General features: G+C 74.4%; 52 protein-coding genes (2 of these 52 cut by a window edge). 28 read left to right on the plus strand and 24 right to left on the minus strand.

The features are described from left to right. On the plus strand, positions 1-522 hold the 3' portion of the coding sequence (locus tag IMZ35_RS10995; protein WP_199441030.1) for an energy-coupling factor ABC transporter ATP-binding protein. It extends 279 nt beyond the left edge of the window; 522 of the gene's 801 nt are visible here — the last part of the coding sequence; the start codon falls outside the window, past its left edge; its stop codon occupies positions 520-522. Positions 523-570: 48 nt separating this feature from the next. Here the strand turns inward: IMZ35_RS10995 and IMZ35_RS11000 are convergent, their stop codons facing one another. The 3 genes from IMZ35_RS11000 to IMZ35_RS11010 form a co-directional block, all read right to left on the minus strand. Then, positions 571-996 carry an SRPBCC family protein gene (locus IMZ35_RS11000; protein ID WP_199440862.1) on the minus strand — a complete coding sequence of 142 codons (426 nt, stop codon included), beginning with the start codon at positions 994-996 and terminating at the stop codon, positions 571-573. A gap of 70 nt (positions 997-1,066) precedes the next feature. Next, positions 1,067-2,107 carry a lytic polysaccharide monooxygenase auxiliary activity family 9 protein gene (locus IMZ35_RS11005; RefSeq protein WP_307867919.1) on the minus strand — a complete coding sequence of 347 codons (1,041 nt, stop codon included), beginning with the start codon at positions 2,105-2,107 and terminating at the stop codon, positions 1,067-1,069. Between the two features lie 108 nt (positions 2,108-2,215). Continuing rightward, the gene (locus IMZ35_RS11010) at positions 2,216-2,857 is read right to left on the minus strand and encodes a uridine kinase family protein (protein WP_307867920.1); all 642 of its coding nucleotides are present in this window, start codon (positions 2,855-2,857) and stop codon (positions 2,216-2,218) included. 66 nt (positions 2,858-2,923) lie between these two features. On the opposite strand from IMZ35_RS11010, the gene IMZ35_RS11015 reads away from it, so the two are divergent. Beyond that, positions 2,924-4,276 (plus strand): replication-associated recombination protein A, encoded by a 1,353-nt coding sequence (locus IMZ35_RS11015; protein WP_199440864.1) that lies wholly within the window; start codon positions 2,924-2,926, stop codon positions 4,274-4,276. Positions 4,277-4,297: 21 nt separating this feature from the next. Here IMZ35_RS11015 and IMZ35_RS11020 read toward each other — a convergent pair whose 3' ends face one another. The 5 genes from IMZ35_RS11020 to IMZ35_RS11040 are packed head-to-tail and all read right to left on the minus strand — an operon-like array spanning position 4,298 to position 11,112. Then, positions 4,298-6,070 carry an IucA/IucC family protein gene (locus tag IMZ35_RS11020; protein ID WP_199440865.1) on the minus strand — a complete coding sequence of 591 codons (1,773 nt, stop codon included), beginning with the start codon at positions 6,068-6,070 and terminating at the stop codon, positions 4,298-4,300. Next, a complete protein-coding gene (locus tag IMZ35_RS11025) occupies positions 6,067-7,377 on the minus strand; it encodes a lysine N(6)-hydroxylase/L-ornithine N(5)-oxygenase family protein (protein WP_199440866.1) in 1,311 nt (436 codons plus the stop codon). The genes IMZ35_RS11020 and IMZ35_RS11025 overlap by 4 nt, the downstream gene beginning before the upstream one ends. After that, a complete protein-coding gene (locus IMZ35_RS11030) occupies positions 7,374-7,928 on the minus strand; it encodes a GNAT family N-acetyltransferase (protein ID WP_199440867.1) in 555 nt (184 codons plus the stop codon). Before IMZ35_RS11030 ends, IMZ35_RS11025 begins: the two co-directional genes overlap by 4 nt. Then, the gene (locus tag IMZ35_RS11035; RefSeq protein WP_199440868.1) at positions 7,928-9,637 is read right to left on the minus strand and encodes an IucA/IucC family protein; all 1,710 of its coding nucleotides are present in this window, start codon (positions 9,635-9,637) and stop codon (positions 7,928-7,930) included. Before IMZ35_RS11035 ends, IMZ35_RS11030 begins: the two co-directional genes overlap by 1 nt. Beyond that, a complete protein-coding gene (locus IMZ35_RS11040; protein ID WP_307867921.1) occupies positions 9,634-11,112 on the minus strand; it encodes a pyridoxal phosphate-dependent decarboxylase family protein in 1,479 nt (492 codons plus the stop codon). Before IMZ35_RS11040 ends, IMZ35_RS11035 begins: the two co-directional genes overlap by 4 nt. A gap of 212 nt (positions 11,113-11,324) precedes the next feature. On the opposite strand from IMZ35_RS11040, the gene IMZ35_RS11045 reads away from it, so the two are divergent. The 6 genes from IMZ35_RS11045 to IMZ35_RS11070 all read left to right on the plus strand — a co-directional run bounded on the left by IMZ35_RS11045 (position 11,325) and on the right by IMZ35_RS11070 (position 17,359). Continuing rightward, positions 11,325-11,738 carry a DUF948 domain-containing protein gene (locus IMZ35_RS11045; protein WP_199440870.1) on the plus strand — a complete coding sequence of 138 codons (414 nt, stop codon included), beginning with the start codon at positions 11,325-11,327 and terminating at the stop codon, positions 11,736-11,738. Further along, positions 11,735-12,049, plus strand: a complete 315-nt coding sequence (locus IMZ35_RS11050; RefSeq protein WP_307867923.1) for a hypothetical protein — start codon at positions 11,735-11,737, stop codon at positions 12,047-12,049. The genes IMZ35_RS11045 and IMZ35_RS11050 overlap by 4 nt, the downstream gene beginning before the upstream one ends. 66 nt (positions 12,050-12,115) lie before the next feature. Continuing rightward, entirely contained in the window at positions 12,116-14,788 is a 2,673-nt protein-coding gene (gene alaS, locus IMZ35_RS11055) for an alanine--tRNA ligase (protein ID WP_199440871.1), read from the plus strand. Next, positions 14,785-15,300, plus strand: coding sequence for a Holliday junction resolvase RuvX (ruvX, locus tag IMZ35_RS11060; protein WP_199440872.1), 516 nt, complete (start codon positions 14,785-14,787; stop codon positions 15,298-15,300). Before alaS ends, ruvX begins: the two co-directional genes overlap by 4 nt. Next, a complete protein-coding gene (gene mltG / locus IMZ35_RS11065) occupies positions 15,297-16,532 on the plus strand; it encodes an endolytic transglycosylase MltG (RefSeq protein WP_199440873.1) in 1,236 nt (411 codons plus the stop codon). The genes ruvX and mltG overlap by 4 nt, the downstream gene beginning before the upstream one ends. Then, positions 16,532-17,359, plus strand: coding sequence for a shikimate dehydrogenase (locus IMZ35_RS11070; protein ID WP_199440874.1), 828 nt, complete (start codon positions 16,532-16,534; stop codon positions 17,357-17,359). Before mltG ends, IMZ35_RS11070 begins: the two co-directional genes overlap by 1 nt. Positions 17,360-17,478: 119 nt before the next feature. On the opposite strand, the gene IMZ35_RS11075 is transcribed toward IMZ35_RS11070, so the two are convergent. The 7 genes from IMZ35_RS11075 to IMZ35_RS11105 form a co-directional block, all read right to left on the minus strand. Continuing rightward, positions 17,479-18,894, minus strand: a complete 1,416-nt coding sequence (locus tag IMZ35_RS11075; RefSeq protein WP_199440875.1) for an aminopeptidase P family protein — start codon at positions 18,892-18,894, stop codon at positions 17,479-17,481. 279 nt (positions 18,895-19,173) lie between these two features. Then, positions 19,174-20,496: an ABC transporter substrate-binding protein gene (locus IMZ35_RS11080; protein ID WP_199440876.1), complete on the minus strand. Its 1,323-nt coding sequence runs from the start codon at positions 20,494-20,496 to the stop codon at positions 19,174-19,176. Further along, positions 20,493-21,629 carry a branched-chain amino acid ABC transporter permease gene (locus tag IMZ35_RS11085; RefSeq protein ID WP_199440877.1) on the minus strand — a complete coding sequence of 379 codons (1,137 nt, stop codon included), beginning with the start codon at positions 21,627-21,629 and terminating at the stop codon, positions 20,493-20,495. Before IMZ35_RS11085 ends, IMZ35_RS11080 begins: the two co-directional genes overlap by 4 nt. Next, the gene (locus tag IMZ35_RS11090) at positions 21,629-22,480 is read right to left on the minus strand and encodes a branched-chain amino acid ABC transporter permease (protein ID WP_199440878.1); all 852 of its coding nucleotides are present in this window, start codon (positions 22,478-22,480) and stop codon (positions 21,629-21,631) included. Before IMZ35_RS11090 ends, IMZ35_RS11085 begins: the two co-directional genes overlap by 1 nt. Positions 22,481-22,498: 18 nt before the next feature. Beyond that, a complete protein-coding gene (locus IMZ35_RS11095) occupies positions 22,499-23,206 on the minus strand; it encodes an ABC transporter ATP-binding protein (RefSeq protein ID WP_199440879.1) in 708 nt (235 codons plus the stop codon). Beyond that, the gene (locus tag IMZ35_RS11100) at positions 23,199-23,999 is read right to left on the minus strand and encodes an ABC transporter ATP-binding protein (protein WP_438816854.1); all 801 of its coding nucleotides are present in this window, start codon (positions 23,997-23,999) and stop codon (positions 23,199-23,201) included. The genes IMZ35_RS11095 and IMZ35_RS11100 overlap by 8 nt, the downstream gene beginning before the upstream one ends. A gap of 257 nt (positions 24,000-24,256) precedes the next feature. Then, entirely contained in the window at positions 24,257-25,024 is a 768-nt protein-coding gene (locus tag IMZ35_RS11105) for an alpha/beta fold hydrolase (RefSeq protein WP_199440880.1), read from the minus strand. 107 nt (positions 25,025-25,131) lie between these two features. Between IMZ35_RS11105 and IMZ35_RS11110 the strand changes: the two genes are divergently transcribed. From IMZ35_RS11110 to IMZ35_RS11125, 4 genes are all read left to right on the plus strand, one after another. Further along, positions 25,132-27,891 carry a LuxR C-terminal-related transcriptional regulator gene (locus tag IMZ35_RS11110; protein ID WP_199440881.1) on the plus strand — a complete coding sequence of 920 codons (2,760 nt, stop codon included), beginning with the start codon at positions 25,132-25,134 and terminating at the stop codon, positions 27,889-27,891. Between the two features lie 32 nt (positions 27,892-27,923). Beyond that, a complete protein-coding gene (locus IMZ35_RS11115; protein ID WP_199440882.1) occupies positions 27,924-28,340 on the plus strand; it encodes an acyl-CoA thioesterase in 417 nt (138 codons plus the stop codon). A gap of 5 nt (positions 28,341-28,345) precedes the next feature. After that, positions 28,346-29,473 (plus strand): zinc-binding dehydrogenase, encoded by a 1,128-nt coding sequence (locus IMZ35_RS11120; protein WP_307867926.1) that lies wholly within the window; start codon positions 28,346-28,348, stop codon positions 29,471-29,473. Positions 29,474-30,034: 561 nt separating this feature from the next. Beyond that, entirely contained in the window at positions 30,035-30,373 is a 339-nt protein-coding gene (locus tag IMZ35_RS11125) for a VOC family protein (RefSeq protein WP_307867928.1), read from the plus strand. A 128-nt stretch (positions 30,374-30,501) separates the two neighbouring features. Here the strand turns inward: IMZ35_RS11125 and xylA are convergent, their stop codons facing one another. The 4 genes from xylA to IMZ35_RS11145 form a co-directional block, all read right to left on the minus strand. After that, positions 30,502-31,665 (minus strand): xylose isomerase, encoded by a 1,164-nt coding sequence (gene xylA / locus IMZ35_RS11130; RefSeq protein WP_199440884.1) that lies wholly within the window; start codon positions 31,663-31,665, stop codon positions 30,502-30,504. Beyond that, the gene (locus IMZ35_RS11135) at positions 31,662-32,912 is read right to left on the minus strand and encodes an ROK family transcriptional regulator (protein ID WP_199440885.1); all 1,251 of its coding nucleotides are present in this window, start codon (positions 32,910-32,912) and stop codon (positions 31,662-31,664) included. Before IMZ35_RS11135 ends, xylA begins: the two co-directional genes overlap by 4 nt. Before the next feature lie 77 nt (positions 32,913-32,989). Continuing rightward, positions 32,990-34,384: a xylulokinase gene (gene xylB / locus IMZ35_RS11140; protein WP_199440886.1), complete on the minus strand. Its 1,395-nt coding sequence runs from the start codon at positions 34,382-34,384 to the stop codon at positions 32,990-32,992. Between the two features lie 61 nt (positions 34,385-34,445). Further along, positions 34,446-35,273, minus strand: a complete 828-nt coding sequence (locus tag IMZ35_RS11145) for an enoyl-CoA hydratase/isomerase family protein (RefSeq protein WP_199440887.1) — start codon at positions 35,271-35,273, stop codon at positions 34,446-34,448. A gap of 138 nt (positions 35,274-35,411) precedes the next feature. Here IMZ35_RS11145 and IMZ35_RS11150 point away from each other — a divergent pair, with 138 nt between their 5' ends. Then, positions 35,412-35,792 carry a winged helix-turn-helix transcriptional regulator gene (locus IMZ35_RS11150; protein ID WP_307867929.1) on the plus strand — a complete coding sequence of 127 codons (381 nt, stop codon included), beginning with the start codon at positions 35,412-35,414 and terminating at the stop codon, positions 35,790-35,792. A gap of 44 nt (positions 35,793-35,836) precedes the next feature. Here IMZ35_RS11150 and IMZ35_RS11155 read toward each other — a convergent pair whose 3' ends face one another. Together IMZ35_RS11155 and IMZ35_RS11160 are read right to left on the minus strand one after the other, a co-directional pair. Continuing rightward, complete coding sequence (locus tag IMZ35_RS11155; protein WP_199440889.1) at positions 35,837-36,583, minus strand: SDR family NAD(P)-dependent oxidoreductase; 747 nt, start codon at positions 36,581-36,583, stop codon at positions 35,837-35,839. Between the two features lie 172 nt (positions 36,584-36,755). Then, positions 36,756-37,730, minus strand: a complete 975-nt coding sequence (locus IMZ35_RS11160) for an acetylxylan esterase (protein ID WP_199440890.1) — start codon at positions 37,728-37,730, stop codon at positions 36,756-36,758. 421 nt (positions 37,731-38,151) lie between these two features. On the opposite strand from IMZ35_RS11160, the gene IMZ35_RS11165 reads away from it, so the two are divergent. Continuing rightward, a complete protein-coding gene (locus IMZ35_RS11165) occupies positions 38,152-39,165 on the plus strand; it encodes a LacI family DNA-binding transcriptional regulator (RefSeq protein ID WP_199440891.1) in 1,014 nt (337 codons plus the stop codon). Between the two features lie 66 nt (positions 39,166-39,231). On the opposite strand, the gene IMZ35_RS11170 is transcribed toward IMZ35_RS11165, so the two are convergent. Beyond that, positions 39,232-40,236, minus strand: coding sequence for an iron-siderophore ABC transporter substrate-binding protein (locus tag IMZ35_RS11170; protein ID WP_307867930.1), 1,005 nt, complete (start codon positions 40,234-40,236; stop codon positions 39,232-39,234). Positions 40,237-40,393: 157 nt separating this feature from the next. Between IMZ35_RS11170 and IMZ35_RS11175 the strand changes: the two genes are divergently transcribed. Beyond that, complete coding sequence (locus IMZ35_RS11175) at positions 40,394-40,774, plus strand: hypothetical protein (RefSeq protein WP_199440892.1); 381 nt, start codon at positions 40,394-40,396, stop codon at positions 40,772-40,774. A gap of 2 nt (positions 40,775-40,776) precedes the next feature. Further along, the gene (gene rfaE2 / locus IMZ35_RS11180; RefSeq protein ID WP_307867931.1) at positions 40,777-42,237 is read left to right on the plus strand and encodes a D-glycero-beta-D-manno-heptose 1-phosphate adenylyltransferase; all 1,461 of its coding nucleotides are present in this window, start codon (positions 40,777-40,779) and stop codon (positions 42,235-42,237) included. 53 nt (positions 42,238-42,290) lie between these two features. Here rfaE2 (IMZ35_RS11180) and IMZ35_RS11185 read toward each other — a convergent pair whose 3' ends face one another. Next, positions 42,291-43,175, minus strand: a complete 885-nt coding sequence (locus IMZ35_RS11185; protein WP_199440893.1) for a glycosyltransferase family 9 protein — start codon at positions 43,173-43,175, stop codon at positions 42,291-42,293. A gap of 121 nt (positions 43,176-43,296) precedes the next feature. Between IMZ35_RS11185 and IMZ35_RS11190 the strand changes: the two genes are divergently transcribed. The 12 genes from IMZ35_RS11190 (at position 43,297) to IMZ35_RS11245 (ending at position 57,139) form a co-directional block, all read left to right on the plus strand. Next, entirely contained in the window at positions 43,297-43,842 is a 546-nt protein-coding gene (locus IMZ35_RS11190; protein ID WP_307867932.1) for a D-glycero-alpha-D-manno-heptose-1,7-bisphosphate 7-phosphatase, read from the plus strand. Then, entirely contained in the window at positions 43,839-44,861 is a 1,023-nt protein-coding gene (locus tag IMZ35_RS11195) for a glycosyltransferase family 9 protein (RefSeq protein ID WP_199440895.1), read from the plus strand. The genes IMZ35_RS11190 and IMZ35_RS11195 overlap by 4 nt, the downstream gene beginning before the upstream one ends. 17 nt (positions 44,862-44,878) lie before the next feature. Next, positions 44,879-45,841, plus strand: coding sequence for a glycosyltransferase (locus tag IMZ35_RS11200; RefSeq protein ID WP_199441036.1), 963 nt, complete (start codon positions 44,879-44,881; stop codon positions 45,839-45,841). Further along, positions 45,838-47,064, plus strand: coding sequence for a glycosyltransferase (locus IMZ35_RS11205; protein ID WP_199440896.1), 1,227 nt, complete (start codon positions 45,838-45,840; stop codon positions 47,062-47,064). The genes IMZ35_RS11200 and IMZ35_RS11205 overlap by 4 nt, the downstream gene beginning before the upstream one ends. Then, positions 47,061-47,684, plus strand: coding sequence for a D-sedoheptulose-7-phosphate isomerase (locus IMZ35_RS11210; RefSeq protein WP_199440897.1), 624 nt, complete (start codon positions 47,061-47,063; stop codon positions 47,682-47,684). The genes IMZ35_RS11205 and IMZ35_RS11210 overlap by 4 nt, the downstream gene beginning before the upstream one ends. Continuing rightward, entirely contained in the window at positions 47,681-49,033 is a 1,353-nt protein-coding gene (rfaE2, locus tag IMZ35_RS11215; protein ID WP_199440898.1) for a D-glycero-beta-D-manno-heptose 1-phosphate adenylyltransferase, read from the plus strand. The genes IMZ35_RS11210 and rfaE2 (IMZ35_RS11215) overlap by 4 nt, the downstream gene beginning before the upstream one ends. Positions 49,034-49,046: 13 nt before the next feature. Next, the gene (locus IMZ35_RS11220; protein WP_199440899.1) at positions 49,047-49,739 is read left to right on the plus strand and encodes an SDR family oxidoreductase; all 693 of its coding nucleotides are present in this window, start codon (positions 49,047-49,049) and stop codon (positions 49,737-49,739) included. Beyond that, complete coding sequence (locus IMZ35_RS11225; protein WP_307867933.1) at positions 49,730-51,106, plus strand: aldehyde dehydrogenase family protein; 1,377 nt, start codon at positions 49,730-49,732, stop codon at positions 51,104-51,106. The genes IMZ35_RS11220 and IMZ35_RS11225 overlap by 10 nt, the downstream gene beginning before the upstream one ends. Further along, positions 51,097-52,275 carry a glycosyltransferase family 9 protein gene (locus IMZ35_RS11230; protein ID WP_199440900.1) on the plus strand — a complete coding sequence of 393 codons (1,179 nt, stop codon included), beginning with the start codon at positions 51,097-51,099 and terminating at the stop codon, positions 52,273-52,275. The genes IMZ35_RS11225 and IMZ35_RS11230 overlap by 10 nt, the downstream gene beginning before the upstream one ends. Next, on the plus strand, positions 52,272-52,625 hold the full coding sequence (locus IMZ35_RS11235; RefSeq protein WP_199440901.1) for an STAS domain-containing protein: 354 nt from the start codon (positions 52,272-52,274) through the stop codon (positions 52,623-52,625). The genes IMZ35_RS11230 and IMZ35_RS11235 overlap by 4 nt, the downstream gene beginning before the upstream one ends. A 102-nt stretch (positions 52,626-52,727) precedes the next feature. After that, complete coding sequence (locus IMZ35_RS11240; RefSeq protein WP_307867934.1) at positions 52,728-56,840, plus strand: SpoIIE family protein phosphatase; 4,113 nt, start codon at positions 52,728-52,730, stop codon at positions 56,838-56,840. Beyond that, the gene (locus tag IMZ35_RS11245; protein ID WP_199440902.1) at positions 56,837-57,139 is read left to right on the plus strand and encodes an STAS domain-containing protein; all 303 of its coding nucleotides are present in this window, start codon (positions 56,837-56,839) and stop codon (positions 57,137-57,139) included. Before IMZ35_RS11240 ends, IMZ35_RS11245 begins: the two co-directional genes overlap by 4 nt. 13 nt (positions 57,140-57,152) lie before the next feature. Here IMZ35_RS11245 and IMZ35_RS11250 read toward each other — a convergent pair whose 3' ends face one another. Then, positions 57,153-57,501 carry the final stretch of a PP2C family protein-serine/threonine phosphatase gene (locus IMZ35_RS11250; protein ID WP_307867935.1) on the minus strand. Its footprint extends 362 nt past the window's final position, so 349 of the gene's 711 nt are visible here — the last part of the coding sequence; the start codon falls outside the window, past its right edge; it ends in the stop codon at positions 57,153-57,155.

Consider the following 57,501-nt stretch of genomic DNA (forward strand, 5'->3'; position numbering starts at 1 on the left):
CGGGAGATCAGGCGTCGCGTCGGCGTGGTCTTCCAGGACCCCGACGACCAGCTCTTCATGCCCACGGCAGGACAGGACGTGGCGTTCGGACCGGCCAACTTCGGCCTGCGCGGCGCGGAGCTGGAGGACCGCGTGCGGGCCGCGCTGGACGCGGTCGGCATGGCCGAGCACGCCGACCGCTCCCCGCTGCACCTGTCCGGCGGGCAGCGCCGCCGCGTCGCGCTGGCCACGGTCCTCGCCTGCGACCCGGAGATCCTGGTGCTCGACGAGCCCTCGGCGAACCTGGAGCCCGTGGCCCGCCGCGAGCTGGCGGAGGTCCTGCTGAGCCTGGACCGCACGATGCTCATGGTCACCCACGACCTGCCCTACGCGATGCAGACCTGCACCAGGGCCGTCCTGGTCGACGGCGGCGTGGTGGTGGCGGACGGCCCGATCGCCGAGATCCTCGCCGACACCGCCCTCCTGGCCGCCCACCGCCTGGAGCTCCCCCACGGCTTCCACCTGGACCGACCCGCGAGTTGAGCGTTTAGGCACCGCGAGTTGAGCGTCCGAGCACCGCGAGTTGAGCGTTCAGGCGCTCGACCCGCGGTCGACGACCAGCGCGGCGAGCCGGTCGAGCGCCTGGTCGACGTACTCCTCCGTCAGCTCCGTCGCCTCGCCGCCGACGTTCTCCGGCTGCGCGCCGTCCAGCGTCAGGTGGAGCGTCACCGTGCTGTTGTCCGGGTCCTGCTCCGTCACCTGGAGCCACCCCGAGTACCCGCCGCCGTCCAGGTCGCCCCACTCGACACGCATGTCCTCGGCGTCCACCGACCAGTAGCCGTCCGCGTCGTGCTCGTCCTCGCCGATCGTCACGTGCCCGGTCACCCGTTCCGGGCCGGACCGCTCCACCTCCAGGCCGTCGGGAACCCACGCCTGGAGGGCCTCGGTGTCGGTGGCCACCCGGAACACGGCTCGCGCGCCGGCCGGAATCCTGCGCTCTCGTTCGAAGTCCGCCATGTCGGATCGGTACCCGCTGTGCGCGCGGCTACACGGCGGGACGGCGTGCCGTCCCGCCGTGGCGCACTCGTCAGCTCACCGCGCAGCTCAGCGTCGGAGCCGCCGTGCTCGTGCCGTTCGCGTTGAACCCGAACGTGGTGCTGGCACCGCCGCCCACCGTGCCGTTGTAGGGCGCGTTGGCCACCGTGACCGCGCTCCCCGAGGTGCTCAGCGTGCCGTTCCACACGTTGCTGATCGTCTGGCCGCCGCCGAGCGTCCAGCCGACCCGCCACCCGTTCACCGCGGACGTGCCGGTGTTCGCGACGGACACCTCACCGGAGAAGCCGCCGTTCCACGTGCTGGTGACGCGGTAGGTGGCCGCGCACCCCGCGTCCACCGGCGGAGTCGTCGTGGGCGGTGTCGTCGTGGGTCCGCCGGTGCCCACGCCGGTCTCCTGGCCGTTGCCGCCGTCGAAGACCACGTCCGAGCAGGAGTAGAACGTCTCCCGGCTGTCGGAGCGCTCCCACACGGTGTAGACGACGTGCTGCCCGCTCTTGCCGGACGGGAGGGTGCCGGTCCAGTTGTACTGGCCCTCCACCGTGCCCACCGACCCCTTCATCGGGGGGTTGGTGACGGTGAGGAACGGGGTGTCCTCGACGTCGTTCCACGCGAGCGGCCTCGTGGGGCTCCACGAGTCCTTGGTGATGTAGACGCGGAACGAGCCGGGGTGCGCCGCCCACGCGTTGTAGGCGAACGTCCAGCTGCCGCCCGCCGTCACGTGCGTGAGCGGCCAGGCCGTGCTGGGGATGTCGAAGCCGGAGAACGTCGGGTTGCCGCCGCTGCACAGCTGGCCGTCGGGGATGAAGCCGCGCGTGCGGCCCGCGCCGTCGGAGCGCAGGACCGAGAACCAGTTGTAGAGGGCGTTCGTGCCGCCCGCGTTCACGGCGGCCGCGCAGGCCGGGTTCTGCGGCACGATGTTGCCCTGCGGCGAGAGGCCGTCCTTCCAGCACAGGAAGGTGCGGCTGCCGGGCTTCATCATCGTGCCGTGTGCCGACGCGGGAGCGGCGTTCACCAGGAACGCCACCAGGAGTGCCGCGAACGCGGCGCTGAGCAGGGCAATGCCTCGTCGCACCTTCACATCTGCCCGCCTTCGGTCGTGTCGTCGTCGTCGACGAGTTCTGGGAGCGCTCCCAGAACTGGGTCGACTGTAACGCGGATGGCACGAAGAGTGAACAGGTGATCACGCAGTGCGTGCGAAAGGCCCATCGGGTGAGGCCGTGTGCCGGACGTGCAGCTCCGCCAGTTCGGTCCGCGCCCGCGCCGGGCCGAGCTGCCGCATCCCCGCCGCCGCGCAGCGACGCACGACGGCGGGCTGCTCGCGCATCAGCCGCAGCCCCCGCCGCAGCAGGAACGGCACGGGCTTGCGCGCCTCCCGCACGTCGCGCACGAACCGCCGGGCGAACGTCACCGGAGCGCTCGGCGTCAGCACGACGGCGTCCGCCAGCACCCCGGCCCGCCGCGCACCCGCCACCAGCACGTCCGCGAACAGGCCCTCGGCGATGAACGCGGGCGCGTCGCCCAGCCGCACGGTGTGCTGCCCGACCCTGCGGTCGGCCCCGATCTCGTAGACGGGGGCCTGCACCTCGCCGCACGTCGCCAGCGCCACGACGGCGGCCAGCGCGTCGTCGGCGTTCCACGAGCCGATCGCGTCCCAGTCGGCCCGCCCGTGCTCGTCGCGGGGCAGCAGCGGGTCGTCGCCCTCGCGGTAGTAGTCGTCCAGCCGCAGCACGGGCCACCCGAGGTGAGCGGCGAGCGTCGACTTGCCGGAGCCGGAGGGGCCGGCGAGGAGCACGGCGCGCGGGTGAGGTGCTGGTGACGACACGAGGAACGATTTTCGCACACCAGGTGGCGTGCGGGGGTGTCGGTGCCGCCCGGTAGCGTCGAGCAGGTGAACGAGGGGCTGTTCGACGACGGGCTGTTCTCCGCCTCCGACGAGGAGCGCCGGGAGCGCATCGCGGCCAACGCGCCGCTCGCCGTGCGGATGCGGCCCGCGACGCTGGACGAGGTCGTGGGCCAGGACCACCTGCTGCGCCCCGGAGCGCCGCTGCGGCGGCTGGTCGAGGGCGCGGCACCCGCGTCGATCATGCTCTACGGCCCGCCCGGCACCGGGAAGACGACCCTCGCCACGCTCGTCTCGCAGGCCACCGGCCGTCGCTTCTCGGCGTTGTCCGCGCTGTCCGCCGGGGTCAAGGAGGTCCGCGCCGTCATCGACGAGGCCCGGCGGCGGCTGGTGCGCTCCGGCGAGTCGACCGTGCTGTTCATCGACGAGGTGCACCGCTTCTCCAAGACCCAGCAGGACGCGCTGCTCGGGGCCGTGGAGGACCGGATCGTCCTGCTCGTGGCCGCGACGACGGAGAACCCGTTCTTCTCCGTGGTGGCCCCGCTGCTGTCGCGGTCGCTGGTGCTGCAACTGCGCCCGCTGACCGACGACGACGTGCGCTCGGTCGTGCGGCGCGCGGTGAGCGACGAGCGCGGCCTGGCCGGGGCCGTGTCGCTGGCTCCCGAGGCCGAGGACCACCTCGTGCGCCTCGCCGGTGGTGACGCGCGCCGCGCCCTCACCGCGCTGGAGGCGGCGGCGGACTCGGCGGGCCAGACGTCCGAGCGGGTGATCGACCTGCCCGTGCTGGAGGCGACGGTCGACCGCGCCGCCGTGCGCTACGACCGCGACGGCGACCAGCACTACGACGTGACCAGCGCGTTCATCAAGTCCATCCGGGGCTCGGACGTGGACGCGGCGCTGCACTACCTGGCCAGGATGATCGAGGCGGGGGAGGACCCGCGGTTCATCGCCCGGCGGCTGGTGATCCACGCCAGCGAGGACGTGGGCATGGCCGATCCCACGGCGCTGCCGACGGCGGTGGCCGCGGCGCAGGCCGTGCAGCTCATCGGACTGCCCGAGTGCGCGCTGAACCTGGCCCAGGCCACGATCCACCTGGCGACCGCGCCGAAGTCCAACGCGGTGACGACGGCGATCTTCGCGGCGATCGAGGACGTGAAGCGCGGCGCGGCGGGCACCGTGCCCGCGCACCTGCGCGACGGTCACTACGCGGGGGCGTCGAAGCTCGGCAACGCGCAGGGCTACCGCTACCCGCACGACGTGCCCGAGGGCCTGGTGACGCAGCAGTACCCGCCGGACGAACTGGTCGGCCGCGACTACTACGAGCCCACCTCGCGCGGCGCGGAGCGCGTCCTGGCCGACCGGGTTCCCAAGCTGCGCCGCGCGATCCGCGGTCAGGACTGAGCTCGAACGGTCCCCTCGGGGTCACCAGGCGTCGGGGGGTGGGATCGGGGGGACCTCGTGCAGGGGGTTGGGGACCTCGCCCGACCGCGGGACCGGGGGGCGGGCCGCGAGGTCCCGGTAGCCCGCCGTCAGGCGGTAGCCGTTGAGGGGGTAGCGGCCGAAGGTCTCGCCGAGCAGGGTCCCGGCGTCCGTGCGGGCCGACAGGTGCGGGAAGCGGCGGTGGTGGGCCTCGACCTCGCCGCGCACCATGCCCCAGAACACCGGCTCCGGGAGTTCCAGCAGCCTCGCCAGCGGGCGGAACACGCCCACCAGCAGCGCGTCCACGACGTACTGGCGCAGCACGTGCCACTCCTTGCGGGGCAGGACGCGGTCGTGCGAGTCGGGTTCGAGACCCCGCTCCGGCACCGGCTCCACCGACACGTTCACGTCGTCCACCAGGTCGTGCAGCGCCACCCGCGCCGGCAGCCCGTCCGGCCCGGTGAGCACGGCGACGTTCTCGCCGTGCGGGTTCACCGTGATCCCGTAGGTGTAGAGCACGTGCAGCAGCGGGCGCAGCAGGGCGCGCAGCAGCGCGGCGAACCAGGTCCGCGCGTCGCCGCCGGAGGCGCGCACGTACTCCCGCACCAGCGCGTCGCCCGCGCCGTCGACGTGCAGCACGGCGGCCAGCGGCCAGGAGCGCTCGCCCGGTCGCAGCCGCGGCCCCAGCGGATCGCGCCAGATGCAGCCCAGCGTCTCCAGCCACTGGTAGGGCACGTCTCCCGCGCGGGAGAGCTGCGGGTGCCGCACGGTCACCGACGCCACCTCGCCGAGCAGTTCGGTGCCCCACCGCGCGAGCAGCTCGTCGCGCTCCCAGACGCCGCGCAACCACTGCGTCGTCATCGGCGCGGCCAGCGTGCAGTGCGGCGGGATGCCCCGGTACACGGAGGTGTTGAGGATGCGCAGCGGCAGCTTCACCTGACGCCGCCGCGGGTCGTCCACGTTCACCACCGTGCGGATCGACTGCGTCGGCAGGTACCGGTCCGGTCCCTCGCCCAGCTCCACGATCCGCCCCGTCGCGACCTCCGGGGCCCACAGCACCCGCACGACGTGGTCGATCTGCCACGGGTGCGCCGGCGTCCACACGAACGCGCCGGGGTCGGCGCCGGTGTCCCGCAGCACTCCGGTGAACCGCTCGACCGTCTCCCGGTCCAGCTCCTGCTCCCGCACGGCCAGCTCCGACAGCTCCGGCGTGCCGCGGAACTCCGCCAGCCCCCGGTGCACGGCGAGCCACGGCAGCCGCAGCGGCGTGCGCGCCTCGGGCGCCCAGCGCTCCCGGTCCCGCGCGGAGAACCCGATCCGGCCCTTGTTCGCGATCATCCACGGGTGGCCGGTGAGGTGACCGTCCAGCTCGGCGTGCGCCAGCAGTGCCAGCTCCGCCACCGGCCGCGCGGTGGCGGCCGTCGCCGCGTCGGCGGCGAGCGTCGCGGTGACCTCCGCCAGCAGCCCCGCGGTGGTGGCCGGGTCGACGCGCATCTCCCGGCAGGCGTCCACGAGGAACTGCTGCACGTCCTCGCACGGCTCCACGACGTCGTCGCCGAGGATGCCGCTCGCGCCGCGGCGCACCGATCCCGGCCTCACGGCCCAGCCGCCGAACGCGGTGCGCTCGGCCTCGAACGCGTACACCGCCCCGTTCAGGCGCAGCACGTGCCCGTCGCCGTGCTCGGCGGGCACGGGGACGAGCAACCGCTCGAAGCACAGTTCGCCGATCGCCTTCGCCAGCAGCGCGCGCGAGCACTCCCGCCACGCCCCGGTCACGTCGCGCCCCCGGGAGCGGTGAAGCTGGTGAACGCGGTCCGCTTCGGCAGCGGGTAGACCTCGCGGCCGGTGACGGCGTTGAGGATCGTGGCGTTGCGGACCGCGCCGATGCCCAGGTCGGGCGCGGCGACGCCGTGGCTGTGCAGGTCGGCGTTGGCCACGAACACCCGTCCGGTGACCGCCGGGTCCAGCTCGATCGAGTGGTCCAGCGCCACCCGGTAGCGGCCCAGGTCGTCGCGGCGCACCAGCGGCTCCACCGGGTGCAGGAACACCGGTCTGCGCGGGCGGTAACCGGTCGCGGCGATCACCAGGTCCGTGGTGTGCTCGAACACCCGGCCGGTGTCGCGGTGGGCGCAGGTCAGCACGACGCGGCCCGCCGCACCCACCGCCGCGCCCCGGACCGCGGTGCCCGGCCGCAGCTCCACGTCGGGCAGCCCGTGCACCAGTTCCCGGCGGTAGAGCAGGTCGTGCAGCTCCTCGACGGTCTGCTCGGAGATCGCCCTGTGGTGCCGCCACTGCTCGGCCACCAGCGCGTCGCGGGTGTCCTGCGGCAGCGCGTGGAAGTGCCGCACGTACCCCGGCGTCGTCATCTCCAGCACGAGCTTCGTGTAGTCCAGCGGCGCGAACACCGGCGTGCGGGACAACCAGCTCACGCCCGCGCCGCCGTTCAGGTTGCGACGCAGCAGGTCCAGCACGACCTCGGCGCCGGACTGCCCCGACCCGACCACCGTCACGTGCCCCACGTCCAGGTCGGCGGCGCGGGTGAGGTAGCTCGCCGTGTGCATCAGCGCCTCCGGCGGCAGGCCCGCCAGCTCGGCGGGCACGAACGGCTCGGTGCCCACGCCCAGCACCAGGTCGCGGGCCAGCAGCCGCACCCGCGCGCCGTCGCCGCGCGCGGCCTCCACGGCGAAGCGCTGCGCGGCCGCGTCCCAGCGCACCGACTCCACGCGGTGCGAGAACCGCACCGACGGCAGCCGCGCCGCCGCCCAGCGCAGGTAGTCCTCGTACTCGCGGCGCGTCGGGTGGAACCGCTCGCGCACGTAGAACGGGTACAGGCGGTCCGCGTCGCGCAGGTAGCACAGGAACGACAGCGGGTGGCTCGGGTCGACGAGGCTGACCAGGTCGGCGAGGAAGCTGACCTGGAGCAGGGCGTCGTCGAACATCATCCCGCTGTGCCAGCGCAGTTCCCGCGCGGCCTCCAGCACCACCACGTCCAGACCGTCCACGGTGGACGCCAGCGCGGCGAGCCCGAGGTTGAACGGCCCGCAGCCGATCGCGACGACGTCGTGCTCCGTCGCGGCGCTCACCTGGCCCGCACCACGAGCAGCGCGGTCTTGTCCGGCAGGGAGATCTCCCCGGCCGGGGTGAAACCAGCGGCGGTGAAGGAGCGGATGGCGCGCTCGTTGCGCACGTCGGGTTCCAGGATCACGCGGGTGCACTCCGGATCTGCGGCGAACAGGGCGTCGGTCAGCGGTGGGAGCAGCGAGCGCACGAGCCCGCGCCCGGTCCTCGCCGGGTCGCCGACCGCCACGTGCAGCCCGAGGTCGTGCGGCCGCGCCGGGTAGCAGGCGGCGACCCGGTCCCGCGCGGCGCGGTAGACCTCCAGGTACAGCACGGGGACGCCGTCGCGCTCCACCACGCACGGCAGGGAGTGCACGCCGCCGAGCTGGTCGCGCAGCTCCCGCTCCCACCTCGCGCGCGGCCACGCCTGCCGCCAGTGCTCGGCCACGTGCGGCGAGCGCATCCACCGGTGCAGCAGGTCAGGGTCGGTGCCGCCGGGGTCGGCGCGGCGCACCAGCCACCCGCCGCCGACGTCGGGCAGCGGCGGCGGTGGCACGGCGGGCGGGTCGGCGTCCATCAGCGCACCTCCGCGAGCGGGTTCGGGGCGTCCAGGTAGACGGACTGGGCGTCGACCGGCGCGAGCACCTCGTCGATGCCGTGCAGCCGGGTGAGCAGGTTCGCCTTGCAGGGCAGGGTGTCCGCGGTGAGCCAGCGCCGCGCCAGCCGGTCGCCGCCGGGCCCGGCGGCGGCGAGCGCGGGCAGCGCGGCGGTCAGCCGCTCGGTCACGACGCGCAGCAGGTCCCGCTCGTCGGCGAGCCCGTCGACGGCGAGGCAGCCCACGACCGCCAGCGCCTGGTTGCGCAGCAGGTAGTACGACAGCCGCTCGTCCACCACGTCGTCGTCGGCGACGGCCAGCGCGGAGCGCTCGACCCCCAGGTGCCGCAGCACCTCCGGCAGGCGCGAGGAGGCGAGGTAGTAGCCCTGGTTGTCGCGGTAGCGCCCGCCGGTGACGCGGCCACCGGCGCCGACGCGCACCAGGGTGTTCTGCTGGTGGGCCTCCAGGCCGATGCCCGTCTCGGCGTACAGGCTCAGCACCGGCACGAGCACGTGGTCGACGTAGTCGGCCACCCACCGCGCCGGATCGCCCCTCCCGACCAGCTCGGCGAGGCGGCTGCGGCCGATCCCCGGCCGGGGCGCGACCAGGCCCGCCACCACGCGGGAGTCGGTGATGTCGGCCGGTGAGCTGCGCACCGCCACGTCCAGACCGGTCACCTCGCCGCCCTCGTCCACGGCGATCCACGACGGGTCGCGCACCACGTCGAAGGACGGGTGCGCGGCGAACGTGCCAGCGGCGCGGCCGGTCTCCAGCAACCGGTGGACCTCAGAACCCCGCCGCAGCTCGGTGCTCGTGGACTCGCGGCGGGAGTTGGTCAGCCGCAGGCCCAGCGACAGCTTCAGCATCACCGGCGCGCCCGGCCGGTACACCGTGCGCAGGCTGGACGTGGGGAACCAGGCCGGGCCCGACTCGCCCAGCGGGGTCAGCCGGCCCGACCGCACCAGCGCCGCGATCCGCGGCCGGTGCAGCAGGTCCCGCGCCTGCCACGGGTGCGCCGGCACCAGCACCCGGCCGTCGGCGGAGGAGCGCCCGGCCAGCTCGGCCATCAGCACGGGCGCCGCCGGCCCGGCGACCGAGCCGTGCGAGACGATCCCGGCGTCGGCGGCGAACCAGAACAGCGGGAACGAGCCGCGCAGTTCCGGCGCGAACAGCGCGTCGTCGCCCGAGGAGATGCCGTCGCGGCTCTTGGGAGCCGGGTGGTGCAGGTGCCCCAGCAGGAGGCCCTGCTCGGCGTCGAGGAACCCGTCGGCGACCGGGGACGACGTCTCGGCGCGGCCGTGCGCGACGTAGCGGGCGACGCGGCGCACCGACTCGGCCGTGCGCTCCACGAGGTCGGCGGCCTCGCCCGGCCGCTCGCCGCCCGGCCGGGACGCGCCCAGCTCGGCGGCGACCAGCGCCACCGCGACCACCGGATCGGCCGGGCCGACCCCGGTGCCGCCGCGCAGCAGGCTCACCCGCCCGAAGCGGTGCCAGCCGGTGGGGGAGGCGTGCCGCACCGGCGCGCGCAGCGCGAGTCCCGTGGTCGGCAGGTCCACCAGCAGCGCGTCCCCCTCGACCGGGGTGTTCGTCTCCCGCGCCCAGCACCGCAGCAGCGACTCCAGGTGGGCGTGCTCCGCGACGGCGCGCGGGTCGGGCGAGTCGAGCGGATCGGGTGCGGAGGTCTCGGTCACGCGGCACCTTCCTCGAACAGGTCCTCCGTCGCCGCCCCCGCCTGCCGCACCAGCGCGAGCAGGTCCACCAGGTCCGCCTCGGTGGCGGCCGGGTTGAGCAGCGTGAGCTTCAGGCAGGTGCGTCCCGCCACGTCGGTGCGGCCGATCAGCGCGTCACCGGAGCGCAGCAACCGCCGGCGCAGCTCGGCGTTGACCGCGCCGGACCGCGCGGGATCGCGGACCAGGTAGCGGAACACCACGGTGGTCAGGTGCGCGCCCGCCACCAGCTCCAGCCGGTCGTCCGCGCTGATCAGCGCCTCGGCCCGGCGGGTCAGCTCGTGACAGCGGTCCAGCAGCTCGCCCAGGCCGGCGCGGCCGTGCGCGAGGAAGGTCGCCGCCACCTTCACCGCGTCGGGGCGGCGCGTCGTCTGCAACGACCGGCCCAGCGCGCCGTCGTAGCCCTGCGTCCGGTCGTCCTCGGGGTTGAGGTAGGCCACCGAGCGGTCCAGCGCGGCGAACGACGTCCCGTCGCGCACCAGCAGCACACCCGCCGCCGCGGGCTGCCAGCCGATCTTGTGCAGGTCGGCGGTGATCGAGTCGGCCAGCGCGATGCCGTCCACCCGCCCGGCGAGCCGCCGGGAGAACAGCGCGCCGAAGCCGTAGGCCGCGTCCACGTGCAGCCACACCCCGTGGCGGCGCGCGATCTCCGCCAGCGGCCGCAGCGGGTCCACGGTGCCGAAGTCGGTGGTTCCGGCCGTGGCGACGACGGCCACCGGCGTCTCGCCCTCCGCCAGGCGCGTCAGCGCCTCCTCCAGCGCGCCGGGCAGCATCCGGTGCTCGGCGTCGACCTCGACCGCCCGCACGGCGGCCTCGCCCAGGCCCAGCACGGCGCAGGCCCGGTGCACGGAGAAGTGCGCGACCCGCGAGCAGAACACGACGGGTCGCGGCAGCGCGGCGACGCCGTCGCGCCGCGCGTCGAGCCCGCGCCCGGCCGCCGCGACGTCCCTGGCCAGCAGCAGGGCCGTGAGGTTCGACAGCGTTCCGCCGGGGGTGAACACGCCGGCGGAGCCGGGGCCGTACCCGGCCAGGGCGGCGAGCCCGGTCACGACCCAGCGCTCCACGGCGATCGAGGCGGGTCCGGAGTCGTAGGTGTCCACCGAGTTGTTGCCGGTGCTCGCCAGCGCGTCGGCCGCGACGGCCACGGACAGCGGCGGCGGCTGGAGGTGGGCGGCGGCGAGCGGGTGGGCGAGGTCGGCGCCGTGCTCGCCCAGCACGCGGGCCAGCAGGTCCAGCGCCGCGGCGGAGCCCAGCCCCCGCTCGGGCAGGCCGTCCCCGCCGAGCCGCGCCAGCACCGCGGCCAGCACCTCGGCCGGGTCTCCGGCGGGCAGGGGCCCGGCGGGTCTCTTGGCGCCGCTGACCGCGTCGGCGCAGGTCGTGAGTTCGGTGAACCCCGCACCGGTTCCGGCGAGTGGACCGGGGTCGGTTGCGGAGAACACGCCACCTCCGGGGGACACGACGGACGTCAACCGGGGCGAGCCTCGACTCACCGCGTCGGAACTCGCTTGCCGAGTGATCGTCGGGGGCGCTCACCGGCCGGACCGGGTCCGTCTCAGGCTAGCCGGGCCAACGAGGATCCGGCCGGGTCCGTTCGGGGGAGGGGCGGTAACCTGACCCGCAATTCCGCGAGTCGCTGCAATCAGGAGGATCCGTGTCGCCAGGGCAGATCGCCGCACTGGTCGCCGCAGGCGCGTTCGTGCTGCTCGTGCTGCTTCTTGCGATCCCGTTGATCAAGCTGGGCCGCACGCTCGACGAAGCCACGAAGGCCATCCGCACGGCCAACGAGAACAGCGAACCGCTGTTCACCGGTGCCAACACGACGCTGACGCACGTCAACACCCAGCTCGAACGGGTGGACGGCATCACCGCGAACGCCCGCGCCGTCACCGGCAACGTCTCCGCGCTCACGTCGCTGTTCACCGCGACGCTCGGTGGACCGCTGGTCAAGGCCGCCGCCCTGTCCTACGGCGTCAGCAAGGCCGTTCGCGCCCGCCGCAGGGCCGTCGCGGAGAAGCCGGGCAAGCACTCCCGCCGTCCTCGCGGTGGCAGGGGAGGCGCGCGGTGAAGCGGATCTTCTGGTTCTCCGTCGGCATCGCCGCCGGGGTCGCCGCCTCCCGCAAGGCCGCGAACGTCGTCCACCAGGCGACCCCGGCCGGGATCGGCGAGAACGTCGGCGAGGGCCTGCGCGAGCTGGCCAGCGCCATCGGCTCGTTCGGCGCCGACGTGCGCGCCGGGATGAGCGAGCGGGAGCAGGAGCTCCAGGACACCGTCGAGCGGCGCACCGGCTTCGTCCCCGGTCGCGCGCTCGCCGAGTCCGCGCCGCACGAGTCGCAGCGGAGGGGGAGCGGCGCGCGAGCGCGCAGGGCGGGCCGCTGACCTGGCCAGCCGTCCGCCGCAGCCGACCCCTCCCCGCTCGTCCCAGCTCTCCCCCCGAGGAACACCGTGCAGACCCACGAGATCGTCAAGCGCTTCCGCGAGCACTTCGAGAAGGCGGGGCACACCGTCGTGCCGAGCGCCTCGCTGCTGCTCGACGACCCCAACCTGCTGTTCGTCAACGCGGGAATGGTGCCGTTCAAGCCCTACTTCCTCGGCGAGGCCCCCGCGCCGTACGAGCGCGCCACCAGCGTGCAGAAGTGCGTGCGCACGGGTGACATCGAGGAGGTCGGCAAGACCGCCCGCCACCTCACGTTCTTCCAGATGGCCGGGAACTTCTCCTTCGGCGACTACTTCAAGGAAGACGCGATCCGCTTCGCCTGGTCGCTGCTGACGAACCCCGTCGCCGAGGGCGGCTTCGGGCTCGACCCCGAGCGGCTGTGGGCCACCGTCTACCTGGACGACGACGAGTCGGCCGAGCTGTGGCAGAAGATCGCCGGGCTGCCGCCGGAGCGCGTCCAGCGCCGCGACGTCGAGGACAACTACTGGTCGATGGGCGTGCCCGGCCCGTGCGGCCCGTGCTCGGAGATCTACTACGACCGCGGCCCCGAGCACGGCGCCGAGGGCGGTCCGATCGTCGACGAGGACCGGTACCTGGAGGTCTGGAACCTCGTCTTCATGCAGAACGAGCGCGGACCGGGCGGCGCCAAGCGCGACTACCCGATCATCGGCGAGCTGCCCGCGAAGAACATCGACACCGGTCTCGGCGTCGAGCGCCTCGCCTCGGTGCTCCAGGGCGTCGACAACGTCTACGAGACCGACCTCGTGCGCGCCGTCATCACGAGGGCCGAGCAGCTCTCCGGCAAGCGCTACGGCGACGACGCCACCGACGACGTGCGGTTCCGCGTCATCGCCGACCACGCCCGCAGCGGCGTGATGCTCGTCGGCGACGGCGTGACGCCCGGCAACGAGGCCCGCGGCTACGTGCTGCGCCGCCTGCTGCGCCGCATCGTGCGCTCCTCCCGCCTGCTCGGCGTCACCGAGCCGGTCCTGGTGACCTTCGCCGAGACCGTCCGCGACGAGATGGGCCCCACCTACCCCGAGCTGGTCAAGGACTTCGGCCGCATCGTCAACATCGTGCGCGCCGAGGAGGAGACCTTCCTCCAGACGCTGTCCGCCGGGTCGAAGATCTTCGACACGGCCGCGACGCAGCTGAGGTCCAGCGGCGGCAGCACCCTGCCGGGCGACAAGGCGTTCCAGCTCCACGACACCTACGGGTTCCCGATCGACCTCACGCTGGAGATGGCCGCCGAGGCCGGGCTCACCGTGGACGAGCAGGGCTTCCGCGACCTCATGGCCGAGCAGCGCGCCCGCGCCAAGGCCGACGCCGCGTCCCGCAAGACCGGCCACGGCGACCAGTCGGTCTACCGCGAGCTGCTCGACCTCGGCGCCACCGAGTTCACCGGCTACGGCGAGCTGACCAGCGAGGCCTCCGTGCGCGGCGTCGTGCGCGACGGGCAGCGCGTCCGCTCCGCCGGCGAGGGCGAGATCGTCGAGGTCGTCCTCGACCGCACGCCGCTCTACGCCGAGTCCGGCGGCCAGGAGAGCGACGCGGGCACGATTGTGGCCGACGGCGTCGAGCTGGAGGTCGTCGACGTGCAGAAGGTCGCCCGCAAGCTGTGGGTGCACCGGGTGCGCGTGCGCAACGGCGAGGTGGTCGAGGGGCAGCAGGTGCAGGCCCGCGTCGACCCCGAGTGGCGCACCGGCGCACGCCAGGGCCACTCCGGCACGCACGTCGTGCACGCCGCCCTGCGCCAGGTGCTCGGCCCGACGGCCCTGCAGAGCGGCTCGTACAACAAGCCCGGCTACCTGCGCCTGGACTTCGCCTGGACCGGTGGTCTCTCCGAGGCCACCCGCAGCGAGATCGAGGAGGTCAGCAACCTCGCGGTGCGCCAGGACCTCCCGGTGCAGGTCGTCTACACCGACATGGGCGGCGCGCAGGACATGGGCGCGGTCGCCCTGTTCGGCGAGACCTACGACGAGACCGTGCGCGTCGTGGAGATCGGCGGCCCGTGGTCGCGCGAGCTGTGCGGTGGCACGCACGTCGAGCACTCCTCGCAGATCGGCCCGATCACGCTGCTCGGCGAGTCCTCCGTGGGGTCGGGCGTGCGCCGCCTGGAGGCCTACGTCGGCATCGAGGCGTTCCGCTACCTCGCGCAGGAGCGGGCCATGGTGCAGAACGTCGCCACGCTGCTGAAGGTCCCCGACGCCGAGGTGCCCGGCAGGGTCGAGGCGCTGGTCGAGCGGCTGCGCGTCGCGGAGAAGGAGCTGGAGCGCCTGCGCGCCGCCCAGCTGCTGTCCTCCGCCGGCCAGCTCGCCGAGCGGGCCGTCGACGTGCGCGGCGTCTCGCTGGTCGCGCTCGCCCTCCCCGGCGGCACGTCCGCCGGTGACCTGCGCACGATCGCCCTGGAGGTCCGAGGACGTCTCGGCGAGCGCCCCGGCGTCGTCGCGCTGTTCGCCACCGACGGGCCGAAGGTCGCCTTCGTCGTCGCCACCACGGCCGCCGCGCGCGACCTGGGCCTGGCCGCGGGCAAGCTCGTCCCGGCGTTCGCCCCGGCCGTCGGCGGGCGCGGCGGCGGCAAGCCCGACATGGCGCAGGGCGGCGGCACCGACCCCTCGGGCGTCGACGCCGCGCTCGCCGCGGTGAGCGCCGAGGTCGACCGCGCCCTGGCGAGCCGTTGACCGGCTCCGATCGAGCTGGCGTCGACGATCCGGGCTCCGGGAGGAGGCTGGGCGTCGACGTCGGCTCCGTGCGGGTCGGCGTCGCGCTGAGCGACCCGTCCGCGTTCCTGGCCACCCCGCTGGTCACGCTCGCGCGCGACGAGAAGGGCGGCTCGGACCTCGCCGACCTGCGCCGACTCGCCGCCGAGCACGACGTGGTGGAGATCGTCGTCGGCCTGCCGCGCACCCTGGCCGGGCGACACGGCCCGGCAGCCGTCGCCGCGGAGGGGTACGCTGCCGCGTTGGCCGAGCAGGTCGCCCCGATTCCCGTGCGGCTCACCGACGAGCGGTTGACCACCGTGACGGCGAGCCGGGTGCTGGCGGAACGCGGCGTGCGAGGCAAGAAGCAACGTGCTGTGGTGGACCAGGCCGCTGCGGTGGAGATCTTGCAGTCGTGGCTGGACGCACGGGCGCGTCACCTGGCTCGGTCCGCCGAGACGGAGCGCGCCCCCGGAGCGAAGGACGGCTCGTGACCGACGACCTCGGGTTGTTCGCGGACACCGACGCGCGTGCCGACGAGGAGCGGCCTCGCAGCGGCAAGGCGAAGGCCGCTGCCGCGGCGCGTGCGCGCAGGGCGAAGCAGAAGCGGAAGATGACGGTCCTGTGGGTCGTCGCCGCCGTGATCGTGGGTGTCGGCGGGTTCGGCGCCTACTACGGCTACCAGACGCTGGCGGGCATCGGCGACTACGCGGACTTCCCCGGTCCCGGTGAGACCGAGGTGATCGTCGAGGTCAAGGACGGCGACCTCGTCACCTCGATCGGCGAGACGCTCAAGGAGAACGGCGTCGTCGCCTCCGCCCGCGCGTTCGTCGAGGCCGGTGCCGACGACGCGCGCGTCACCGGCATCCAGCCGGGCTTCTACCTGATGAAGACCAAGATGTCCGGCACGGAGGCCGTCACGCAGATGGTCGCCGAGGGCACCAGGGTGCCCGCGCTGGACATCAAGGGCGGCGACATCCTGCACGACATCACGCTGCCCGGCGGCCAGGTCCGCAAGGGCATCTTCTCCATGCTGTCGGACGCGAGCTGCACCGGCGACGGCGAGGCGAAGACCTGCGTTCCCGTCGACGAGATCCGCGACCAGGCGGAGAACGCGGACCCGACGGCGCTGGGCGTGCCCGACTGGGCGCTGCCCGACGTGCAGCGCGCTCCCAAGGAACACCGCCTGGAGGGGCTGATCGTCCGGGCCGCCTACCAGGTCAAGCCGGGCGCGTCCGCCGTGGACCTGCTGCGCGGCCTGATCACGGCGTCCGCGGTGAAGCTCCAGAGCTACGGCTTCCCCTCCGGCACGAACGGCACCGGCTTCTCGCCCTACCAGGTCCTGATCATCGCCTCCCTCATCGAGAAGGAGGGCATCGAGAAGGACTTCGGCAGGATCGGGCGCGTCATCTACAACCGGCTGGCCGAGCCGCAGGTCCTGGGGCTGGACTCCACGGTCAACTACCAGCTGGAGAAGCCGGAGCTGACCACGAGCGACAGCGACCGCGAGAACGACTCGCCGTACAACACCTACGTGGTGCGCGGGCTGACCCCGACGCCCATCGGAACGCCCAGCGACAAGGCGATCGAGGCGGCCGTGAAGCCTCCGCCCGGGCCGGAGATGTACTTCGTGAAGTGCCAGAAGGACGGCACGTCGTGCTTCAACGTCGACTTCGAGGCCCACGACGCCGCGTCGGCCAAGGCTCAGGCGGAGGGCGTCTTCTAGTGCCTCGCAGGGCTGCGGTGCTCGGGTCGCCGGTGGCGCACTCGCTGTCGCCGGTGCTGCACGTCGCCGCGTACAGCGCTCTCGGTCTGGAGGGCTGGACCTACGACCGGGTCGAGTGCGGCGCCGAGGGGCTGCCGGAGTTCGTGGCCGGGCTCGGGCCGGAGTGGGCCGGGCTGTCGGTGACGATGCCCGGCAAGCGCGCCGCCCTGGCCACGGCGAAGGAGCGCACTCCGCGCGCCGACGCCGTGGGCGCGGCGAACACCCTGGTGCCGCTGGAGCACGGCGGGTGGCGGGCGGACTGCACCGACGTCGACGGCGTCGTGGGGGCGCTGCGCACGGCGGGCGGGTTCACCTCCGGCACGCGCGGCGTGGTGCTGGGTGCGGGCGGCACGGCGTCGGCGGCCCTCGTGGGGCTGGCGACGCTGGGCGTGACGGCGGTGGACGTCGTCGTGCGTGATCCGGCCCGTGCCACCGAGGCGGTGGAGTGCGCGGAGCGCGCCGGGCTGGACGTGACCGTGCGGCGCTTCGACGCGTGCGACGTGGGCGTGCTCGCGGAGCGTGCCGACGTGCTGGTGAGCACCGTGCCCGCCGCCGCGGCGGCGGAGCTGGCCGAGGACCTCGCCCGCGCCCCGTCCCTGCTGGACGTGATCTACCACCCGTGGCCGACCCCGGTGGCACTGGCGGTGCGCCGCACCGGCAGCGGCCTGGCCACGGGCCTGGACATGCTCCTGCACCAGGCGTTCGGCCAGGTGGAGCAGTTCACCGGTCTCCCGGCCCCCCGCGAGGCCATGCGCGAGGCCCTGACACGAGCAACCACCCCGAGTTGAGCGTTCAGGCACGGTGAGTTGAGCGGTCAGGCACGGTGAGTTGAGCGTTCACGCCTCACCAGGGTCCGCGAAAGCTCAACTCGGGGTGCCCGAACGCTCAACTCACCCTGTCCGGATGCTCAACTCGCGGCGTTGCGGACGAACGCCTCCAGGGCTTCTGGCGTGGTGGGGAGGGCTGAGGACAGGACTCGTGGGCCCTCGGGGGTGACCACCACGTCGTCCTCGATGCGGACGCCGATGCCGCGCAGCTCCGGGGGGACGGTCAGGTCGTTGGGGTGGAAGTACAGGCCCGGCTCCACGGCGAGGGTCATGCCCGTCTCCAACCGGCCGTCGTGGTACGCCTCGGCGCTGGAGTTCGCGCAGTCGTGCACGTCCAGGCCCAGGAAGTGGCCCACGCCGCACACGATGTAACGGCGGTGCTGCTGACCGTCGCCGGACAGCGCCTCGTCCACCGACACCGGCAGCAGGCCCCAGTCGTGCAGCCCCTCGGCGAGCACGCGCATCGCCGCCTGGTGGAAGCCGCGGTAGTCGGCTCCGGTGCGCACGGCGGCCAGCGCGTCGACCTGAGCGCGGGCCACGAGGTCGTACACCTGCCGCTGCGCCGCGCTGAACTCGCCGGACACCGGCAGCGTGCGGGTGATGTCCGCGGTGTAGAGGGTGTCGACCTCCACGCCCGCGTCGAGCAGCAGCAGGGAGTCCTCCGGCACGCGGCCGTCGTTGCGCACCCAGTGCAGCACCGGCGCGTGCGGCCCGGCCGCCACGATGGAGGAGTAGCCGGGGCCGTTGCCCTCGGTGCGGGCGCGGCGGTCGAACGTGCCCTGCAACCAGCGCTCGCCGCCGCCCCCGATCGCGGTCGGCAGCTCGGCGGCCACGTCGGCGAACCCGCGGATCGTGGCGTCCACGGCGGCCTGGAGCTGCTCGATCTCCCAGTCGTCCTTGACGCGGCGCAGCTCGGCGAGGACGCGGCGCAGCTCGGCGGTGTGGTCGCCACCGGCCAGCGCGTCGAGCAGCGGGTCCACGCCGGTCGTGGCGTGCACGGCGGGCAACCGCCCGCGCAGCGCCGACGGCAGCTCGTGCAGCGCACGGCAGCGCAGGCCCAGCGCCGCGCTCCACTCGGCGAGGCCGGGCACCGGGCCGATCCACAGCTCGCCGTCGCGGGCGTTGGCGAAGAAGTCCGGCTCGGCCGGGCCAGCCGGTTCGCGCAGGAACAGCTCGGCCTCGTGGCCGCCGCCGACCGGGTGCATGACCAGCACCGCGCCCTCGGAGCCGCAGCCGGTGAGCCACGAGAAGTCGCTGTCGGGCCGGAAGTCGTAGTCGCTGTCGTTGGAGCGCACCGGCGCCCAGCCCGAGGCCACGGCGATGCGCGTGCCGGGCAGCGCCGCGCTCAACCGCGCCCGGTGGGTCGCGGCGGCCGCGGCCGCGCCCGGAGCGAGCCGGACCTCGCGGTCGCCCTCACCCCAGCCGTCCCGCACGAAGTCGCGGAAGCCGCGAGCGTCGACGAGCTTGCTGGGATCGCGGCGGGCTGGTCGGGTCACTGCGCTCACCTCTCTGCCGGGGTGCGGCGACCGGATGTGCGCCGGTCGCGCCTGTTCCGCCACTGTGCCACCCGGAGGGGCGACGACCACCGCGGGGGCGTGGCGTCGCAGCACGAAACCGCGCGGGAACGGGTCGGTCGGAGCGAGCAGGCACTGCGCCGTCCCGGTGAAGGACGTGCCGGTGAACGACTCGTCGACGAAGTCCTGTCCGGTCCCCGGTCCACAGCGCACGGGGCCCGCCGATCCCGCGCGGACCCCGTGCACCGGCAGAACACGTGCTCAGCTCCCGGTCAGCACCACCTCGTCGGGCGACGGACGCTCCTCGGTGTGAGGCTCGACCGGGCCGTCGCCGCGGTCGGTGACGTGCGGCGGCTGGATCACGGTGACCGTCGCGTCGGCGTTGATCCTGATGACCTGCGCGCCGGTGTAGCCGGAGTGCGAGTCCGCGCTGAACCCGAACGGCGTCAGGCCGGGACCGTCGAACGACGTGGTGGTCATGGCGTCCAGCAGCTTCTGCCTGGTCAGGTCGCGACCGGCGGCCTTGAGCGCCTGGGCGAAGGTGAACGCCTGCACCATGCCGTAGACCATCGTGTCGGTGAACGGCTCCGACGGCGCGTACCGGTCGTGGATCTCGCGGAAGAACGTGCTCCACGGGTCGTCCGTCAGGTTCGGGCCCGGCAGGTAGCTCGTGCCGATCACGCCGGCGAGCAGCGCCTCACCGGGCACGTCCGCCCCCGCCTGCTTCGCGAACTGCTCGACCAGGCCCTTGAGCGTGGCGGGGTCGGCGCCGATGCTGCTCAGCACGAACTGCGGCTTGTAGCCGATCTTCGCGGCGGCGAGCAGGGACAGCGCGGTGAACGCCGGGATGCACTCGCAGACGACGACCTCCGCGCCCGCCTGCTGGAACTTCGACAGCTGGGGGTTCACGTCGGTGTTGGCCGGGTCGTAGCCCTCGCGCGCCACCACCTCGTCGGTCAGGAACCTGTCCAGACCGGCCTGGGTGTCGCGGCCCACGTCGTCGTTCTGGTAGAGGTAGGCGACCTTCTTGCCCGCGAAGTTGTCCTTGACGAACTTGCCCTGGATCTTGCCCTCGCGGGTGTAGTCCACCTGGTAGCCGAAGGTCGTCGGGCTCTTCCGCGGGTCGTCCCACATGAGCGCGCCGGAGGACACCAGCAGGTCGGGCACGCCCTCGCCGTTGAGGTACTCCACGACCTTCGAGTGCGTCGGGGTGCCGAGGCCGCCGACGATCGCGAAGACCTGCTCCTCCAGCACGAGCTTCTTGACGACCTCGACGGTCTTCGTCGGGTTGTAGGCGTCGTCCTCGACCTTGTACTCGATCCTGCGGCCGTTGATGCCGCCCGCGTCGTTGAGGTAGGAGTACACCGCTCTGGCTCCCGCGGAGATCTTGCTGTAGCCGGGGGCGGCGGGCCCCGTCAGAGGCTGGTGGGTGCCGATGACCACGGTGTCGTCGGTGACGCCGGGGGCGGAGTCGGCCGACCGGTTCCCCCCTCCGCCGGTCTCCCCCGCGCCACCGCAGGCGCTCAGCGCCAGCGCACTCGCCAGCACACCGGCCAGGACGCGCGTCGTTCGTGGGCTTCTCATGCTTCTCCTTCTGAACGGGGGTCGTCCGCGTCGGTGACACGGTCGGTGACGCCGCGGCGCGGCGACCGGCTCGCCAGCAGCCGCAGCCGCAGGTGGTGCAGACCTCCCTGGACTCCGTGCGGGAACAGCAGGATCACCACGACGAGGACCACGCCGTAGAGGGCCAGCGGCAGGTTGTCGGCGACGTTGGTGGGCAGGTGGAGCAGGTCGGAGAAGTCCTCGGTCCACACCTGGAAGTAGACGAGCGCGAGCGCTCCCCACAGCGCTCCCCACAGGCTGCCCAGACCGCCGAGCACCAGGGCGGCCAGCAGGCTCAGCGACAGCGCCGGGGTGAACGAGCCGGGTGCCGCCGTGCCCAGCAGGAACGCCTGCAACCCGCCGGCGAGCCCGCCGCAGACCGCGCTGACGAGGAACGCCAGGACCTTCGTCCGTCCCACGTGGACTCCGGCCAGCGACGCGGCCACCTCGTCGTCGCGGACCGCGCGCAACGTCCGGCCGAGCCGCCCGCGCGCCAGGTTCGCCAGCACGACCAGCGCCAGCAGCACCGCGACCCAGACGACCCACGCCTGCCACCGGGTCGGCGGCACGACGCCGACGAGCGCGTCGGGCGTGCTGTTGACGGTGAAGCTCAGTCCGTTGCTGCCCTCCAGGAGTTCGGGGAAGCGCTGGGTGACCGCGGGCAGCCCGACGGCGAGCGCGAGCGTGGCCCCGGCCAGGTAGGGGCCGTGCAGCCGGGCGGCGGCGGCTCCGGCGAGCAGCCCGGCGACACCGCTGGTCACTGCGGCGAGCAGCAGGTCGGCCCACAGCGGGAACGCCGGCACGTGCAGCACCAGCAGGGCCACCGTGTAGGCGCCGATGAACATGAACGCGCCGTGGCCCAGCGACACCTGGCCGTTGAAACCGGTCAGCAGCGCCAGTCCGGCGACGGCGACGAGGTAGTAGCCGACGGTCGCGATCCGCAGGTTCGTGAACGGGTCGGTGAGCAGCGTCAGGGCCACGACGGCGGCCAGCGCCACCAACGCGGCCAGCAGGTGCACCAGCAGCGGCGGCACGACGCGGGTGCGCGGCCGGTCGAGTCCCCCGGACGCCGGTGCTTCGGCGACGCCGGGGCGGGAGGTGTTCGTCGACGTCATCAGACCCGCCTCGCGATCGTCCGGCCGAACAGTCCGCTCGGTCGCACGGCGAGCACGAGCACGAGGACGGCGAGCGCCGCCAGCGGCACCAGCTCCGGCCCGACGAGGCCGGAGATGCAGGACAGGCCGATGCCCAGGGCGAACCCGCCGACGATCGTGCCGACGGGGTTGTCCAGGCCGCCGAGCACGGCGGCGGTCAGCGCGAAGACGAAGACCTTGTCCAGCACGTTGGGGGAGATGAACGGCGGTATCGCGAGCATCCCGGCCAGCGACCCGACGAGCGCGGCGAGGCCCCAGCCCGCGGTGAGCATCAGCCCCACCCGGACGCCGAGCATCTTCGCGACCTCGGGCCGGAACGCGGCGGCGCGCATCCGCAGCCCCAGCGGGGTGAACTTGAACAGCAGCAGCACCCCGGCCGCGGTCACCAGCACGGCGGAGACCGCGAAGAGGTCCGTCGCGGAGAAGCGGCCGCGGAAGTCGAACGCGTAGCCGAAGGCGTGCGGTTCGTTGGACCAGATCATCCCCGCGACCGCTTGCAGGACCAGCAGCAGCCCGAGGGTCACGATGATCGACGACAGCTCGCTGCGCCGGCTGACCCGGCGTATCAGCAGCCGCTCCACCAGCACGCCCAGCAGCGTGCCCGCGAGGAGGGCCACGGCGAAGCCGAGCCAGTAGCTGCCGGTGGCCTTCGTGGTGGCGTAGGCCAGGTAGGCGGAGATCAGCGCCAGCGCGGGCTGCGCGAAGTTCACCACGCGCGTCGCCCGGTAGATGATGACGAGGGACAACCCGAGCGCGGCGTAGACCGCTCCGCTGGAGATCCCGTTGAGGACGAGGTGCCAGATGGTGTTCATTCGCGGGTCCTCCGCTCGTCAGAAACCGAGGTAGGCGTGGCGGAGCTGGTCGTCGGCCAGCAGCGTGCCCGCGTCGTCGGACGCCACCACCCGGCCGAGCGCGAGCACGAATCCGCGGTCCGAGATGGACAGTGCGCTGCGCGCGTTCTGCTCGACCAGCACGACGGTGAGGCCCGTGCGGGAGCGCAGGTCGCGCAGCACGTGCATGATCCGCTCGGTGACGAGCGGGGCGAGCCCCAGCGACGGTTCGTCGAGCAGCAGCAGCCGGGGACGGCTCATCAGCGCCCTGCCGATGGCGAGCATCTGCCGCTCACCGCCGGACAGCGTGCTCGCGGCCCGGTCGCCGCGCTCCGCCAGCGGCGGGAACAGCTCGTGCACCTCGCGCAGCGCCGCCGCCCGGTCCGCGCGGTCGCGCCGCCACAGCGCGCCCAGCCGCAGGTTCTCCTCCACGGTCAGCTCGGTGATCACGCCGCCGCCCTCCGGCACGTGCGCGAGCCCGCCCCTGGCGATCTCGTCGGTGGGCGTGCGCGTGATGTCGCGGCCGAACGCGGTGATCCGCCCGGAGCGCGGCCGGACCAGGCCGCTGATCGTGCGCAGCAGGGTCGTCTTGCCCGCGCCGTTCGCGCCGAGGACCGCGGTGATGCTGCCCTCGTCGACGCCGATGGTGACCTCGTCGAGCGCCCGCACGGCGCCGTAGGTCGTGGTGACCGCGTCGATCTCAAGCACCGGCCCGCTCCTCGCCGTCGGCGGCGTTGCCCAGGTAGGCGTCGAGCACCAGCGGATCGGCCCGCACCCGCTCCGGGGTGCCGGTGGCGATGACCTCGCCGAAGTTGAGGACGACGATCTCGTCGCACACCCGCATCACCAGGTCCATGTGGTGCTCCACCAGCACGACGGTGGTGCTCTCCCGCAGCCAGCGCAGCCGCCCCACCAGCTCGTCCATCTCCGCCGACGACAGCCCGCTCGCCGGCTCGTCGAGCAGCAGCAGGTCCGGCTCGGCCACCAGCGCGCGCGCCAGCGCGACCCGCTTCTGCACGCCGTAGGGCAGCGAGCCGGGCAGGGCGTCGCGCACGTCGGCGACGTCCAGCTCCTCCAGCACGGCCAGCGCCCGCTCCCGCAGGTCGCGCTCGTCGCGCGCCGATCCGGCTGTGCCCAGCAGGGCCGCGACGGTCCCGGACCCGGCGTGCCGGTTCGCGCCGGTCATGACGTTCTCCAGCACGGTCAGGCCGGCGAACAGGCCCAGTGCCTGCATCGTGCGGGAGATGCCGAGCTTCGCGAGCTGGTGCGGCCGGTGCCGGCGCAACCGCTGCCCGCGCCAGTGCAGCGTGCCGCTGTCCGGGCGCACGAAGCCGCAGACGACGTTGAACAGGGTGGTCTTGCCCGCCCCGTTGGGGCCGATGACGCCGACCACGGTGCGGGGCCTGATGGTCAGCTCCACGTCGTGCAGCGCGACCAGGCCACCGAACCTGACCGTGACGCCGCGCACCGCGAGCAGCGTGTCGGAGGAATCGCTCGTCATCGGTCTCATTTCCACGGCGGAGGAGAAGTGGGCGTTCGTCGGTGAAGTCTCGGCGTGCCGGTCGCGCAGCGGCATCGGTGCAATCACCAGTCCTGCCGGACGATCAAGGCCGTGGCCAGCGCGGAGACGGAGCGGACCGGATCACCGCGGGGGCGATCCGTCTCCGCGTGGTGCGGGCCGCGGGGAGTGCGGTGCGGAGGGTCCGCTGCCGGTGCCGCACCCACGACCGGGGTCGTCGCACCGGTGCGATCACCGGGTCAGCCGTTGACGAAGTCCGCGATGGCGTCGGCGAACGCCGGTTCGCGCAGGACTCCCGGGTGGTCGCCGGGCACCAGGAGCAGCTTCGCGCCGGGCACGGCGCCGGCGAGCACCTCGGGCCGGGTCGCGAACGGGTCGGCGTCGCCCGCGATCACCAGGGTGGGCGCGGTGATGCCGTCCAGCGCGACGCCACCCCGGTGCGAGGCGGTGAGCTGCGCGGTCAGCGCGAGCCGGTCGCCGCCGGTGGCGTCGGCGAGCTGCCGGAACCCGGCGGCCAGCGGGTCGGTGATCGTGCGCGGGTCGTCGGTGGTGAGCGCCTCGATCACCGCGTCGCTCCGGACGGCGCGCGAGTCCAGGCCGCCCACCTCCACGACGCCCGAGCCGACACCGCCGACGACCAGCCGCCGCACGCGCGGCTCGCGCGTCGCGGTGATCAGTGCGACCACCGCGCCCATCGAGTAGCCGACGAGGTCGACCAGCGGCACGGCCAGCTCGTCGATCAGCGCGGAGACGTCGCGGGCCATCGTCAGCTCGCCGCAGCGGCTGGCGTCGTGGTGCTTGTCCGACTCGCCGTGACCGCGCGCGTCGATGCCGACGACGTGCCGTCCGGAGCCCACGAGCGTCTCGACGACGCCCGGCAGCTCCCAGTCGATCCGCGCGGTGGCGGCGAAGCCGTGGTGCAGCAGCACGGGAGGCAGGTCGCCGTCCGGCTCGCCCCAGAGGTGGTAGCTGATCCGGGTGCCGTCGAAGGAGGTGAACCGCTGCATCGGAGTTCCACTTCGTCCGGGAGCGTCGGGAAGGTCAAACCTAACGTTGTCAGGTAAATCGTCGTCAACCCCTTCCGCTTGCGTAACCTCCGCGCAACACTGTCGCCATGGTCGCTGAGATCGTGTTGCGAGGACGCGATCACGAACTTGCCGTCCTCGGCGGGATTCTCGACGACGCGCGGTGCGCACGCGGTTCCGCGCTGGTCGTCGGCTCCGGTACCGGCACGGGAAAGAGCGCGCTGCTGCGGGCGGCGCGCGCCACCGCACCGGACTTCCTGGTCCTCGGCACCGGCGGGGTCGCCACCGAGGCCGGGTTGCAGCTCGGCGGTCTGCACCGCCTCCTGCAACCGCTGTCCCACCTGCTCGCCGACCTCCCCGAGCGGCAGCGCGAGCTGCTGACGGTGGCGGTGGGCCGCGGCACGGGGCCGAGCGACGACGTGTTCGGCCTGTGCGCCGCCGTGCACCGGCTCGTCGCCGAGGCCGCGGGCGACCGGCCGGTGCTGCTGTGCGTGGACGACGCGCAGCACCTCGACAGCGCGTCGGCCCGCGCGCTCGCGTTCGTGGCCCGCCGCATCGCCTCCGCGCCGGTCGCCGTGCTGTTCGCCGACGGCCGCGAGCCGCGGGCCGGGGGCGAGCTGTTCGACGGCGTCCCCGTGCTGGAGCTGGGCGCGCTCGACGAGGCCGACGCCGTCCGCGTGCTCGCCGACCGGTCGCACCACCCCGTGCCGGAGGACCTCGCCCACGAACTGGCCGAACTCGCCTCCGGCAACCCCCTCGCGCTGGTGGAGCTGGCCACCGCTCTCACCCAGGAGCAGCACGGCGGGCACGCCCCCGCGCCGGAGGCGCTGCCGCCGGGGAGCCGGGTCAGGGCCGCGCTGCGCACCCGCTTCCTGCGGTTGTCGGCCGACGCCCAGCGGCTCGTGCTGCTCGCCGTGCTGGACGACCACCTCGACGTGGACACGGTGGTGCGCGCCGCCGCCCGCGCCGACATCGCGCTCCCCGCGCTCGACGAGGCCGTCGAGTCGGGACTCGTGCGCGTCGACGGCGACACCGTCGCCCCGCCCACCACCCTGGTCCGCTCCACCCTGCACGCGGAGGCGTCCGTCGCCGAGACGCGCGCCGCGCACCGGCTGCTGGCCGCCGTCCTGGACACCGAGGAGCACCGGCTGCGGCACGTCTGGCACCGCGCGGCCGTGGCGGGCGCGGAGCGCGACCGCCTCGCCGGTGAGCTGGCCGCCGCGGCCACCGCCGCGCGCGCCGCGAGCGACTGGGCCACCTCCGCGCGCGGCTGGGAGCGCGCCGCCGCGCTCACCCGCGACCCCGAGGTGACGGCGTCGCACCTGGTGCACGCCGCCGCCGACCACTGGGCGCTCGGTCTGACCCGGCAGGCCCGCACCGCACTGCGCCGCGCCCGCCCGCTGTCCGCGCGCCCCGACCTGCGGGGCGCTGCCGACCTGGTGCGCGGGGGGATCGAGCTGGGCGCCGGCGTTCCGGCGATGGCCGCGACGACCCTGCTCAAGGCGGCGGGGGAGCTGGGGCCCACCCGCCGCACCGCCGCCCTGATCGCGCTGGTGTTCGCCTGCGAGGCCAGCAGCATCGCGGGCGACCACCTCGGGTGCGTGGAGGCCGCGCGCCGGGCCGCCCGGCTGCGCGACGTCGACACCGCGCCGTTCGACCAGCTCATGTGCGACTTCCTGGACGGGCTCTCCGCCACCTTCCGGGGCCGCCACGACGAGGCCGTGCCCTCGCTGCGCCGCGCCGTGCGGCTCTCGGCCGTCGTCGACGACCCGCGGGCGAAGATCTGGGCGAGCCAGGCCGCCTACACCCTCGGCGACGCGCAGCGCTCCTACGAGCTGGCCACGGACGCGGTGGGCGCCGCGCGCGACCGGGGGATCGTCTCGCTCGTGCCGTGGGCCACGGTCTACCTGTCGCTGTCGGCGCTGCTGCTGGACCGGCACTCCGCCGCGTCGACCACGTCGATGGAGGGGATGCGGGTGGCCGAGGCGATCGGCCAGCACAACAGCGCCGTCGACCACCTCGCGATCCTCGCGCTCGTCGCCGCGCTCCAGGGCGACCGGGAGACCGCCGTGCACCGCCTGGAGACCGCCGCCGCCGGGGTCGCCCGGCGCGGCCTCGGCCGTCCCAGCGCGTTCAGCTCGTGGGCGTTCGCCTGCGTCGACCTCGCCGACGACCGACCGGCCGACGCCTTCAACCGGCTGCGGCTCATGGCCGTCGGCGCGGGCCGGGTGCACCCGGCCATCCAGATCATGGCGGCCCCGCACCACGTCGAGGCCGCCGTCGGCTGCGGGGAGCAGGCCGCGGCGGAGGAGGTGCTGCGCCGCTTCGACGCGTGGGTCACCAGCACCGGCAGCACCGCGCGGCTGGCCCTGTCGCACCGCTGCCACGCGCTGCTGGCCGGTCGCGGCTCCGCCGCCGACGAGCACTTCCGCGAGGCGATCCGGCTGCACCGCGCCAGCGGCACCGCCCTGGAGCTGGCCAAGACCGAGCTGCTCTACGGCCACCGGCTGCGCCGCGAGCGCAAGCCGCGCGCCGCGCGCGAGCACCTGCGCGACGCGCTGAAGATCTTCCAGCGCTACCAGGCCGAGCACTGGGTCACCAGGGTGCGCGCCGAGCTGCGCGCGGCGGGGGAGACCGTGGAGCCGGGCAAGGCGGGCGCGGAGAACTCCCTGACCGCGCTCACCCCGCAGCAGACCCACATCGCCCAGCTCGTCGGCGAGGGCGCGACCAACCGCGAGATCGCCGCGCGCCTCTTCCTGTCCCACCGCACGGTGGAGCACCACCTGCGCAACATCTTCGCCCGCCTGGAGGTGCGCTCCCGCGTGGAGCTGGCCAGGCTGATCACGTGACCGGAGCAGTTCGAACAGGAGGGCCCGCACGGGTGCGCACCGACTACCGCCACTGGCACCGCGTCCCCACGCGCTGGAACGACAACGACGTGTACGGGCACGTCAACAACGTCGTGCACTACGCGTTCATGGACACCGTCATCAACACCTGGCTGATCGAGCACGCCGGTCTGGACATCCACTCCGGACGGTCGATCGGCCTGTGCGTGGAGTCGCACTGCTCCTACCGGGCGTCGATCTCCTTCCCCGACGTGCTGGACGCCGGGCTGCGGATCGCGCACCTGGGCCGCTCCAGCGTCCGCTACGAGGTCGGCTTCCACCGGGCGGACTCCGACGAGGTCGTGGCCGAGGGCCACTTCGTGCACGTGTTCGTCGACCGCGACACCCGCGAACCGGCGGAGATCCCCGCCGGCCTGCGCACCGCCATGGAAGGGCTGATGATCCCGTGACCGCCGTGCGCGGAGTGCGCGCCGCCGTGCTGACCGAGCTGGCCAGGCCGGCGCCGTACGCCGAGTCCAGGCCGCTGGAGGTGCGGGAGCTCGACCTCGACCCGCCCGGCCCCGGCGAGCTGCTGGTGCGGCTGCGCGCGACCGGCCTGTGCCACTCCGACCTGTCGGTGATCAACGGCTCCCGGCCGCGCCCGCTGCCGATGGTGCTCGGCCACGAGGCCGCCGGTCAGGTCGTGGAGGTCGGGCCGGGCGGCTCGGACTTCGCCGCGGGGGACCACGTGGTGCTGTCGTTCGTGCCCGCCTGCGGCTCGTGCCGCCGCTGCGTCGCCGGACGGCCCGCGCTGTGCGAGCCGGGCGCGGTGGCCAACCGCGGCGGCACCCTGCTCTCCGGGACGAGCCGCTGGCTCGCGCCGGACGGCACCCGCCCGCACCACCACCTCGGCGTGTCCGGGTTCGCCGAGCACGCCGTGGTGTCGGCCGCCTCCGCGATCCGGGTCGACGACGACCTGCCGTTCGAGATCGCCGCCCTGTTCGGCTGCGCCGTGCTCACCGGCGCCGGGGCCGCGTTCTACAGCGCGCGGGTCGTGCCGGGGGAGAGCGTGGCGGTGTTCGGACTCGGCGGTGTCGGCCTCGCCGCGCTGCTGGCGGCCCGCGCCGCCGGAGCGGCAGCGATCGTCGCCGTCGACGTGGTGGAGCACAAGCGCGCGCTGGCCGTGGAGCTGGGCGCGACGCACTCCGTGCCGGGAGGACCCGACGCCGTGGAGGCGGTGCGGGAGCTCACCGGCGGCGGCGCGGACAAGGTGATCGACACCACCGGCAGCGAGAAGGTCCTGGCCCAGGCGTACGCGGCGACCACCACCGGCGGCACGACCGTGACCGTCGGCCTGCCGCACCCCGACCGGCAGCTCGTGCTGCCCGCGCTGAGCCTCGTCGCCGAGGAGCGGACGCTGCGGGGCAGCTACCTCGGCTCGTCCGTGCCGCGCCGCGACGTGCCGCGCTTCGTGGACCTGTACCGCGCGGGACGGCTGCCCGTGGACCGGCTGCTGTCGGGCCGCCTCACCCTGGACGAGGTGAACACGGGCTTCGACCAGCTCGCCTCCGGCGACGCGATCCGCCAGGTCGTCCTGCTGTGACCCGTTCGCCGATCTGACCGAGAACCGTCGAACACGATCCGTTCGACGCGGCTCGGAACGCACGTCGCCGGTGCGCCGTCGGCGCGATCGCCGCCCACCGGTGGCCGGTCCGGCGCGTCGGGGGCCGCGCGGAGGTCGCGGAACTGGCCGACGCGGGCCGCCGTGCTCTCGTCGCTGATCTTCGGCCCGACGCACCTGCTCAACGCCGACGCGACGCTGCTGGCCGTCGCGGCGTCGAGGCGGTCCTCGCGGTAGCCGACCCGCACGGCGGCCGGGCAGTCAGCGGCTTGCTCGACGAGGACGCGCAGCGAGCTCAGCTCGGCGTGCGCGCGCCGGTGGTCTCCAGGACGCCGAGCGGGAAGCGCAGTTCGGTGAGGGCGGTGCGTCCCGAGGCGGTGATCGCGGCGAGCACCGGGTAGTGCGTCGCGTGGTCGAGGAGACCGGCTGGCGAACCGCGCGGTGTCAGCAGCGCGACGACGGAGCCCGGTGCTCCGTTCGCACCGTTTGACCTCCGCGTGCCACGGGCACACCTCGATCATGGTGGGACGACCGTACTCAGTGGTGATCGACTCGGGGAACGCTCCGGCGCTGGCGGAGTTCTACGCCGCGCTGCTGGGAGGAGAGATCACGAAGGACGACGGGGACTGGGTCGTGGTGACCGACGGCCAGGGCCGGAGGTGGTCGTTCCAGACCGCTCCGGACTACCGGCCGCCCGTGTTCCCCGACCCGGCCGGCTCGCAGCAGATGCACCTGGACGTGCTGATCGAGCGCGCGGAACTCGACGAGGCGACGCGCCGGATCGAGGAACTGGGCGGCAGGCGGCTGGCCGAGCACGGCGACGACTTCCAGGTCTTCACCGACCCGGCCGGGCACCCCTTCTGCCTGGTCTGGACGGACTGACGGCTCATCCGGCGGCGGGAACCCGGTCGCCGAGGCCGGGTCGTCGAACCCCGTCGAACGCGTTCACGCGGGAGGACGAGAGGGGCGGACACGGCCGGTGCCGTGTCCGCCCCCTCTCCCGCGAAAGATCAGCGCACGCCGAAGAGGTGCTCCAGGGCGAGCTGGTCCAGGCGCTCGTAGTGCATTCCGCGCGCCGCGGCGGCGTCGACGTCGAAGTCCTCCTCGTTGCGGAGGTCCTCCACCGTCTCACCGCGCTTCAGGGTCGGCAGGCGCAGCTCCTCCACGCGCGACTCGCGCAGCGCCTCGACGACCTCCGGGTCGGCGCGGAACGCCCGCGCCTTCTCCGCGAGGATCAGGTAGTTGCGCATGCAGCCCCGCGCCGACTCCCACACGCCCGAGTAGTCCTCGGTGCGCGGCGGCTTGAAGTCGAAGTGCCGCGGACCCCGGTAACCGCCGCGCTCCAGCAGGTCCACCAGGAAGAACGCGGTCTTCACGTCGCCGTTGCCGAAGCGCAGGTCCTGGTCGAAGCGCGGACCGTTCTGGCCGTTGAGGTCGATGTGGAACAGCTTGCCGTGCCACAGGGCCTGCGCGACGCCGTGCACCATGTTGAGCCCGGCCATCTGCTCGTGGCCGATCTCCGGGTTCAGGCCGACGATCTCGGAGTCCTGGAGCTCGTTGATGAACGCGAGGGCGTGACCGATCGTGGGCAGCAGGATGTCGCCCCGCGGCTCGTTCGGCTTGGGCTCCAGGGCGAAGCGGATGTCGTAGCCCTTGTCCTTCACGTACGACGTGAGGAGGTTCAGACCCTCCTTGTAGCGCTCCAGCGCCATGTCGACCTCCTTGGCCGCCGCCGACTCGGCGCCCTCGCGGCCACCCCACACCACGTAGGTCTGCGCGCCCAGCTCCGCGGCCAGGTCGATGTTGCGCAGCACCTTGCGCAGCGCGAAGCGCCGCACGTCGCGGTCGTTCGCGGTCAGCGCGCCGTCCTTGAACACCGGGTGGGTGAACAGGTTCGTGGTCACCATCGGCACCTTCATGCCGGTGGCGTCCAGCGCCTTGCGGAACGCGGCGATGCGCCTGTCGCGCTCGGCGTCGGCCGACCCGAACGGGATCAGGTCGTCGTCGTGGAAGGTGATGCCGTGCGCGCCCAGCTCGGCGAGCTTCTCCACGGCGTGCACCGCGTCCAGCGGCTCGCGGGTGGCGACGCCGAAGGGGTCGACGCCGGTCCAGCCGACCGTCCACAGCCCGAAGGTGAACCTGTCCTCGGGGCGCGGGGTGTAGGCGTCGCTCATGATGTGCTCCTGTGTTGTTCCGGGGCTTGTCGCACCGCTGTCGCGGATCGTGACGGTGCTGTGGTCGGGTCGGTGAGGACGGCGTCCAGCGCCGCGTGCGCGCCTCCGCGCACGGCGGCGGTGAAGCCGAGGTCGGACAGCACGAGTTCGCACCCGGCCGGGCCGGGGGCGAGCACCCGCGCGCAGAGCTCCTCGCGGGCGGGTCCGAGCAGCCAGCGGCCCAGGACCGCGAAGTAGCCCCCGAGGACCACGACGGCGGGGTTGAGCACGTTGACCAGGATCGACGCGCCCACGCCCAGCGCGGAGCCGATGCGGTGCAGCGCGGCGAGGGTGCGGGCGTCACCGGCCCGCGCGCGCCCGGCGATGAGGGTGAGCCGCTGCTCCAGGTCCAGCGCGGGATCGCGCACCGGGTCGTCGTCCCCGGCGACGCCCCGCAGCAGCGCGGCCAGGCCGACGGAGGTCTCCCAGCAGCCGATCCGGCCGCAGCCGCAGCGCTCGCCCGCCGGGTCCAGCGGCATGTGGCCGACCTCGCCGGTGAACCCGGTGGCCCCGCGCAGCAGCGAGCCGCCGGAGATCACGCCGCCGCCGACGCCGACCTCGCCGGTGAGGTAGAGCAGGTCGGGGGTTCCGGCCGCGACCCCGGCGGCGTGCTCGGCGAGCGCGGAGTGGTTCGCGTCGTTGTCCACGCCGGGCACGAGGCCGATGCGCTCGGCCAGCCGCGCGGCCAGGGGCACCTCGCGCCAGCCGAGGTTGGGGGCCAGGCGCACGACGCCCGCGCTCACGTCGATCAGGCCGGGCACGGCGACGCTGACCCCGGCCACCCAGGCGTCGTCCGCGCGCAGCGCCGCGATCTCGGCCGAGGCCAGCTCGCCGAGGAGGTCCACGGCGCCGTCCGGACCGAGCGCCACGAGGTCGCGGGCGACCCTGCGGTGGCGCACGAGCGTGCCCGCCACGTCGAGGACGGCGACCGCCGCGTAGTCGACGTTGACCTCCAGGCCGATGCCGCACACCGTGCCGGGGCGCAGCTCGACCAGGTGGCCGGGGCGGCCGAACTGGCCGGTGGCGGGGGAGCCGAGCCGCACCAGTCCCCGGTCGGTCAGCTCGGCCACCAGGCTCGACGAGGTGGCCTTGTTCAGGCCGGTCAACCTGGCGATGCCGGCGCGGGAGTGCGGGCCGTGCACGCGCAGGACCTCCAGGACGTGCGCGAGGTTGGCCCTGCGCAGTCCGATCTGGTCCTTCGGCTCCATCGCTCGCTCCCACTAAGTTGACTCATCCAACAAAGTAGGCGCGCGCGGGGCCCCGGTCAATGCCGGGGCCCCTGCGATCAGATCCCGTGCACCTGGTGGCGGGCTGCCGAGTAGGCGTCGCGGACCGCTGCGCCCGCGTCTCCGGCGGGCGGGTCGTGCCGCTCGGTGCGCAGGCTCCACACCGGCGGCGCCTCGCCGCCCGACAGCGCCCACGCCGCCTGCCGCGCCGCGCCCAGCGCCACGTACTCCGCGGGCTCCGGCACCTCCACCGGCACGCCGAACAGCAGCGGGGCGATCTCGCGGACGGCGGCCGAACGCGCCGCGCCGCCGATCAGCAGCACCCTGCGCACCTCGACACCCGCCTCGACCAGGGCCGTCACCCCGTCCGCCAGACCGCACAGCAGACCCTCGACGGCGGCGCGGGCCAGGTTCTCCGGCGTGAAGTTCGCCCGCCGGATGCCGGTCAGCGTTCCGCTGGCGTCCGGCAGGTCCGGCGTGCGCTCGCCGTCCAGGTAGGGCAGCAGCACCAGACCGCCGGCGCCCGGCTCGGCCGCGCGCGCCAGCGCGTCCAGCCCCGCGAGGTCCGTGCCCAGCGCCTGCGCCGAGGCGGTCAGCACGCGCGCCGCGTTGAGCGTGCACACCAGCGGCAGCCAGTTGCCCGTGGCGTCGCAGAACCCGGCCACGACACCGCTCGGGTCGAACGTCGGCTTCTCCGACACCGCGAACACCGTGCCGGACGTGCCGAGGGACACCACGACGTCCCCCGGTCCGACACCCAGCCCGAGCGCGGCGGCCATGTTGTCGCCGGTGCCCGCGCCGAGCACCGCGCCGGACGCCGTCCTGCCGGGCGAGTCGGCCGGGCCGAGCACCCGCGGCAGCTCCAGCGTCCGTCCGAACGCGCTCTCCAGCACCTCCGGCAGCCACTCGCCGGTGGGGGCGGAGAAGTAGCCGGTGCCCGAGGCGTCACCCCGGTCCGTGGTCGGGTCGGCGCCGTCGGAGAGCTTCCAGGTGAGCCAGTCGTGCGGCAGCAGCACGCTGCGCACCCGGTCGGCGTTCGCCGGTTCCCGCTGGGCGAGCCACGCCAGCTTGGTGACGGTGAAGCTCGCCACCGGCACCACGCCGGTCCGCTGCGCCCACGTCTGCGCGCCGTCTCGGGACACCAGGTCGCGGGCCTGCGGAGCCGAGCGGACGTCGTTCCACAGCAGTGCTTCGCGGACCACCTCGCCGTCCGCGTCGAGCGTCACCATGCCGTGCTGCTGACCGGCGACGGAGATGGCCGCGACCGGCCCCGGCGCCGACGCCGTGGCACCGGCGATCGCCTCCTGGCAGGCCGCCCACCACGCGTCGGGGTGCACCTCGGTGCCGTCGGGGTGCGGCGCCCTGCCCTCGGCGACCAGCTCGCCGGTGTCTGCGTCGACCAGCAGGGCCTTGGTCGACTGGGTGGACGAGTCGATTCCGAGAACAAGAGTCACGGTTGCGCATCATGCGCCGCCGACGCGCGCCGTGACAACGCCCGACGCCCGCCGGAGCGTCTCAGCGGGCCACCGAGCGCAGCAGGTCCTCCAGGTGCCGCTCGCCGTCCGGGGTCTGAGCGCCCGCCGCGAGCGCGCCGCGGAACAGCTTCTCCGCCGCGGGCCCGGCGAACCGGCCGGCCCACGCCTCGTGCTCGCGCAGCATCCCGGCGGACAGGTCTCCCGGCGGCAGGGCGTGCTTGACCGCCCCGATCGTGCCGTCCGGCAGGTCCGCGACGTTGCGGGCGAGCCGGTCGACGAAGGCGTCGATCTCGTCGGCGGGCAGCGCGCGGTTGACCCAGCCGCAGCGCTCGGCCGTCTCGGCGTCGAACAGGTCCGCGCCGAGGACGATCTCCAGGGCGCGGTTGCGGCCGGTCCGCGCCAGCGGGTACTGCGTCCCGCCACCGCCGGGCACGATGCCGCTCAGCGCCTCCACCTGCCCGAGCCCGGCCCGTCCGATCGCCGCGAAGCTCATGTCGGCCGCCGCGACGAACTCGGCGCCTCCGCCGCGGGCCAGCCCGGCCAGCTTGACGATCGTCACCTGCGGCAGGGTGCGCACGGCCTCGCCGAGCGCCTGGAAGACGTTGAGCCCCTCCGGCGCGCCGGAGGTCGGGTCGGCGTTCTCGTCGTCCACGAGCGTCATGTCGACGTGGGCGATGAAGAACTCGGGGTTCGCGCTCTCGAACACGACGACCCGAGCCGTGTCGTCCTCCCGCAGGGAGGCCAGCAGCGTCATCAGGCCGGTCATCGTCCGCAGGTCGAGGACGTTGACGGGCGGGTTGTCGATGCCGACCACGACGACGCCGCGGTCGCGCGTCACGCGCAGGGTGGGGACGGTGGGCCGATCCACGTCGATCTCTCCGTCCGAGGCGCGGCAGAAGCGCCTGCCGAGCCAGTGGGTATCCGATGAACACCCATGGTTGAGTGATCGCCGCAGGGCGTCAACGACGCACTTTCAGCATCCCCGGGATTGTGGAGGACACCGAGCGTGACCGGAACCGGTGGTCCCGAACCGGTCTTCCGCACCGACTGCCCGACCCGCCCGATCCTCGACCAGATCGCGGACAAGTGGTCGATGGTGGTCATGGCGGTGCTGGCGGAACCGCAGCGGTTCAACCAGATCAAGCGTCGCCTCGACGGGGTGACGCAGCGCGTGCTCACCCAGACCCTGCGCCGCCTGGAGCGCAACGGCGTGGTCGAGCGACGCGTGCTGCCGACCTCGCCGGTGGGTGTGGAGTACTCGCTGACGCCGCTGCGCGAGCCGTTCTCGCACCTCTACGACCGGACGGTCGAGCACGCCGGTGAGATCGGCGTCCGGCAGCGGGACTACGACGCGCGGTCGGCGGGCACGTCCGACGAGCGGTCCTGACGGTGTCGCGGTGGCGCCGGCGGTGGCGCCACCGCGGTCCGGTGTCAGAACTGGTTCTCGCCGCCGTCCACGTACAGGTTGGAGCCGAGGACGAAGCTGCTGTCCGAGGAGGCGAGGAAGGCCACGGCGGCGGCGACCTCCTCCGGACGTCCCATCCGGCCGATCGGGACCGTGCTGATCAGGTGCGTCTTGAAGGCGGCCGAGTTCTCACCGGCGAGTTCGACGACCCCGGAGGTGTCGATCGGCCCCGGCGAGATCGCGTTGACGCGGATGCCGCGCTCCTTGAGCTCGTTGGCCCAGGTCCGCGCGAAGGACCGGACGGCGGCCTTGGACGCCGAGTAGGCGCCGAACGCCGCCGTGCCGTTGTCGGCGGTGGTGGAGGCGTTCAGGATCACCGAGGCGCCGTCGTTGAGCAGCGGCAACGCCTTCTGCACGGTGAACAGGGTGCCCCGGACGTTGACGTCGAAGGTCTGGTCGAAGTGCTCCTCGGTGGTCTGCTCCAGCGTCGCGAACGAGGCGGTGGCCGCGTTGGCGAACAGCACGTCCAGGCCCTTGCCGTGGTCGCGGACCACGTCGTACAGCCGGTCGAGGTCGGCCGGGTCCGTGATGTCGCCCCGCACCGCGGTGACCCCCCGGCCGATCGACTCGACGGCCTCGTCCAACTCGGTCTGGCGCCGACCGGTGATGAACACGTGCGCTCCCTCGGCGACAAGTCGCGCCGCGGTGGCCCGACCGATCCCCCGTGTGCCGCCGCCGGTGACGACCGCGATCTTGCCTTCGAGCTTGCCCATTTTCGACCTCCACAGACTTTAGCATCGATCGGTGCTGAAGTGACCGTAGCAGTTCAGTACCGTTCGGTACTAAATTGGCTGGTCGTGGTGGTCGACCGGGGGCGGGGACGCGTCGCCGCGTCCCCGCCCCCGCCACTGCGCGATCGGGACGTCCGCGCTGACGCCCCGGCGCTCAGAGGGCGCGGCGCAGGTGGAGCAGCTTCGTCTCCGGCAGCGTCGGCCACACCTTGTGCCCGCCGAACGGCGACACGAGGATCTCCTTCGGCGAGGTGATCTCGTTGTAGGCGGCGTACACCGTGGACGGCGGGCACGTCTCGTCCATCAGGCCGACGCTGACCAGGACGTCCGCCCTGATCCGCCGGGCCAGCAGCGCGCAGTCCACGTAGCGCAGGGTGTCCAGCGCCCGCGGGACCAGCTCCACGTGCTGGGCGAGGAACTGGGCGATCTCGTCGTAGGGCGCCTTGGACGCGATCGTCACGGCGCGCTGGAAGTCGCACAGGAACGGCACGTCCGACTGGCACACCCGCACCAGGTCCGGTTGCAGCGCCGCCGCGGCCAGCGCCAGACCGCCGCCCTGGCTGATCCCGGTCACCGCGACGCGCGCCGGGTCGACGCCCGGCAGCTGCGCCGCCTCCTCGACCGCGCGAGCCGCGTCCAGGTACAGCCTGGTGTAGTAGTACGTCTCCGGGCTCGCGATGCCGCGGGTCATCACGCCGGGGAACTCCGGCCCCGCGGGCAGCGCGCCGGGATCGCCGGTCGCGCCGACGGTCCAGGCCGCACCCTGGCCCCTGGTGTCCATGACGAACACGGCGAAGCCCGCGCTGGGCAGCAGCACGTGGTCGGAGGGCAGGCCGCGGCCACCGCCGTAGCCGATGAACGTGACCACGACCGGCAGCGGCTCGTCACCGCTGTGCGGCGGCCGCAGGTACCAGCCGCGCACGCGGTCCCCGCCCGCACCGGAGAACTCGACGTCGTGCGCCTCCAGCGGGCCGTACACGTCGGGTGCGTGGCGGGTGAGCGTCGTCGGTGCGGACTTCGCGCGGGCCTCGGCGAGCCGCGCGGCCCACCACGCGTCGAGGTCCTCCGGCTCGGGGGTGCTCGTGCGGTAGACGTCGAGCTCTGACTGGGGAAGGTCGAACCACGGCATGTGCGCAAGCTATCCGACGGACGTCAACGATGTCATGGCCTGATCCGGACGTGCCGGAGCGTCGAACGCGTGCGCGGTTCCTTCGACCACGGGGCTGGTGAAGGCCGGTGGCGGGGGGCGTCGAAGGCGGCGCGACCGTGGTCGACGGCTCCCGGCCCGTCTTGACGCTCCACCTGCCCTGTGTCACATTTTTGCCACCCCGCCACGACATCCGCCGAGGTTCGGCGCGCGTCGGACTCGAATCGCTTCGAGGGTGGTGAAGGGCGGTGTCGACCCGTGTCGATCCACGTCCGGACCGGTGGGAGCCTCTCGCGGGCCTCCGCGTTCGCGACGTCGATCCGGTCGACCGCCGGTGTCCTCTCCCGATCCGGTCCCGTCCCGCCCGGACCCCGGCCGTTCCCTCAACGACGAGGAGGCGCCGATGGTCACCATCGCGGAGGTAGCCCGGCACGCGGGCGTCGCACCGAGCACGGTGTCGTACGCCCTGACCGGCAAGCGCTCCATCTCGGCCGACACCAGAGCCAGGGTGGAGGAGAGCGTCCGCGTGCTCGGCTACCACCGGCACGCCGGGGCGCGGGCGCTCGCCAGCAACCGCGCCAACGTCCTGGCCCTGGTGCTGCCGCTGCGCGCCGGGATGCACGTGCCGGTGCTGATGCGCTTCGTCGTGTCGGTGGTGACGGCCGCGCGCAAGCACTCCCAGGACGTCCTGCTGGTGACCGCCGACGAGGGCGCGGCCGGGCTGAGACGCGTCGCGGGCGGGGCGCAGGCCGACGGCGTCCTCGTGATGGACGTGGAGATGCACGACGAGCGCGTCCCGGTCCTGCGCGAGCTGGACCGCCCGTCGGTCCTCATCGGCTACCCGGCCGACGCCACCGGGCTGACGTGCGTGGACCTGGACTTCGCCGCCGCCGGGAGCCGGTGCGTGGACCACCTCGCCGATCTCGGGCACCGCTACATCGGCCTGCTGGGCGCCCCGAAGGCCGTCTACCAGCGCGACACCGGCTACGCGCACCGCACGATGGCCGGGTTCGGCGCGGCGGCGATGCGGCGCGGGATCTCGGCCACGACCGTGCCCACGGAGAACGACTACCAGTCGGTCCTGCGCACCGTGGCGGAACTGCTGCGCGAGCACCCCGCGCTGACGGGTCTGGTGGTGCACAACGAGGCCGCGCTCGGCGCGGTCGTGGAGGGGCTGCGGGTGCTGGGCCGCCGGGTGCCCGAGGACATCGCGGTCGTGGCGATCTGCCCCGACGAGATGGCCGAGCACCTGTCTCCGCCCCTGACGTCGGTGCAGGTGCCGGCGGAGGAGCTGGGTGCGCGGGCGGTGGACCTCCTGATGAGCAAGCTCGACCGCACCGCCGTGCCCGCCCTGACCCTGCTGCCGCCCCGGCTGACCGACCGGGCGAGCGCGGAGCGGCGGCACCCGGCGGCCTGAGCCGTCCTCCGACACGCGGACGGGCGGTGGGAACGCTCTCCCACCGCCCGTCCGCGTGACGCGCGACTACTTCGCGGCGGTCTCCGCGAACAGCGGGACGGCCTTCTCGACGGCGTAGCTCGTGCCCAGCGTCGAACCGCTGGAGAACGCCGACACCAGCTCGGCGTCGTCGAGGATCAGCAGGTGCCCGTCCTTCGCGACCTGCTGGGAGTTGAGCACGGTGTCGTCGCGCAGGACCTGCGCGTCGGCGCCGATCGGGAACATCACCGTCAGGTCGGAGTCGTACATCGCGAGCTGCTCGGAGGAGATGTCGACGTAGAAGGTGCCCTTCGAGTCGATCTCCTGGATCTCCTTCTTGTTCGTGAAGCCCAGCTCCGTCATGAAGTCCACGCGAGCGTCACCGGCGACGTAGGCGCCGTACTTGCCGCCGTAGTACGCGCCGACCACGACCTGCTTGCCCGCGAACGCCGGGTTGGCCTGCTTCGCGGCGGTGAACCGCCCCTCCACCTCGGAGATCAGCTTCTCGCCCTCGGCGGCCCTGCCCAGCGCGGTGGACACGAGTTCCATCTGCTGCCGCCAGGTCGTGCCGTACTGGATCACACCCTCGGGCGCGGAGATCGTCGGCGCGATCTTCGACAGGGTCTCGTACTTCGTCCTGTCGTTGTCCGAGCGCGTGTTCAGGATCAGGTCGGGCTGGAGCGCGGCCACGGCCTCGTAGCTGATCTCCATCGTGCCGAGGATCGTCGGCGGGGTCGTGTAGAGGCCCTGCGCCCACGGGCCGACGCCCTCGCCGCCGAAGGCGAGCCAGTCGCTCGCGCCGACCGGCTGCACGCCCAGGGCGAGCGCGGTCTCCGCGTCGGACCAGCCGAGCGCGACGACGCGCGTCGGGGCCTTCTCGACCGTCACCCGCCCGAACATGGTGTCGACCGTGACGGGGAACGCCGCGCTCTGGTCGGAGGAGGGGACGGGATCGCCGCCGCCGCTCGTGCTTCCGCCGCCGCAGGCCGCCACGGCGGTCAGGACGACCGCCGACACGAGACCCGACACGCTGCGCTTGAACCGTCTGGACACTGTCGCTCCCACCACTTCCCGGCTTAGGTATGGCTAAGCTAACACGCTGGTCGCGGACCCTCCGAGGTGACGTGCCGCACGCGGTTCCCGGTGGTCCACCGCGCCCGTGCGGTCGCGGTCCGGTGCTCTCCGGACGGCGCGATCCGGTGCCGGGGCGGTGTCCACGACGGACACGACCACGCGCGCGGCGACGACACGGCCACCGCGCCGGGCCGCGTCGGCCCGCGTCGTCCAGGCCGCCGGCATCGCCCGCGACCGGGACTTCCTGCGCGCGCTGCGCGAGGACGCGTCCGCACCCGGGGTGGTGCGCGTCGGCGGGGTGGTGGCTGCCGCGCTGACCGCCCGGTTTGGCGCCCTCGCGCCGGGTACCCGTCCCGGGACGACCGCAGAGAGGAGCCGTGTCGTGGTGCTGCACGAGCTGGACGATCCCGAGGACGTCGTCACCGTTCCGGACCAGCGCCCCGGTGACGACTGGACGGTGCGCGTCGGCGAGGCGGACGACGAGGTCGACCCGGTCGTCGTCCGCAGCGTGGACTGACGGTGGAGGACTCGGACTTCGAACTGACGCGAGAACTTCCGAGGCGGCTGGCCGACGCGCACCCGCGCGTGGTGGTGCTCGGCGACGCCATCCTCGACGGCTGGCTCACCGGCCGCTGCCACCGGCTCGCCAGGGAGGCACCCGCGCCGGTCGTGGAGGTGGACCAGCGCTGGCACACCCCCGGCGGGGCCGCCAACACGGCGTGCAACCTCGCCGCGCTGGGCGCGGACGTGCGGCTGGTGGCCCCGATCGGGGACGACGCCGACGGCGCGCTGCTCCTGGAGTGCTTGCGCACCTCGGGCGTGGACACGACCCGCGTGGTCGTCGTGCCCGGCCGCCGGACCACGTCGAAGCGGCGCGTCGTGGCGGGGGAGCAGGTCCTCGTGCGGTTCGACGAGTGCGCCGACGAGCCGCTCGACGAGCACGCGCACCGGCTGGTGGACGAGGCCCTGCGCTCCGCGGTGTGCGACCGCGCCGCCGTGCTGGTGTGCGGCTACGGCGACGACGCCCCCGGCCGCGCAGCCCTGGCCGAACTGCGGGAGAGGATTCCGCTGCTGGTCGTCGACGCGCACGACCTCACCGCGTGGACGGACCTGGAGCCGGACCTGGTGACGCCGAACGCCGCTGAGACCGAGCGCGTCCTCGGGCACCTGCCGAGCGGTGACCGGGCCGCCTTCCTGGACGCGCACCGGGCCGAGCTGCACGCCGCCACCGGCGCGCGGTCCGTCGTGGTGACGCTCGACCGGGACGGCGCGGTGCTGTTCACCCCCGGCCTGCCCGTGCACCGCACGTGGGCCGATCCCGCGCCGGACAGCCGGACCTCGGGCGCGGGGGACACCTTCGTCGCCGCCCTGACCCTCGCCGCGGCCGGTGGCGTGCCGCTGAGCACCGCCGTGGAGTTCGCGCAGGCCGCGGCCGACGTCGTCGTGCGCCGGCCGGGCACCGCCGTGTGCGGCACCGACGAGCTGGTGCGCCGCCTGGGCAGCTTCCGCGACCGCGCCGTGCGGCACGACGACCTGGCCAGGCTGGTGTCCGAGCACCGCGCCGCCGGTCGGCGCATCGTGTTCACCAACGGCTGCTTCGACGTGCTGCACCGCGGGCACGTGGCCTACCTCAACCAGGCCAAGCGCCTGGGCGACGTGCTGGTGGTGGCGCTCAACGGCGACGAGAGCGTGCGCCGCCTGAAGGGACCGCGGCGCCCGGTGAACACCGCCGCCGACCGCGCCGCCGTGCTGGCCGCGCTGAGCTGCGTGGACCACGTGACGATCTTCGACGAGGACACCCCGGCGCACCTGCTGGAGCGCCTGCGCCCGGAGATCTACGCCAAGGGCGGCGACTACACCCCCCAGATGCTCACCGAGACCGCCGTCGTGGAGTCCGGCGGCGGTCGCGTGGTGATCCTGGACTACGTGGCCGACCAGTCGACGACAGCCGTGATAGCCCGCATCCGCAGCACGAGTTGAGCGTTCGGGCACCGCGAGTTGAGCGTTGGAGCACCGCGCGGCCCGCTCGCGGGTCAGCAGCGGGACAGGACGTCCGTCGGGGTGATCGCCAGGAGAGCCGGGTCGGGGTCGTCGGCGAAGGGGGCGCCGCGGCGCAGGGACGGGTGGGCCAGGGTCGCGTGCGGTCCGGGGGGCGGGCCCCAGCGCTCGGGGCCGACCGGGCCGTACAGGGTCACGGACGGGGTGCCGTAGGCGTAGGCCACGTGGGCCGTGCCGGTGTCGCCGGAGATCACCAGCGCCGCCGAGCGCACCAGCGCGCACAGGGTCGTCAGGTCGGTCGAGCCCGCCAGCACCTCGTGCGCCGGCACCTGCCGCGCCAGGTCCACCTCCGACGCGCCACCGGTTACCACCACCCGGTGCCCGCGGCTCATCAGCTCGCGCGACACGGCCGCGAAGCGCTCCACCGGCCACCGCTTGCTGCCGTGGGCCGCGCCGGGGTGCACGACCACGGCGCCAGGCGCGGGCGACGGCACGGCGGGAGCCGCCAGGCGCAGGTCCAGCGGATCGGCCGGCACGCCGTGGGCCTCCAGCAGCGCGCACCACCGGTCGCGCTCGTGCAGCGAGTCGTCCCACGCCGGGCCTTCCCAGCCGTGCCCGCCGTGGCCGATGCGCGCGGCGGGTTCCAGCGCGTCCAGGACCGCGTTGCTCTCCGGACCGGCGCCGTGCAGGTTCACCGCCACGAGAGGACCGTGCTGTGCCGGGTCCAGCGGGCGCAGTCCGGCCGTTGGCACGAGCGTGTCGACCGATCCGACGAGGTCGACCACGGGCCGCAACCACCCCGGCGTCGCCAGGACCAGCTCCCGATCGGGCCACCGCCTGCGCAGAGCGCGCAGCGCAGGCACGGCGACCAGGAGATCTCCCAGCTTGAGGGCGCGCAGCGCCAGCACTCGTCCGGTCACCCGCTCGGGCTACCCGGAGGAGGCCGGAGGACACCGCGTCGTCCGGGTGAGTAGTCGCTACGGTGAGTAGTAGTTGTCACGCAGGTGTTTACCCCGGTTGCTCGGGGCAATCTCCTCGCAGGTGAGGGAAGCCCAGAACACCGCACCGGGACTCGTCCTGTTCGACCGGGACGGCACCCTCGTCGTGGACGTCCCGTACAACGGGGACCCGGCGAAGGTGCGGCCGGTTCCGGGCGCGCGAGAGGTCCTCGACGACCTGCGCGCCAGGCGGGTCCGGGTCGGCGTCGTCACCAACCAGTCCGGCGTCGCGCGCGGTCTGCTCACCCCCGAGCAGGTCACCGCGGTGAACGGCCGCGTCGACGAACTGCTGGGCCCCTTCGCCACGTGGCAGACGTGCCCGCACGGACCGGACGACGCCTGCGCGTGCCGCAAACCCGCGCCGGGCATGGTGTTGCGGGCGTGCGCCGAGACCGGGGTCCCGCCGCAGGAGGCGGCCGTCGTCGGCGACATCGAGTCCGACGTGCTCGCCGGGCTCGCCGCCGGAGCGCGCGCCGTGCTGGTGCCCACCGAGCACACCGCGCCCGAGGAGGTCCGACGCGCCCCGGTGGTCGCCGCCGACCTGCGCGGCGCGGTGGACGTGCTGTTCGGTCCGGACGAGGGCGCATGAGCCGGGTCCTGGTCGCACGGCTGGACGGCGACGGCGACGTGCTGCTCGCCGGACCGGCCGTCCGCGCCGCCGCGGCCGGGGGTGCCGAGGTGACCGTGCTGTGCGGTCCGGGCGGACGCCAGGCGGCCGACCTGCTGCCGGACGTGGCCTCGGTGCTGGAGTGGGCCTGCCCGTGGATCGCCGCCGACCCGCCACCGGTGGACGGGGCCGACGTGTCGCGGCTGCTGGAGTCGTTGCGCGCGCGGCGGTTCGACGTGGCGGTCGTGCTCACCTCGTTCCACCAGTCGTCGCTGCCGCTGGCGCTGCTGCTGCGGCTCGCCGGGGTGCCGCGGATCGTCGGCATCTCCACCGACTACCCCGGATCGCTGCTGGACGTGCGGCTGCGGCCGGGCGAGGACTTCGACGACGACCGCCCGGAACCGTTGCGCGCGCTGGACGTGGTGCGCGCGGCGGGCTTCGCGCCGCCGCCCGGCGACGACGGCCTGCTGCGCGTGCTGCTCCCGCCGGACACGACCGCGCTCACCGGCCCGCCCGGCCACGTCGTCGTGCACCCCGGCGCCACCGCGCCGTCGCGCACCTGGTCGCCGGACCACTGGGCGGACGCCGTGGCGCTGCTCGCCGACGACGGCCACCGGGTCGTCGTCACCGGCGGTCCGGACGAGCGGGAGCTGACCGCGGCGGTGGCCGGGTCGCGGGCGCTGGACCTGGGCGGGCGCACGTCGTTCCGCGAGCTGTCCGGGGTCCTCGCCACGGCCCGTGCCGTCGTCGTCGGCAACACCGGGCCGGCGCACCTGGCCGCCGCCGTCGGCACACCCGTCGTGTCCCTGTTCTCCCCGGTCGTCCCCGCGCGCCGGTGGGCGCCCTACGGCGTGCCGCACGTGCTGCTGGGCGACCAGTACGCGCCGTGCCGCGGTTCGCGCGCGCGCACCTGCCCGGTCCCCGGCCACCCGTGCCTGGACCTCGTCGATCCCGGTGAGGTCGTCACCGCGGTCGAGAAGCTCGTGGAGGTGGGGCGGTGAACGCGGGGAGCGGGACGCTGCGGGTGCTGGTCTGGCACGTGCACGGCTCCTGGACGACGTCGTTCGTGCGGGGACGCCACGAGTACCTGCTCCCGGTGCTGCCAGGGGGCGGGCCGTGGGGCGGCGGGCGCAGCGGTCGCGACTGGCCGGAGCGGGCGCGCGACGTGCCGGTCGGCGAGCTGACCGACCGGCACGTCGACGTGGTCGTGCTGCAACGCCCCGAGGAGGAGGAGCTGGCCCACCGCTGGCTGGGCCGCCGGCCGGGCCGGGACGTGCCGGTGGTGTACGTGGAGCACAACACGCCGAAGAACGACGTGCCCACCACGCGGCACCCGCTGGCCGACCGGCCGGACGTGACGCTCGCGCACGTCACGCACTTCAACCAGCTCATGTGGGACTGCGGGAGCACCCGCACGACGGTGGTGGAGCACGGCGTCGTCGACCCCGGCCACCTCTACACCGGAGACCTCCCGCGCGCGGCGGTCGTGATCAACGAACCGGTCCGGCGCTGGCGGGTGACCGGAACCGACCTGCTGCCGCACTTCGCCCGCGAGGCTCCGCTCGACGTGTACGGCATGGGGCTGGACGGGTTGCGCGACCGGCTGGGGCTGGCGGAGGACCGCCTGTCCGAGGTCGGCGACCTGCCCCCGGACCGGCTGCACGCGGAACTGGCCGCGCGGCGGCTCTACCTGCACCCGCTGCGCTGGACCTCCCTCGGCCTGTCGCTGATCGAGGCGATGCACGTCGGGATGCCGGTGGTCGCGCTCGCCGCCACCGAGGCGCCCGTCGCGGTGCCGCCGGAGGCCGGTGCGGTGTCGACCAGGATCGACGACCTCGTGCGCGCGGTGCGCGACCTGGTGCACGACCCCGCGCGAGCGCGGGAGACGGGCGAGCGGGCGCGGGAGTTCGCGCTGGCCGAGTACGGCCTGGACGCGTTCCTGCGCCGCTGGGACGACATCCTGCTGGAGGTGAGCGCATGAGGATCGCGATGGTCTCCGAGCACGCCAGCCCCCTGGCGGCGCTCGGCGGAGTGGACGCGGGCGGGCAGAACCTGCACGTGGCCGAGCTGTCGGCGGTGATGGCCCGCGCGGGCTTCGAGGTCGTGGTCTACACGCGCCGCGACGACCCCGGCCCGCCGGAGCGGACGACGACCCCGCAGGGCTACGAGGTGGTGCACGTCCCGGCCGGGCCGGCCGAGCAGGTGCCCAAGGACGACCTCCTGCCGCACATGGGCGACTTCGCCCGGTTCCTGCTGCGCGACTGGACCGTCAAGCGGCCGGACGTCGTGCACTCGCACTTCTGGATGTCCGGGCTCGCGTCGGTGCTGGCCGCCCGCGAGCTGGGCGTGCCGGTGGTGCACACCTACCACGCGCTGGGCGTGGTGAAGCGCCGCCACCAGGGCACGGCCGACACCAGTCCGCCGGAGCGCGTCCCCATCGAGCGCGCCCTGGGCCGCGAGGTCGCGCGCGTCGTCGCGACCTGCTCGGACGAGGTGTTCGAGCTGGCGCGGATGGGCCTGCCGCGCTCCCGGATCTCCGTCGTGCCGTGCGGGGTGGACCCCGAGGTCTTCACCCCGCTCGGCCCGGCCGCGCCGAGGGGTGCGCTGCGCCGCGTCGTCACCGTCGGAAGACTGGTGCCGCGCAAGGGTTTCGCCACGGTGGTGGCCGCGATGAAGCGGCTGACCGACACCGAGCTGATCGTCGCGGGCGGGCTGTCCGAACCGTCCCTCGCGGACGATCCCGAGGCGCGCAGGCTGCTGGCCGCCGCCCGCGACGCCGGTGTGCAGGACCGGGTCCGGCTGATCGGCCGCGTGTCGCGGGCCGAGGTGCCCGCGCTGCTGCGCTCGGCCGACGTCGTGGCGTGCGTGCCCTGGTACGAGCCGTTCGGCATCGTGCCGCTGGAGGCCATGAGCTGCGGCGTCCCGGTGGTCGCGGCGGCGGTGGGCGGCATCACCGACACCGTCGTGGACGGCGTCACCGGTCTGCTCGTGCCGCCGCGCGACCCCGACGCGCTCGCCGGGGCGCTGCGCACGCTGCTGGACGACCCCGCCCTCCGCGACGCCTTCGGCACGGCGGGCGCCGACCGGGTCCGCGCCCGCTACACGTGGGACCGCATCGCGCGGGACACCGCACACGCCTACCAGCGCGCCGGGGTGGCCGCGGCGCGTCTACCCGAACCAGTGGGGGCAGGAGAAGCGCCATGACCGGGCACCCGTGCGACCCGGTGACGAACGCGCACCTCGACGGGCTCGCCGACACGCTGACCGGTCTGCGCTCGCAGGCGGCGACCCTGAACCGCTGGGCCGCCGTCCTCGCGACGAGGCTGGGCGCCGGTGGGCGGCTGCTGGCCGCGGGCAACGGCGGGTCGGCGGCGGAGGCGCAGCACCTCACGGCGGAGCTGGTCGGCCGGTTCCGCGACGACCGCAGGCCGTTCTCCGCGCTGGCGCTGTGCTCCGAGACCTCCAGCCTCACCGCCATCGGCAACGACTACGGCTACGACGAGGTCTTCGCCCGCCAGGTGACCGCGCACGGCAGGCCGGGCGACGTGCTCGTCCTGCTGTCGACCAGCGGGCACAGCCGGAACCTGCTGCGCGCGGCCCAGGCGGCCGACGAGTGCGGGCTCACCTCGTGGGCCTTCACCGGGCCGGGGCCCAACCCGCTCGCCGACGCCGTGCACGAGGCCGTGTGCCTGCCTGGCGCCGGCACCAACGTGCAGGAGGCGCAGCTCGTCGCCGTGCACCTGCTGTGCACCGCGTTCGAGGCCGCTCTGTCCACTTCGGACGACGAGGCGCGGCCGGTGTCCTCGTCGCGGAGGGCGTCGTGAGGCTCGTCGTCGTCGGTGACGCGCTGCTCGACGTCGACGTCGAGGGCACCGTCGAGCGGGTGTGCCCGGACGCGCCGGTGCCGGTGCTCGACGTGGACCGGGAGCACGTGCGGCCCGGTGGAGCCGGGCTCGCCGCCGCGCTCGCCGCCGCCGACGGGGTGGACGTCGTGCTGGTGGCGCCGCTGGCCGACGACGCCGACGGCGCCCGGCTGCGCGAGGCGCTCGACGGCGTGCCCGCGGTGTTCGGCCGCAGCGCCGCCCCCACGACGGTGAAGACGAGGCTGCGCAGCTCCGGCCGGTCCATCGCCAGGATCGACCGGAGCGGTGGCGGCGAACCGCCCGTGCTCACCGGGGACGCGCTGGACGCCGTGCGCTCCGCGGACGCCGTGCTGGTCGCCGACTACGGCCGGGGAACGGCCGCCGACCCGCGGTTGCGCGACCTGCTCGGCGCGCTCGCGCGGCACGTGCCGGTCGTGTGGGACCCGCACCCGCGCGGCCCGCGCCCCGTCCCGTGCGCCCGGCTCGTCACGCCCAACCTGTCCGAGGCGCTGGCCGCGTGCCGCGTCCGGGACACCGATCAGCAGACCGTCGAGCACGTCGCCGCCCGGTTGCGCACCGCGTGGCGGGCCCGCGCCGTCGCCGTGACGCTCGGGGCCGGCGGCGCGCTGCTGCACCAGGGCGGTGCGCCGATCGCCGTGCCCGCCCCGCCGGTCACGGTGCTCGACCCGTGCGGCGCGGGCGACCGCTTCGCCGTCACCGCCGCGGTGCGGCTGATGCGCGGGGACACCGCCGACGAGGCCGTCACCGCCGCCGTCACCGCGGCGGGGGAGTTCCTGGAGCGCGGCGGCGCCTCCGGCTTCAGCGCCGGGCCGGCGGCCGCCGCGGAGCCGCGCGGCACCTCCGCGTTCGACGTCGTGGCCCGCACCAGGGCGCGCGGTGGCACCGTCGTCGCCACCGGCGGCTGCTTCGACCTGCTGCACGCCGGGCACGCCCGCACCCTGGCCGCCGCCCGCTCGCTCGGTGACTGCCTGGTGGTGTGCCTGAACTCCGACGCGTCCGTGCGCCGCCTCAAGGGCGAGGAGCGCCCCCTCAACGGCCAGCGCGAGCGCGCCGAGGTGCTGGCCGCGCTGAGCAGCGTCGACGCCGTCGTGGTGTTCGACGAGGACACCCCGGAGGAGGTCCTGCGCGGCCTGCGGCCCGACGTGTGGGTCAAGGGCGGCGACTACTCGGCGGACGCGCTGCCGGAGGCCGCCGTCGTGCGCGGCTGGGGCGGTCGCACGGTCGTCGTCCCCTACCACCCCGGCCGGTCGACGACCCGGCTGGTCACCGCACGGCACCGGACGAGCTGAAGGGAACCGGAGCATGGAGCTCGGAACGATTCTGATCACCGGGGGAGCCTCCGGGCTCGGCGCCGCCCTCGTGCACGCCGTGCACGCGGCCGGTGGCCGAGCCGCCGTGCTGGACAAGGCGGCTCCCGACGCGCGGGTTCCGGTCTCGGACTTCGAGGCGGTCGACCTGTCCGACACCCGTGCCGCCGAGCGGGCCGTCGCCGACGTGGCCGAGCGCGCCGGTGGTCTCGACGGCGTCGTCACGGCGGCGGGCATCGACTCCTGCGGCGCGCTGGACACCGTCGCGGCCACCGACTGGGAACGCGTGGTGCAGGTCAACCTGCTGGGCACGGCCGCCGTCGTGCGCGCGGCGCTGCCGCACCTGAAGACGAGCCGGGGACGCGTCGTCACCATCGCCTCCACCCTCGGCGTCAAGGCGGTCGGCGACGCGACCGCCTACTGCGCCTCGAAGTTCGGCGTCGTCGGCTTCACCCGCGCGCTGGCCGCCGAGACCGCCGGGCAGGTCGGCGTGACCCTGGTGATCCCCGGCGGCATGAACACCCGCTTCTTCGACGACCGCACCGAGCAGTACCGCCCGCAGGACACCAGCAAGCTCAACTCCCCGCACGACGTGGCCTCGGTGATCCTCACCGCGCTGCGCCAACCGCCCGGCTGCGAGATCCGCGAACTCGTCGTGTGCCACGAGGAGGAGCCGTCGTGGCCGTAGGCGAACTCCTGAACTCCACCGGGCGGCGGCACCTGGAGATCCGCAGCCCCTTCGACGGCTCGCCGGTCGGCTCGCTGCCGGTGGCGACCGAGCGGGAGGTGGCGGACGCCCTGGTCGCCGCGCGCCGCGCGTTCCCCGGCTGGGCGCGCACCCCGGCCGCCGAGCGCGGCGCGGCGCTGCACGCGGCGGCGACCGCACTGCGCGAACGCGCCGACGACCTCGCCGAGGTCAACCGCGCCGAGACGGGCAAACCCGCGGACGACGCCCGCGGCGGTGTCCTCGCCGGAGCGTCCACACTGGACCAGTACGCCGAGCTGGGACCGCTGCGCGGCGGGCGCACCCTGCTGGGCGACCGGGGCGCGACGGACTTCGCCGTGCCCGAGCCGCGCGGTGTCGTCGTCGTGCTCAGCCCGTGGAACGACCCGGTCGCCGTCGCCTGCGGACTCCTGGGCGCGGCCCTGGTCACCGGCAACACCGCCGTGCACAAGCCCAGCGAGCGCTGCCCGCGCACCGGGCAGCTCCTGCACGAGGTGCTCGCGCCGCACGTCCCGGACGACGTGCTGCGCCACCTCGTCGGGGACGCCCCCGTCGGGGAGGCGCTGTGCGCCAGCGGCGACGTGGACCTCGTGGCGCACGTCGGCAGCACCGCCGCCGGTCGCGCCGTCGCCGCCCGCGCCGCCGCCACCGGCGCGAAGGTGCTGCTGGAGAACGGCGGCAACGACGCGCTGATCGTCGACGCCGGAGTGGACCCGCTGTGGGCCGCGGAGCAGGCCGCGCTCGGCGCGTTCGCCAACGCCGGGCAGATCTGCACCTCGGTCGAGCGGATCTACGTGCACCGCGCCGTCGCCGAGGACGTCACCCGCGCCCTGGTGGAGCTGGCGGGGCGCTGGTCCCAGCCGCTGGTGGACCGGCGTCACCGCGAGCACGTGCACTCCCACGTCGCCGACGCGGTCGACCACGGCGCGCGCGTGCTCACCGGCGGAGCCGTCCCGGACGGGCCCGGCTCGCACTACCCGGCCACCGTGCTCGCCGGCTGCACGCCCACCATGCTGGTGCTGCGCGAGGAGACGTTCGGCCCCGTCGCGCCGATCCGGGTCGTGCCGGACTTCGCCGCGGGACTCGCCGAGGCGTGCGCCGACGAGTACGGACTCGCCGCCACGGTGCTCACCGACTCCACCGCGCACGCCCAGGAGGCGTGGCGCGCTCTGCCGGTCGGCACCGTCAAGATCAACGCGGTGTTCGGCGGCGCCCCCGGCGGCGCGGCCCAGCCCCGGCGGGCCAGCGGCTCCGGGTACGGCTACGGCCCCGAGCTGCTGGACGAGATGACCACGACCAAGGTGGTGCACTGGGAGCCGCCGTGTCCCTGATCTTCGTGGGCCCGGCGTTCCCGCACCCGGCCGCCGACCGGGGTGCGCCGATCGACTGGGGCGCGGTGCGGCGTGTGCTGCTCGTCCGGCCGGACAACCTCGGGGACGTGGTGATGCTGACCCCGGCGGTGCGGGCGCTGGCCCGTGCCGCCCCGCGGGCGGAGCTGGTGCTGCTCGCCTCACCGGCCGGGGCGGCGCTCGCCCCGCTGCTGCCGCGCCTGCACCGCGTCCGCGCGGTGTCGCCGTCCTGGCAGGACGCCTCCGGATCGGGGCGCACCGACGTGGCCGGGGAACGGGCGCTGGTGGACCTGCTCGTGCGGGAGGCCCCGGACGTGATGCTGGTGTTCACCTCGCACGGCCAGTCGCCGTGGCCCGCCGCGCACGCCGGGATGCTCGCCGGGATCGGCGTGCGGGCCGTGCAGTCCACCGAGTTCGGCGGGGCCGTGGCCACCCACTGGGTCAGCCCGCCGCCGGAGACCGCCCACCAGGTCGACCGCTGCCTGCACCTGCTGGCCGCGCTCGGCGTGCCGTCGGCCGGCACCGAGCTGGAGCTGCGCGTGCCGCCGGACGCGCGCCGCGCCGCCGCCGACGTGCTCGCCGCCGCCGGGGTAGGGGAGGCGGACCCGTTCGTCCTGCTCGCCCCCGGCGCGTCCTGCTCGTCGCGCCGCTACGACCCGCTGCGCTTCGCCGAGGCGGCCCGCTCGATCGCCGTGCCGGGACGGCCCGTGCTCGTCACCGGGTCTCCGCGCGAGACCGACCTCGTCCGGTCCGTCGTGGACGCCGCGGCCCGCCCCGGCGTGCGTCCCCTCGGGGACGTCGACGTGCCCGCGCTGGCCGCCGTCGTCGACCGCGCCGATCTCGTGATCTGCAACAACTCCGGACCCCTGCACCTCGCCGACGCCGCGGGCACCCCCGTCGTCGTCACCTGGGCCGGCACCGAGCGGCTCACCGACATGCCCCCGCGGCACGTGCCGCACACCTCCCTGCAACGTCGCGTGCCCTGCTCGCCGTGCCGCCAGTTCCGCTGCCCGTTCTCCCTGGAGTGCCTGGACGTGCCCGCGGCGGAGGTCGCCGACGCGGCGTCCGCGCTGCTGGAGGCGGCAGGGGTTTCACGACTCGCCGGACGGGGAACGTCCCTGCGGACGTGGGTTGAGAAGGGGTGGACGTGAAGGGCAGTGCATACGGTGCGGGCGGGCAACCGCTCACCCTGCGCGCCGAGCGGGAGGTCGTGCGAGTCGCGGGAGAGGTGGACGCGACGAGCGCCGACCGGCTGGCCGAGGCGCTGACCAGGGCGATCGCGAAGTTCGACGTGGTGGTGGCCGATCTCGGAGCGGTGACGTTCCTCGGCTCGGCCGGGTTGGCGGTGCTCGTCAAGGTGCACAACGAGGCGCGGGCGCGAGGTGGTGCGCTGCGGGTGGTGGCCACGACTCCGGCGGTGCTCGTCGTGCTGTCGGCGACCCTGCTGCACAATGTGCTCTCGGTACACGGTTCGGTACCGGAGGCCCTGGAGGCCGACTGATCCGGAGCCCGGTTGGTGCCGGGCTCCGCGGGGAAGCCTCACGCTGATCGCGCCGGGGTCGGGCCGGCCCCGCGGTCGCGTGTGAACAGCGAGGAGGCGCGGGTGCCGGGGAAACTGTCGTTGACATCCCTGGGCGAGATGGGTTCGGCGATCGCCGGGAAGGACTGGGCGTCCACGCCGATCGGGCCGATCGAGCAGTGGCCGCGCGGACTCCGGACGGCGATCAGCACGTGCCTGCCGTCCAGAATCCCCATGCTGCTGTGGTGGGGGCCGACCCTGGTGCAGCTCTACAACGACGCCTACCAGCCCTTCCTCGGTGACAAGCACCCCGCGTCGCTCGGCCAGCCCGCCGCGGAGTGCTGGGCCGAGGCGTGGCACGAGCTGGGACCGATGGCCGACGGCGTGCTCGCGGGCGGTGAGGCCACCTACTCGGAGAACCAGCTCCTCTTCATCAACCGCCACGGCTACCTGGAGGAGACGTACTGGACGTTCTCCTACAGCCCGATCCTCGACGACGACGGCGCCGTGCAGGGCATCTTCGTCGCCACCAGCGACACGACCCGCCGGGTGCTGTCGGAGCGGCGGCTGCGCACCGTGCGCGAGCTGGGCGCGGTGTCCACCACCGAGGTCGGCTCGGCCGCCGAGGCGTGCCGCGCCGTGCTGGACGTGCTGGCCGGGCACCGCACCGACGTGCCGTTCGCGCTCGCCCACCTGTTCGACGACGACGGCGACGACGCCGCGCTCGTGGCGTCCTACGGCATCGCCGCGGACGAGGACGCCGCGTCGGCCGTGCTCCCGCGCGCCCTCGTCGACCCCGCGCTGAGGGAGGTCGCCACCACCCGGAGCCCGCGCCTGATCAGCGGGCTGCGCGAGCACGTGGCGGCGGGCTTCGAGGCGGACGGCGCCCTCGGGTCCGCCGTTCCCGACCAGGCGATGGTGCTGCCCCTGACGGCCAGCGGACACACCGGGGTGCTGGGGGTGCTGGTGCTGGCCATCAGCCCCTACCGCGCGGTCAACGAGGACTACCTGGGCTTCTTCGACCTCGTCAGCGGCCAGGTCTCCACGGCCCTCACCGACGCCCTCGCCTACGTGGCCGAGCGGGAGCGGTCGGCCGCGCTGGCCGAGCTGGACCGAGCCAAGAGCGACTTCTTCGCCAACGTCAGCCACGAGCTGCGCACCCCGCTCACCCTCATCGCCGGTCCGGCCGCCGACGCGCTGGCCGACACCGCCGCGCCGCTGCTCCCGGCGCAGCGCCAGCGGCTGGAGCTGATCCAGCGCAACGCGCGGCTGCTGCGCAGGCTCGTGGACGAGCTGCTCGACTTCGCCCGGATCGAGGCGGGCGGGCTGCAACCCCGGTTCAGCGTCATCGACCTCGCCGAGCTGACCCGCGAGATCACCGAGTCCTTCGCCCCCGCCGTGCTGCGGGCCGGGCTGGGCCTGGAGGTCGACTGGTCGGAGCTGTCCCGACCGGCCGTGGTCGACGTGGACATGTGGGAGAAGATCCTGCTCAACCTGCTGTCCAACGCGGTGAAGTACACCCCGAGGGGCGGCGTGCGCGTGTCGCTGGCGCAGGACGGCGACCACGCCGTGCTGCGCGTGGCCGACACGGGCGTGGGCGTGCCCGCCGACGAGCTGCCGCTGCTGTTCCAGCGCTTCCACCGGGTGCGCAGCACGCGGGGCCGCTCGCACGAGGGCGCCGGCATCGGCCTCGCCCTGGTGCGCGAGCTGGTCGCGCTGCACGGCGGCACCGTCTCCGCGACGTCCGCCGAGGGCGCGGGCGCGACGTTCACCGTGCGCGTGCCGCTGGACTCCACCGCGGCGCGGGACGCCCCCGAGGACACCACCGCGGATGCGCGCAGCCCGCTGGCCGGCGCCTACCTGGAGGAGGCGCTGCGCTGGAGCGCCGCCGACGAACCGGAGGCGCCAGCCGAGGACGACGACGCCGATCCGGCCAGGGCCGTGGTGCTGGTCGTCGAGGACAACGTCGACATGCGCGGGCTGCTGACCCGCCTGCTGCGCCCGCACTACCGGGTGCTGCTCGCCGGAGACGGCAGGGCCGGCCTGGCCGCGGCCCGCGAACACCGGCCGGACCTGGTGCTCAGCGACGTGATGATGCCCGAGCTGGACGGCCTGGGCCTGCTGCACGCGCTGCGCCGCGACCCGACCACCGCCGCGATCCCCGTGGTGTTCCTGTCCGCCCGCGCGGGCGAGGACGCCGCCGTCGTGGGGCTCGACGCGGGCGCCGACGACTACCTGCCCAAGCCGTTCTCCACCCACGAGCTGATCGCCCGCGTCCGCGCGAACGTCGAGCTGTCCCGCCTGCGCCGCGGTGAGGCCGAGTTCCGCCGCGCGCTCGTCGACTCCCTGCAGGAGGGCTTCTTCGTCGCCGACCACACCGGGGCGATCGTCGAGATCAACAGCGCGTGGGCGAGCATCACCGGCTACGGACCCGAGAGCCTGCCCCACCTGGCCCCGTACCCGTGGCTGGCGGACCCGGAGACCCGGCCCGACCTGCGCTCGTCGCAGGACGAGGCCATGAACCGGCTGGCGGAGGACGGCTGCGGCGACTTCGTCATCCCGCTGTGCCACCGCGACGGCCACGTCCTCTGGGTGGCGCTGAGCTCCAACTCCATCGAGGGCGACGGCGGCCGGATCTTCGTGGGCACCCTCCGCGACGTGACGGCGGAGCGGTCGGCGGCGCTGCGCCAGTCGGCCCTGCACGGCTTCGCCGTCGCGCTCGCCGCCGCCACCGACGTCACCGAGGTCCTCGACGCCGGGATCGCCGGACTGCGTCCCGTCCTCGGGGCGTCCAGCGCCGTGGCCGCGGTGTGGCCCTCCGACGCCGACGACGGCGTGATCGTCGGCGCCCCCTCCGGCGGGTTCGCCGACCTGCCGCCGATGATCGCCGCCGCGCTGGACGACGCGCGGCGGCACCCCGTCGCGTCGGTCAACGCGACGCCGGGGCCCGGCGGGGAGGGCGTGCTCGGACTGGCCGCCCCGCTCGACGGGGACGCGGCCGTGTGGCTGGGCTTCCCCCCGTCGCACTCGGTGTCCGCCGAGGACCGCTCGCTGTTCGCGCTGCTCGCGAGCCACCTCGCGCAGGCGCTCCTGCGCGCCCGCAGCTACGACCAGGCGCGCACCGTCGCGCTGACCCTCCAGCACGCGATGCTGGGCCCGACCGAGCTGCCGCCGGGGTTCGCCGTCCGCTACGAGCCCGCCGTGCAACCGCTGGAGGTCGGCGGCGACTGGTACGACGTCGTCCCGCTGCCCGGTGGCCGCATCGGCGTCGTCGTCGGCGACTGCGTGGGCCACGGTCTCGCGGCGGCGGCCGTCATGGGCCAGCTGCGCAGCTCCTGCCGCGCGCTCATGCTGCGCGGCGGCGGACCGGCGCAGGTGCTCCAGGACCTCGACGCGTTCGCCGAGCAGATCCCCGGAGCCATGTGCACCACCGTGTTCTGCGCCGTGATCGAACCCTCGGGCGGCGTGCTGCGCTACAGCAGCGCGGGGCACCCGCCCGCCGTGCTCGGCCACGCGGGGGGCGGTGGCGAGCTGCTGGAGGGCGCGCGGTCCCTGCCGCTGGGCGTCGACGCCACGACCGTGCGCGGCGAGGAGACCGCCGAGCTGAAGATCGGCTCGGTGCTGCTGCTCTACACCGATGGCCTCGTGGAGCGGCGCGGCGTGCCCCTGGACGACGGGGTGGACGCGACGCGCGACGTCGTGGCGTCCGGTGTGGACCTGAGGCCGTCGCAGCTGGCCGACCGGCTGCTGGCCGAGCTGCTGCCCGCCGGGGGCCACGACGACGACGTGGCGCTGGTCGTCTACCGGCACCCGCCCGTGCCGCTGCGCCTGGAGATGCCCGGCGTCGCCACGCAGCTGGCGCCCATGCGAGCGCGCCTGCGCGAGTGGCTGGCGGGCGCGGAGATCTCCGAGGAGGTCTCCGACGAGGTCGTGCTGGCGGTGGGCGAGGCGTGCGCCAACGCCGTCGAGCACGGCTACGCCGACGGCCGGGTCCACCCCGTGCTGGTCACCGCGAGCGCCGAGGACGGCGCGCTGGAGCTGGCCGTCGCCGACAGGGGCATCTGGAAGCCCCCCGGAGACGACCCCGGCTACCGCGGTCGCGGGATCGAGATGATGAGGGCGTTCATGGACGAGGTGGAGGTGCTGCCCGGTGAGGGCGGCACCGTCGTGCGGATGAGGAGGGCGTACCCGGCATGACCGCCCGGATCACCTCTCGCCCCGCCGCCGACCCCACCGGGAGCCCGCTGGTCGTGGTCGTCGGCGAGGTCGACCTGCACAACGCCGCCGAGCTGCACGACGCCCTCGCGACGGCGGCCAGCAACGCCGAACGCGTCGTGGTGGACCTGACGAAGACGGAGTACCTGGACAGCGCGGGCATCCGCGTGCTGTTCGCCCACGCGGGCCGGGTGCGCCTGGAACTGGTGGTGGAGGACAACCGCATCGTGTCGTCCGTCGTGGTGGTGTCGGGCCTGACCGCCCTGGTGGACGTGCGCTGACCCGCGGGCCGGGTCAGGACCCGGCCACCACGTCGGCCACCACCACGGTGACGTTGTCGGGTCCGCCGCGCTCCAGCGCCAGTTCGACCAGGCCGTCCGCGCACCCGCCCGGATCGCCCTTGCCCAGCGCCACGGCGAGGTCGTCGTCGTCCACCACGTCGGACAGGCCGTCCGAGCACAGCAGGTAGCGGTCACCGGGGTGCGCGGTCAGCTCGCTCGTCGTCGTCTCCACCGGGTGCTGCCCCATCAGCACGCGCAGCACCATCGACCGCTTGGGGTGCCTGCGCGCCTCCTCCGGCGTGATCCGGCCCGCGTCCACCAGCGACTGCACGAACGTGTCGTCGTGGGTGAGCCGGTGCAGC

Origin of the sequence: Umezawaea beigongshangensis, assembly GCF_016464305.1 — a bacterium.
Taxonomy (GTDB): Bacteria; Actinomycetota; Actinomycetes; order Mycobacteriales; family Pseudonocardiaceae; genus Umezawaea_A; species Umezawaea_A beigongshangensis.

What these genes read in the sequence shown, in the direction of transcription:
- IMZ35_RS11000 (WP_199440862.1), bottom strand. Translation starts at nt 996, where the DNA reads ATGGCGGACTTCGAACGAGAGCGCAGGATTCCGGCCGGCGCGCGAGCC.
- IMZ35_RS11030 (WP_199440867.1), bottom strand. Translation starts at nt 7,928, where the DNA reads ATGGACGCCGACCCGCCCGCCGTGCCACCGCCGCCGCTGCCCGACGTC.
- IMZ35_RS11080 (WP_199440876.1), bottom strand. Translation starts at nt 20,496, where the DNA reads ATGAGAAGCCCACGAACGACGCGCGTCCTGGCCGGTGTGCTGGCGAGT.
- IMZ35_RS11085 (WP_199440877.1), bottom strand. Translation starts at nt 21,629, where the DNA reads ATGACGTCGACGAACACCTCCCGCCCCGGCGTCGCCGAAGCACCGGCG.
- IMZ35_RS11090 (WP_199440878.1), bottom strand. Translation starts at nt 22,480, where the DNA reads ATGAACACCATCTGGCACCTCGTCCTCAACGGGATCTCCAGCGGAGCG.
- IMZ35_RS11100 (WP_438816854.1), bottom strand. Translation starts at nt 23,999, where the DNA reads ATGACGAGCGATTCCTCCGACACGCTGCTCGCGGTGCGCGGCGTCACG.
- IMZ35_RS11105 (WP_199440880.1), bottom strand. Translation starts at nt 25,024, where the DNA reads ATGCAGCGGTTCACCTCCTTCGACGGCACCCGGATCAGCTACCACCTC.
- IMZ35_RS11110 (WP_199440881.1), top strand. Translation starts at nt 25,132, where the DNA reads ATGGTCGCTGAGATCGTGTTGCGAGGACGCGATCACGAACTTGCCGTC.
- xylA (WP_199440884.1), bottom strand. Translation starts at nt 31,665, where the DNA reads ATGAGCGACGCCTACACCCCGCGCCCCGAGGACAGGTTCACCTTCGGG.
- IMZ35_RS11135 (WP_199440885.1), bottom strand. Translation starts at nt 32,912, where the DNA reads ATGGAGCCGAAGGACCAGATCGGACTGCGCAGGGCCAACCTCGCGCAC.
- IMZ35_RS11155 (WP_199440889.1), bottom strand. Translation starts at nt 36,583, where the DNA reads ATGGGCAAGCTCGAAGGCAAGATCGCGGTCGTCACCGGCGGCGGCACA.
- IMZ35_RS11160 (WP_199440890.1), bottom strand. Translation starts at nt 37,730, where the DNA reads ATGCCGTGGTTCGACCTTCCCCAGTCAGAGCTCGACGTCTACCGCACG.
- IMZ35_RS11165 (WP_199440891.1), top strand. Translation starts at nt 38,152, where the DNA reads ATGGTCACCATCGCGGAGGTAGCCCGGCACGCGGGCGTCGCACCGAGC.
- IMZ35_RS11195 (WP_199440895.1), top strand. Translation starts at nt 43,839, where the DNA reads ATGAGCCGGGTCCTGGTCGCACGGCTGGACGGCGACGGCGACGTGCTG.
- IMZ35_RS11205 (WP_199440896.1), top strand. Translation starts at nt 45,838, where the DNA reads ATGAGGATCGCGATGGTCTCCGAGCACGCCAGCCCCCTGGCGGCGCTC.
- IMZ35_RS11210 (WP_199440897.1), top strand. Translation starts at nt 47,061, where the DNA reads ATGACCGGGCACCCGTGCGACCCGGTGACGAACGCGCACCTCGACGGG.
- IMZ35_RS11220 (WP_199440899.1), top strand. Translation starts at nt 49,047, where the DNA reads ATGGAGCTCGGAACGATTCTGATCACCGGGGGAGCCTCCGGGCTCGGC.
- IMZ35_RS11245 (WP_199440902.1), top strand. Translation starts at nt 56,837, where the DNA reads ATGACCGCCCGGATCACCTCTCGCCCCGCCGCCGACCCCACCGGGAGC.